A 55,331-nucleotide genomic window follows, 5' to 3' on the forward strand; every position below is an offset into this window, starting at 1 on the left:
TCCAACTGGTGAGGCGTGTGTTCTCTCAAACGGGTGGAGAGCGTACTGTCGGAGAGCTGTTCTTTATCAACGATTCGATGAAAAGTTCGCCGGTCAGACGCGGTTTTATGGAGCCGCTGCTGCAACTACGACAATGCTAGCGAACCTAACTATGCCCTTCAGTAGGGTGGCGGCTTCGAGTACGACTCGCCAGTTTATGGCAGACGTGAGTTCCGCCCTCGAGCAAAAGAACGTCGCTATGGCTAAACAACTGCAATCCGGCGCACTGGAAGGAAACAACCTCGATGCGCAATTTATAGCGATGGAGCAAAGCGCAGTTCAAGAAATGCTCAATTCCTTCAAGCAGCGTGATCCATCGGGCTACAATGACATGATTGCAGAAGTTAATGCTCTCCTAAATCCAACAGGTGCGATGAGGCGTACTGCCAATGCGCGGCCGACAGATGCAGCTTACCTAGAGGTTGTAGATAAGGTTCGATCCAAGCTTGGCAGGGATATTGATTTTGAAAATCAAGAGGATCGAGAGGCGATTGGCCATGCGCTGGTTGGAGAAATTCGCGGGGGCAACAACTGTATGGTCACCGGGAGCCATATACGTAGATGCTGAATTTGCCAAAAAGTGTAGCCTGGTTCATCGAAAGGATCGTCGAAACGTTTGCGGCGGCTTGTCTCCTGTTGTGGGTAGATGGGCCGAGCAGCAACCCGCGATTTGATGGGGTATTGGGAGAGATAATCCTGGCTGTAGTTCTCGTTTTGATTTTTTCTGTGATGTCGGGATATATCTTCTCTACAATAGCTTTGAGATTGTTCCGAAGAGCCAAGTCCGCTCTAGGCCAGGTGGCGGGAATGATAGCCGCATTCCTAATGCACACATTGGCCTACGCAGTACTGACCGGTGGACGGTTCGAGGATTTCGGTCTTCTGGCAATTGGGGGGGCAACTATTGTGGGGGCTGTAACTTTAGCTTCCTGTGTCGTGCTTTCGCGACCTACAGCTATGTGAGGTGGTCCCGGAGAACTGGACAGGTGGATAAGCTACTCCCGACGTGAAGGACGGACGGGATGAAGAGGACGAGGAAGCGCTACGGCGCGTCGAACGGGGTGGGTCAGCTCTTGTCGAGCGCGATGAACGACAACCTCCCCGCCCTGCCTTCGGGCGGCAGCCCGCTCGTGTGGACGCCCGGGGCGGCCGGGGTGCAGAACGGCGCGACGGCTTACGCGGCCAACACGCTGAACCAGTACACGAGCGTCCGCTCTGCGAGCCCCGCCTACGACGCCAACGGCAACCTGACGGCCGACGGCGAGTTGAGCGGCAAGTTCTTCGCCTACAACGCCGAGATCCGGCTCTTCCGCGTGCGCGAAGGCAGCTCGTCGGGTCCGGTCGTGGCGACCTACCTGCACTACGCGGACGGCAACCGGCGCTACAAGGACGTCGCGGGCGGGGCGAAGACCGCCTTCTTCCACACGGGCGACTAGGAGATCCTGGAGACGGACGGTGTTTGGCCCATGAACCAGGGTACGGTCCTTCGCCGCTACGTGCGCCTGCCGGGCTCGGCGGACGAGGCGCTCTTGACGATCGAGTATCAGGACTGTGCGAGCGCCTCAGGCTGCACGCGCTACGCGGCGCTCGACCGCTTGGGCTCGGCCGCTGCGGTCGCGGACGCCTCGGGCAGCCTCCTTGGGACCTACGCCTACTCGCCCTACGGCCAAGCTCTCGGCGACGACGGCGGCCACCCCTTCCGCTTCACCGGGCAAAGGCTCGATCCCGAGACCGGCCTCTACTACTACAAGGCCCGCTATTACGACCCCGAGCGCGGCCGCTTCCTGCAGACCGATCCCATCGGCTACGCCGACTAGATGAACCTCTACGCCTATGTGGGGAACGATCCGGTCAACGCGACGGATCCCGATGGCATGAGCCGCATACGAGAAATGCGGCGCAGGCGTCATGAACGGGCGGTAAAGAAGCTCGAACGGCAACTGCGGAAAGAAATGGGATCCGACGCTAGTAAGTACGACTTTGTAACGGAACTCTCGGTCAGCGTCAGTGTCAAAGGCGTGCCAGTCAGGCGGAATATAGATTTAGCTGTAATTCCAAAAGACCGGGAGCATTTGTCTGATGCACGCTTTTACGAAGTGAAAGGCCGAGCCACCAAGAGCTAGGCCGGCCGCTCATCGGCGATGGCGAAGAACGTCGCTCGAAAAGCTACAGGCCCTTTTGGTCATGCAAATGGATTCGTGAATCTGTATCGCAAATCTGCGATTGTCGGCCAGATCGGCAAAGATGCGGCTATCATGGCTGGTCAAGGAGAGTTTAGAAGTAATAAATCCGCCGTTTCGGACCTTAAAGGATTCAAAGTACCTACTAGAGTATCAACGACCTGGGCTCTTTTCCCGGCCAAAGGGCCGTTCACGGGGGCGCCGAAGATGATTGGATTGGGGCCGAACATATGCTCTGACGACGTAGTGTCCTGAATCGGAAGTCCCGTTCATTTTCAGGCAGAAGCGTTTGACGGCAGCGAGGATGTCGTCGGCGGACTTGGTCCAGCGGAAGGGTTTGGGGTCCTGGTTGTGGCTGTCGATGTAGGCGTGGATGGCCTGCTGGAGCTCGTCCGTAGAACGATGAACCCCTCGACGGATCGCCTTCTCGGTGAGGGCAGAGAAGAAGCGCTCCACCTGATTGATCCAGGAAGATGAGGTCGGCGTGAAGTGCGGGTGCCAGCGGGGATGGCGGGCGAACCAGGCCTTGATCGTCTTGGTCTTGTGCGAGGAGGCGTTGTCCATGACGACGTGGACGTCGAGTTCCTTGGGAACGTTAGCCTCGATCTCGTTCAGGAACCGCTCGAACTCGACCGCTCGGTGACGGGAGAAGCAACGCCCTGCGACCTCGCCGGTGGCCACATCGAGAGCGGCGAAGAGTGATGTCGTACCGTGCCGGACGTAGCGGTCCGCTCGGCGCTCGGGCACGCCTGGTGCCATGGGCAGGACCGGCTTGTCCCGCTCGAGCGCCTGAATCTGGGACTTCTCGTCCACGCACAGCACCACCGCCCGCGCCGGCGGGTTCAGGTAGAGGCCGACGATGTCTCTGACCTTCTCCACGAACAGAGGGTCGGTGGAGAGTTTGAAGGTCTCCGCCCGGTGCGGCTGCAGCCCGAAGGCCTGCCAGATGCGGTGCACCGTCGACGGCGCGTAGCCCGTCTCCTTCGCCATCGAACGCAGGCTCCAGTGCGTCGTGCCCTTCGGGGTCGTCTCCAGCGTCTTCGCGATGATTGCGGCGATCTCCTCGTCCCCGATCTGCCGCGGCGCGCCTGGCCGGGGCTCGTCGTAGAGCCCGTCCATCCGACCCTGTGCGAACCGCTTCCGCCAGCGGCCGACCGTGTGGTTGTCCGTGCCGACCTCGCGCGCGATCGCAGCGTTGCTCAGGCCATCCGCTGCCAGGAGCACAATCCGCGCCCGCTGCGCCAGGTACTGCTCAGTCTTCCGACGACGGACCAGTGCTTCGAGACCCGCCCGCTCCTCCGCCGACAGCGTGATCTCGACGACCTTGTAGCGTGCCATGTCCTCCTCACATCCAAACCCGAAGGATATGTAGGAAACTTCTCGATCAGGACAGTAGAGACACTCCTCGGGATCGATTAGCAAGGTAGTATGAGGTTTACCTATGGCATTAATAGATAATGTTACGTTTTACTTGCCTGACGGGTATGAAGATTCGGAAGAAACCTTCGACAACTATCTTGTACCCATGGGCATGTTTGTTGTATGGGCGGGAAAACGCGGCCTCCTTGCAGATTCATGCTTTGAAGGCGGAAACAATTTCGTCGATGAGGTAGCAGCCGGCGAACTCTCTTGCCGCGACGTAACCGATTTTGAATTCGATGGTAAGTTATATGATTATCACTTCTCTGAGCGTGGGTTACCATTTGCTGAGAGCTATTATAAGACAGGGAAGTACTATCAGGATTTGAAATTAGAGTTCGGCTCAGAAAACGAGATTCCCGATGACGACGCTTCTCTCAAGCGTGTTATGGAAATACTCGACATGAGGTTCGACGAAACGACGAGGTAGTTTAGAGATCGAAATCTTACTTTGGCTCCGGAGCTATAAACCGTCTAGCGGCGTGAACGCGTTCGTCATTCCCGGTCTTCAAATGGAGACCGACGATGGCGGACAACCTGTTTTGGCTGACGGAGGCGCAGTGCGAGCGACTGAGGTTTTTGCCGCCTGACAAGGTGCGGGGCGTGTCCAGGGCCGGTGATCGCAAACCCATCAGCGGCATTGAGAAGCCGTATAGAACGTCGATGCGGTGCTCCCACCCGGCCCCGAAGTCGTAGAGGTAGAAGGATTGACCGACGATGCTGGAAAGCTTGTCCAGCCGCGCGGTGGTCGCCTTATATGTCCGCCCGCCGTCCATGTTGGGCGCGGCACCGCAACAACGACCATTAACTTCGAACTCCCATAAGTGGTAGTCGAACTACAGGGACGCTGCCTGAATCGTGTCGTGCAGCCCTTTGAAAGTCGTCGACATCGGCCCGGCGATCCCGCGCTAGGGCGCCGGATCGAGATCACGAATGGTCACCTGCAGCCGAGCAGCATCCAGCTGCTCCTCGCTAGCCATAGCACTCTTCTTGAAGCCGCTACGATGCTCCGAAGCAAGCGATGAGTCTGCGATCGGTACGCATTTTAACACATCAATTTACTACCAGTGTACTACCAGCTCCAGCGCCACCCTTGAAGTCTGAGAAGGCCGTCGCGCAAGTATCTGTTCTGACCGCGCTTTTTGGAGCGGGTAGCGGGAATCGAACCCGCATCCTCAGCTTGGAAGGCTGCTGCACTACCATTGTGCTATACCCGCGCCGCGCCGGACGGGTGGTGGAGGGGGCTGGATTCGAACCAGCGTACGCTACGCGGGCAGATTTACAGTCTGCTGCCTTTAACCACTCGGCCACCCCTCCAGGGCACGTCCGACGTGAGGGCGCCGTATAATAGAGGGGCTTTGATGGGGCAAGCCCAAACGGGCCTGTTCTCAACGTATGGCGAGGGCGCTAGGCGCTTGTGATGACGAAACCTCCTCAACCCGCAGGCCGACAGGGCCATGGCCGCAAGACCGCGCCAGAGCGCGTCTGGATCTATGGCCGCCATCCGGTCCTGGCCGCGCTGCGCAATCCGGCCCGCCGCTGCCGCCGCCTCCTCGCCACGCGCAACGCCGCCGCCTGGCTCGATGAGCAGGGCTGGGACGGCAAGGCGCCGGAGGACGCCAAGCCCGACGCTATTGACGGCCTGCTGCCGCCCGGCGCGGTGCATCAGGGCCTCGCCGCCCAATTCACCGACCTGCCCCGCCTGCGGCTAAAAGAGGTCTGCGATCCCGCCAGGGGCGCGCCGGTCCTCGTCCTCGACCAAGTCACCGACCCGCAGAATCTCGGCGCCAGCCTGAGGATCGCCGCCGCCTTCGGCGCGCAGGCCGTGGTGGTGCAGGACCGCCGCACGCCGCCCGTCTCGGGCGCGCTCGCCAAGGCGGCGGCGGGAACGGCGGAGACCGTGCCGCTGGTGCGGGTGGTCAACATCGCCCGCGCGCTGGAAGCGCTGCACGATCTCGGCTTCGAGACGGCGGGCCTCGCCGGAGAGGGCGCGACGCCCCTGCCCCGGTTCACGCCGCAGGCGCCGGTCGCGCTCGTTCTCGGCGCCGAAGGACCGGGCCTGCGCCAGCTCGTGCGGGAAACCTGCCAGAGCCTTGTCTCGATCCCGATGCAAGAAGGCGTGGAAAGCTTGAATGTCGCCACGGCCGGCGCGGTCGCGCTCTACGCGCTGACCGCCCTAAGCGGGGCTCAAGGCTCGTAGCGCGCGATGCGCAGGGCGTAGGCAGGCAATTCGCGCCCCTTCAGCTCGCCATCGGCATCGAAATCGGCGCTCGCGAAATCGCGCAGCTTGAGCGCGATCCAGCTTTCCGGGGTGAGGCTGCCCTCTCCCTCGGCAGCCGCATAGAATGCATCGCGGGCGATCGCGTCGAGCGAGATGCGCTCCGCCGGGGTCAGAGGCGCCGCGCCGGCTTCGGGCAGATCGATCCTCAGATCGTCACGCTCCGCGATCCGCAGCGCGCCGGCCGACCGGACCATATCCGCGAGCACGACGGTCTGGGCCGCGAACTCGTCCACGTCGATGCGGCGATCCTCGTTGAGGTCGATGCGCTCGAAAAGCGCCTCCGCGCTGTTCCAGGCATCCTGCAGGCGCAGCGTGCCCGCCTGCGTGGAAGAGGCTTCCGAGGCGTTCGTCTGCGAGATCGTGCCGGCCACGCCCCCGGCGCAGAGCACCGTGATGACCGCCGCGCTCATGATGAGGGCGAAACGCTTCATTCTGACTGCCGCCCGGGAAGGGCGCTCCAACCGCTTGGATTGGTAACTTATTTCTTAACGCGAAGCGTCTTTGAAGTCACACATCTGTGAAGGTGGACTTCGCCGCAGTCGAAGATCAGTGCAGTTCCGGCTTTCGGCAACGCCTGCGGGAAATAGGGCAGAAAAAAGGCCTCCCTGCGGCAGCAGGGAGGCCCGAAGCGCGCTTCAATGCTCCGCGTCAGCCGACGATCTCGTCCTCGGTGAAGAAGAAGGCGATTTCTTCCTTGGCCGTCTCGGCGGCATCCGAGCCGTGGACGGAATTGGCTTCGATCGATTCGGCGAATTCCTTGCGGATCGTGCCGTCCGCGGCATCGGCCGGATTGGTCGCGCCCATGATCTCGCGATTGCGCGCCACGGCGTCCTCGCCTTCGAGGACCTGCACGACGACCGGGCCGGAGGTCATGAAGGAGACGAGGTCTCCATAGAAGGGACGCTCCTTGTGGACGGCGTAGAACTGTTTCGCCTGGTCCTCGGTCATCTGGATGCGCTTCTGGGCGACGACGCGCAGGCCGCCTTCCTCGAGCTTGCTGATGATCTTGCCGGTGATGTTCCGGCGGGTCGCGTCGGGCTTGATGATGGAGAAGGTGCGGGTGGCTGCCATGGTTCGAGGTCCTGCAAGGGAAAAGGGAATAGTGGGCCGGGCGCCTAGCAATGGGAGGGGCGGTGGACAAGACAGGCTTGCGGCGCTGTGGCACGCTTCCTATTTCTTATCGAGAAACGATGAAACGTTCATCGTGGGGAGCCGAGAAGGGAAAGAGCAGCGTGAGCGAACCGACATCATCGACCGAAAGCCGTGAGCTTTATGAGAGGCGCGAGGACGAGCGCGGCAAAGCGCTCGCCATCTGGGTGCTGTATCTGGTTGCCCTCTTCACCGGCCTCACCCTCATCATCGGCGTGATCCTCGCCTATATCTTCCGCGGCGACGCGCCCGGCTGGCTGCGCAGCCATTACGACAAGCAGATCGGCATCTTCTGGTGGGGCGTCGTCTGGGTCGTGATCGGCACCGTCACGATACCCCTTCTCGGCATCGGCTTCGTCATTTTGGGCCTGAGCTGGCTGTGGGTCCTGATCCGCTCGATCCAGGGCCTGGCGCGCGCCAATCGCGGCGATCCCTGGAAGCCGCTGCGTCACTGAGCGAACAAGGCTTCTAGCGGGGCGCGCGGGCTGGTAGTTGCGCGCCCATGCTGCACATCAACGACCTGACCTACAGGATCGAGGGCCGCACGCTCTTCGATTCGGCCACAGCCTTTCTCGCCGAGGGGTGGAAGGTCGGCTTCACCGGGCGGAACGGGACCGGCAAGTCCACCCTGTTCCGCCTGATCCGCGACGAGGCGAGCCCCGATGGCGGCTCGGTCTCGATCCGCGAGGGGCGCAGGCTCGGCTGGGTCGCGCAGGAAGCGCCGGGCACGCGCGACAGCCTGCTCGACACCGTCCTCGCCGCCGATACCGAGCGCACCGCCCTCCTCGCCCGCGCGGAGACCGAAACCGACGGGCACGAGATCGCGCGCATTCAGACCCGCCTCGCCGATATCGACGCCTATTCGGCCGAGGCCCGCGCCTCGACCGTGCTGTCGGGCCTCGGCTTCAGCCATGAGCAGCAGGCGCGCGCCTGCGCCGAGTTCTCGGGCGGCTGGCGCATGCGCGTGGCCCTCGCCGGTGTCCTCTTCGCGCAGCCCGACCTCCTGCTCCTCGACGAGCCGACCAACTATCTCGACCTCGAAGGCGCGGTCTGGCTGGAAAGCTACCTCAAGCGCTATCCCTACACGGCGCTCGTCATCAGCCACGACCGCGGCCTCCTCAACCGCTCGGTCAGCCACATCCTCGCGCTCGAGAACGGCAAGCTGACGGTCAGCCCCGGCACCTATGACGACTGGGCGAGACGCCGCGCCGAACAGCGCAGGCTCGCCACCGCGCAGGCCGCCAATCTCGAAGCGCAGCGCGCCCACATGCAGGCCTTCGTCGACCGCTTCCGCGCCAAGGCCAGCAAGGCCCGCCAGGCGCAAAGCCGCCTCAAGGCGCTCGAAAAGCTCGAAAGCGTGGACATCCCGATCGAGGAGCGCACCACCCCCTTCGTCTTCCCCGATCCCAAACCGGCCATGGCGCCCCCCATCGTGCGGCTGGAGGGTGCGACGCTCGGCTATGGAGAGGACGTGGTCCTGCGGACCATCACCCTGCGCATCGACGAGGATGACCGCGTGGCGATCCTCGGCGCGAACGGCCAGGGCAAGTCGACGCTGGTCAAGGCCATAGCGGGCCGGCTCGATCCGCTCGCAGGCAAGGTCTACAAGCACAAGAAGCTCAAGATCGCCTATTTCGCCCAGCATCAGGTCGACGAGCTGAAACCCAAGGAAAGCGCCTACGACCATGTGCGCGCCCTGATGGAGGACGCCACCGAAGCGCAGATCCGGGCGCGGACCGCCCAGATCGGCTTCGGTCCGGACAAGGCGGACACCAAGGTCGAGAGGCTGTCGGGCGGCGAGAAGGCGCGGCTCCTCTTCGGTCTCATCGCCTTTCACGGCCCCCACCTGATGATCCTCGACGAGCCGACAAACCACCTCGACATCGACAGCCGGGATGCGCTGATCGCGGCGCTCAACGACTACAAGGGCGCCGTGCTGCTCATCACGCATGACGCGCATATCGCCGAAGCCACGGCAGACCGTCTTTGGGAAGTGCGCGATGGCGGCGTGCACCGCTTCGAAGGCGACATGACCGACTACCGCGAGCGGGTGCTGGCCGCGAACAGGACGCCGTCCGACGGCAAGTCGGAGGCGCCAAAGGAAAAGGTCAGCCAGGCCGATCAGCGCAGAGCCGCCGCCGACCGCCGCCGCGCCCTCCAGCCGCTGCGCAATGCGGTGAAGGCGGCCGAGAAGAAGATGGAGGCGGGCCAGGCGGAAATCGTGCGGATCGACGCGGCCTTGGCGGAGCCGGGCCTCTTCGAGCGCGATCTCGACAAGGCCACCGGCCTGTCGCAGCGCCGGGCCCGTGCCGAAGAGGCCGTGGCCGAGGCCGAAACGGCATGGCTCGAAGCCTCGGAGGCCTATGAGCAGGCGGAAGCGGAGAGCCTCGCTGCCGAATAGCTGCCGCCTCTCCTCCTCGTGACAGCCAGCGACATTGCACTGCCACATAGCCGTATTTACCTTACCGGGCGTTCACGAACGAGAGGGATAGACCATGATGAAGAAGTACGGCCTTGCGGCCATGCTCGCGCTTTTCGGCATTGCCGGCCTTTCCGCCTGCGGTGAGAACGACGAGCCGATCGAAGAGAACGTCGAGGAAATGGGCGACGAAGCCGAGGAATTCGGCGAGGACACCGAAGACGCGATCGACGACATGGGCGACGAGATCGACGACGAACTCGACGACGAACACTGAGGCCTGAAGGCCGGGCCCAGCTTTGCTGACGCCCGGCCTCTCTTATTTCGCGGCCAGGTCCGCAGGATCGATCTCGACCGGAACGAGCTTGCGGTTCCTGATCGCCACCACCCGGTCCATCCGCGCGGCGAGGGCCCGGTCATGCGTCGCGATCAGGGCCGACAATCCGTGATTGCGGATGCTGTCCAGCAGCGTCTCGAACACGCGCGCTGACGTTTCGATGTCGAGATTTCCCGTCGGCTCGTCCGCGAGCAGGACCGAGGGGCCGTTGGCCAGCGCCCGGGCGATCGCCACCCGCTGCTTCTCGCCGCCCGACAGCTGGGCGGGCTGGTGGCGCAGCCGCTCGGCGAGGCCGAGTTCGCTCAGAAGGCGCGTCGCCTTCGCCTTGGCCTCCTCGCGCTTCGCTCCCGACATCAGCATCGGCATCTCGACATTCCGAAGGGCGTCGAATTCCGGCAGCAAATGGTGGAACTGGTAGACGAAGCCGACCCTGTCGCGGCGCAGCGCCGTCGCCTCTCCGTCGCGCAGCCCGCTCGTCGCCCTGCCCTCGATCAGGACCTCTCCCGCCGTCGGCCGCTCGAGGAGGCCCGCGACGTGGAGGAGCGAGGATTTGCCCGAGCCCGATGGGCCGAGCAGCGCCACCATCTCTCCGCGGGAGAGCGTGAGGTCGGCGCCGTCGAGCACGGTCAGATCGCCGAAGCGGCGAACGATTCCTTCGAGTTGAAGAGCCGGCAGAGGATTACTCATAGCGGAGGGCCTCCACCGGATCGAGGCGCGCCGCCTGCCAGGCGGGGAAGAGCGATGCGGCCGCCGAAAGGATCAGCGTCCAGACGATGACGAAGCCCGCCTCGCCCCATTGCAGCTCGGCCGGGATCTCGCTGAGATAGTAGATCTCGGGGTTGAAGAGCGCGATGCCGAATAGGGTCGAGAGGATCCGTTCGATTGCCGTGATATTCGCGACGAACAGCGTGCCCAGAACGACGCCCAGCGCCGTGCCGCCGACGCCGATCATCATGCCCGAGGTGAAGAAGATGCGCAGGACCGCGCTGCGCGTCGCGCCCATGGTGCGCAGGACCGCGATATCGCTCTTCTTGTCCTTCACCAGCATGACGAGGCCCGACACGATCAGGAGCGCCGCGACGAGCACGAGGAGCGACAGGATGATCCGCACCATGGAGCGCTCGACCTGAAGCGCGTTGAAGAAGGAGGAGAAGCGGTCCTGCCATGTCCGCAGCAGCGTGCCCGGCCCCGCCGCCTCCCCGATGAGCGGCGCGATGGCGCGCACGTCCTGCGGATCGGCGACCCGCACCTCGATCTCGCTGACCTCGCCCCTGTTGCGCGTCAGGAGCTGCGCCTGTTCGAGCGGCATATAGGCATAGACCTGGTCGTATTCGGAATTGCCGATCACGAAGACGGCGCCCACGCGATAGGTCTTCTCGCGGAAGGGCTGCGTGCCCATCGGCGTCTCCGCCCCGCCGCTGACGATCAGGGTGACGGGGTCGCCTGCGCTCACGCCGAGCTTCTGGGCGAGGCCGAAACCGATCGCGATCTCGTCGCCGCCGTTCCGTCCCGCGCCGAAATCCTCGAAGCTGCCGGCGACGAGGTGGTCGGGCCCCGACACCTCGTCGATCATGCGCAGCGCCTCCGGCGCGACGCCCTGCACCAGAGCAGCGGTCAGCGTATCGCCGGCCGACATGCCGGCCTCGACCCGCAGGACCGGGGTCACCCGCTCGACGCCCGGCACGCCCTCGATGCGCTCGGCGAGCTCGTCGTAATCATCGAAGCTGAGGCTCATCGACTGCACGAAGACATGGCCGTTCACGCCCAGCAGCTGGTCGAGAAGCGTCGTCCGGAAGCCCTGCATCACCGCCATGACGATCAGCAGCGTTGCGACCGAAAGGGCGATCCCGGCAAAGGCGACCAGGGTGATGAAACTCACCCCGCCCCCGCGCCGGGTGGCGCCGAGATAGCGCCTGGCCACCATCCATTCGAAGGCGCCGAAAGGTTTGGCGGTCCCCAAAGGGGCCGTGGCGGTCGTGCTCATGCGATTGTCACCCTGCGGCGCCCTGGCGCGGTGGTCCGTCTTGTCACCGCTTCGGGCGCGTCTGTCGAGTGTCGCCAGCGTAAGGCGCCTCAGCCCTGCTCGAAGAATTCTCTCTCCGCCGGCCGCGGCGCATCGACCCGGCACCGGGAAATCTCGAGTTCCAGGATATCCACCTTGGGCGGCACGCCGAACCGGATCGGCAGCCCGACCATGCCCGCCCCCGAGGTCACGAAGAGCTTGCCCGCCGGATTGTCCGCATAGCCGTAGCGCAGCGTGTCGCAGGCGAATGTCAGCCAGCAGGTCAGGCCGGGAATGTTCACCTGCCCGCCATGGGTATGGCCCGACACCATGAGGTCGAAGCGGCCGAGATCGCTGCGTTTGATGGTGTCGGGATTGTGCTCGAGATAGATCGTGGGCAGCGGAGAAGGCTCCGGCAGGCCAAGCGGCAGCCCGGTCTCGTCGGCATATTCGAGATCACGCAGGCCGGCGATCCGCAGATATTTCCCGTCCGCGTTGAACACCGCCTCGCCCGGGTTAAGAACGGTGACATCCGCCGCTTCGAGCGCCGCCGTCAGCGGCGCGCTGAGATCCGGCCCCGGCAGGCCGACATCGTGGTTCCCCATCACCGCATAGACGGGCACGTCCACCCGTCCGAGCGGCGCGACGAGCTCGGCGATCTCGTCCGGATCGGCGTAATAGGTGAAATCGCCCGGCATCAGCACGAAGTCGACGTCCTCGCGGACGAGCCGCCGCGCGATCCGGTCCATCGGCATGGCATTGCCGAAGATCCCGTGATGGGTGTCCGACACCACGCCCGCGCGCAGCGTGCCGGGCAGGCCGCGCCCGCACAGCTCGATCTCGTGCTCCGCGCTCAGCAGGATGCGCGGCTCGACGAAGCGGGCATAGACGCCGACCGCCACCGGCAGAAGCAGGATCGCGCTCAGCCAGGGGCGGGGGCTGCGGAACAGCCGCCACAGGAGCAGGATGGCCAGCGGCAGGAGGAGGAAGGTGGCGATGTCCGCCGCCTCCTTCACCCAGACCGGCGCATGCATGTGCGTGATGGCGGGATGCTCCGCCGTGCCTTCGATCGCATTGTTCATGCGCGGCTTTTGCCCGCCTTCGGGAGGAGGAGGCTAGCCCCCTTCTCCCCGCCTGCCCGCCCCATGCTCAACCGGCCAGAAGCTCCGGCGCGACCGGTGCGACCGTTTCGGCGCCCGCGGTGACCGCGGGGGCGAGACCCGCCGCGCGCGGCAGGAGGTTGTCGGCATAGAAGCTCGCCAGGGTGATGCGGCCCTGCGCATAGCTGTCGCCTGCATCTTCCGCGGCCGCCAGAGCGGCCTTGAGGAGGTAATGCCCGCCCGCGACATAGCCGAACTGGTCCTGATAGGGCGTCGCGCCCGCAAGGCCCGCTTCGGGATTGGCCTGCATCGCGGCGACCATCCATTGCGTCGTCTCGCGCAGCCGGCCCGCCTCTTCGGCCAGCCGCTCGCCTGCGCGCGCCAGCGCCTCGTGGCCGGAGCCCTGAAGAGCCTCGGCATTCTCCTCCACCTCGGCGAGGAAGTCGTAGGCGAGCTTTCCTTCGCCCATGCCGAGCTTGCGGCCGACGAGGTCGATCGCCTGGATGCCGTTCGTCCCCTCATAGATCGCGCAGATGCGGGCATCGCGGAAATGCTGGGCCGCGCCCGTCTCCTCGACGAAGCCCATGCCGCCATGGATCTGGATGCCGATATTCGTGGTCTCCATCGCCCGGTCCGACGAGAAGGACTTGGACAGCGGGGTCAGCAGCTCCTCGCGCTCCTTGGCGGCCGCCATGCCCTCTGGATCGGTGTCGTGGCGGGCGAGGTCGTAGGACACCATGTTGGCGTAGCAGATCGCCCGGGACGCCTCGGTCAGCGCCTTCATCGTGTAGAGGTTCCGGCGCACGTCCGGGTGCTCGATGATCGCGATCTGGTCGCCGGTCTTCACGCCGAAGGCGCGGCCCTGGACCCGCTCGGTCGCATAGTCGAGCGCCCGCTGGAACGCGGCCTCGGCCACGGCGACGGCCTGCATGCCGACATCGACCCGCGCCGCGTTCATCATGGTGAACATGTTGCGCAGGCCCTTGTTCTCCTCGCCGATCAGCGTGCCGTAGCAGTCGCCGTCATCGCCATAGGACATCACGCAGGTCGGGCTGCCGTGCTGGCCGAGCTTCTCCTCGATCGAGTTCACGCGGACATCGTTGAACTGCCCGATCGAGCCGTCCTCGTTCACGCGGTATTTGGGCACGAGGAACATGGACACGCCGCGCGTCCCTTCCGGCGCATCGGGCAGGCGCGCGAGGACGAGGTGGCAGATATTGTCCGTCAGATCGTGATCGCCATAGCTGATCCAGATCTTGGTGCCGGTGATCTTGTAGCGGCCATCGCCCACCGGCTCGGCCTTGCATTTGAGGTTTGAGAGGTCCGAGCCCGCCTGCGGCTCCGACAGGTTCATCGTGCCCGTCCACTCGCCGGTGACGAGCTTGGGCAAGAACAGCGCCTTCTGCTCGTCCGATCCGTGCGCCAGCAGCGCCTTGACCGCGCCCGTCGTCAGGCTCGTGCCCATGGTCAGCGAGATGCAGGCCCCGCAGAGCGCGTCGAAGACCGCAAGGCCCAGCGTCGCGGGAAGGTCCTGCCCGCCATAGTCCTCGGGGAAGGCGAGGCCGTTCCACCCGCCCTCGACATATTGCTCATAGGCGTCCTTGAAGCCCGGCGTCGTGAAGACCTTGCCGTTCTCGAGCCGCGCGCCCTCCTGGTCGGACGTCCAGTTCAGCGGCGCGAAGACCGCGTCGGCGAACTTGCCCGCCTCGCCCAGAATGGTCTCGACGAGCTCATCCGAAAGATCCTCGAAAGCGCCTGTTTCCTTGAGGCGGTCGAAGCCCGCGGCATGATCGAGCAGGAACTGCATGTCGCGGACGGGCGTGCGGTAGGGCATCGGAAGTCCTCCATCGTGTCTCGTTGCTTCTCTTATGCCGTCCCGACCATCGCAAGGGGAGTGACCGAGGCAGAAGACCGATATAACGCGTCGATATGTCTGAGATCTGGCCAGCGAATGAGGAGGGCATCGGCCGCGCCGCGTCGCGCCTCGAAAGCGGCGGCCTCGTGGGGGTGCCGACCGAGACGGTCTATGGCCTCGCCGCCGATGCGGCGAACGGGGAAGCCGTCGCGCGCATCTTCGAGACGAAAGGGCGACCCGCCTTCAACCCCCTGATCCTCCATGTGCGGGATCTGGAGCAGGCGCGGCGTTTCGGCCATTTCGGGGACGCGGCCCGCCAGCTCGCGGAGCGGTTCTGGCCCGGCCCCCTCACCCTCGTCGTCCCGCTGGACGAAGGCGCGCCGCTCGCGCTGCTGGCCACCGCCGGCCTCGGCACGGTCGGCCTGCGCAGCCCCGCCCATCAGGCGACGCAAGAGCTGCTGCGCGGTTTCGGCCGCCCCTTCGTCGCGCCGAGCGCGAACCGGTCGGGCCGGATCAGCCCCACCCGCGCCGAGCATGTGACGAGCGAATTCGCAGGGCAGGTGCCGGTGCTCGATGGCGGTCCCTGCCCGGGCGGCATCGAGAGCACCATTGTGGGTTTTGCCGAAGACGGCCCCGCCCTGCTCCGCCCCGGCGGTATCGCCGCCGAAGAGATCGAGGCCGTCCTCGGCGCGAGGCTCGCGGGAGCGGGACCGGGCATTCAGGCGCCCGGCATGACCGCCAGCCATTACGCGCCGCGGGGGCAGGTGCGCCTGAATGCGGGAGCCGCCCAGGCCGGCGAGGCGCTGCTCGGCTTCGGCGGGACGGCAGGGGCGGCGCTGGATCTTTCGCCGTCGGGCGATCTGCGCGAGGCCGCTGCGAACCTCTTCGACTATCTGCGTCGGCTCGATGCGGAGGACGCGGATATCGCCGTCGCGCCGATCCCGGAAAGCGGCCTGGGGCGGGCGATCAATGACCGCCTCCGCCGCGCCGCAGCGCCGCGCTAGTCGAGCGCCGCGAGGCGGATCGGCTTGCCGCTGCGGCGATAGAAGACATGATCGCCGACCACGGCCGTCCGCTCCAGCGCCGGTGCCCAATAGGGATCGACGTAATGGGCATGATAATTGGTCGCGCCGTGGGACAGGCTGAGGCGGAAGCCGCCGAGAATGGCCGTTGCCAGCGCCTCGGCCTCGGCCATGGCCCGCCGCTCGATCGGCAGCGTCATCGAGCCGTCGCAGGTGAAGGAGAACTGGCAGCCCGTATCGCGCTGCGCGCCCTGATAGACGACGCGGCAGACCGAAGCGGGCCAGCGCTTGCTCTCGACGCGGTTCAGGACGACGTCCGCCACGGCGGCCTTGCCTGCGACACTCTGATTGCGGGCCTCGTAATAGATCGCCTGGGCGAGGCAGTCGCGCTCTTCGGTGGCGATGCCCGGCAGGTCGATCAGCGTCAGGTCGAAGGCCGCGAGCTCGCCCAGATCGATGGCCGCCTCGATCACCGCTTCGCGCAGGCCTTCGCCGTCAATGCCGATCTGCGTCAGCTGCGCGAAGGGATCGGGCAGCGGCGCGGTTTCCCGCTCCGCCCGCCTCTGCTCGAGATAGGCCGCGAAGGCGGCGACCCGCGCCGCATGCGCAGCCTCGCCTTCGATGGCCGCAGCGGGCTTGGCGTCGGCCTCCGCCGCATCCGGCCACGCCGTCATCGCCGTGAGGCTCACTGCCAGGAGACCCAGCACTACACCGAACCCGCGTCGCATCATGCTCAACCCTGCTCGCATCTGGAGGCGTCGCCCTGCCCGTTCACGATTTCCGGAGGTCGCAGGGTCCTAGAGACCCGCTCGCCCGAAGCGGAAGACGCGATATGGCAGGGCTCGGCCGCTGTCACAGGGTGTTGAGGGTGCAAGAAGCGGGCAAAGCGCCGATCCCGCATGGAAAACAGGCAGTTAATAGTGTCTTAACGTTCCGAAAGGGTGTTAACCCTTTCGGAACGAATTTTCCACAATCACGGAAGCGTCAGTCCTCTTCGCCCGCCAGCGCGCATTGCGCCGCCGCCAGCCGCGCGATCGGCACGCGATAGGGCGAGCAGGAGACGTAATCGAGGCCGACCAGTTCGCAGAATGCGATCGAAGCCGGATCGCCGCCATGCTCGCCGCAAATGCCGAGCTTGAGGCCCTCGCGCGTCGCGCGGCCCTTCTGCGCCGCGATCTTCACGAGCTCGCCCACGCCGTCGCGGTCGAGGCTGACAAAGGGATCCTGCTCCAGAATGCCCTGGCGGACATAGAGCGGCAGGAAGCTGCCCGCGTCGTCTCGGCTGAGACCGAAGGTCGTCTGCGTCAGGTCATTGGTGCCGAAGGAGAAGAACTCGGCCTCCTCTGCGATCCTGTCGGCCGTCAGCGCGGCGCGCGGCAGCTCGATCATCGTGCCGACGAGGTAGTCGAGCGTGCGGCCCTTGGCCGCGAAGACGTCCTTGCCGACCGCTTCGATCCGGGCGCGCAGGGTGGCGAGCTCCGCCTTGGTGCTGACGAGCGGCACCATGATCTCGGGCACCACCGCGTCGCCGGTCTCCTCGGCGACCTCGCAGGCGGCTTCGAGAAGCGCGCGCACCTGCATCTCGTAGATTTCCGGATAGGAGATGCCGAGGCGGCAGCCCCTGTGGCCGAGCATCGGGTTCGCTTCGTGCAGCGCCTTCGCGCGGCGCTTGAAGACCTCCGTCTCGACGCCTGCGGCCTGCGCCACTTCCGCGATCTCCTCGTCGGTATGGGGCAGGAATTCGTGCAGGGGCGGGTCGAGCAGGCGCACCGTAACCGGCAGGCCGCGCATGACGGTGAAGAGCTCGCGGAAGTCGTCCCGCTGATAGGGCAGGAGCTTGGAGATCGCGGCGCGGCGGCCGGTCTCGTCCTCGGACAGGATCATCTCCCGCACGGCGAGGATGCGCTCGGCATCGAAGAACATGTGCTCGGTGCGGCAGAGGCCGATGCCTTCGGCGCCGAAGCCGCGCGCGGTCTTGGCGTCGAGCGGGGTCTCGGCATTGGCGCGCACTGTCATCCGGCGGTGCTTGTCGGCCCATTCCATCAGCTTGGCGAAATCGCCCGACAGCTCGGGCTCGATGGTCTTGACCGCGCCGGCGAAGACCTCGCCCGTGGCGCCGTCAATGGTGATCTGTTCGCCCTTGGCGATGGTGCGGCCCGCAACGGTGAAGGCCGAGCCGTCCTTCTCGATGCGCAGGTCGCCCGCCCCGCAGACGCAGGCCCGGCCCATGCCCCGCGCGACCACGGCGGCGTGGCTGGTCATGCCGCCGCGCGCGGTGACGATGCCCGCCGCCGCATGCATGCCGTGAATGTCCTCGGGGCTCGTCTCCACCCGGACCAGCATGACCTTGCGGCCCGCCTCGGCGAGGCGCTCGGCCTCATCGGCGGTGAACACGACCTCGCCCGAGGCCGCGCCGGGGCTCGCGGGCAGGCCCTTGGTCAGGAGATCCCGCTCGGCATTCGGGTCGAGCGTGGGGTGCAGGAGCTGGTCGAGCGCTGCCGGGTTCACGCGGGTGACGGCCGTCTTCTCGTCGATCTTGCCTTCCTCGCAGAGGTCGACGGCGATCTTGAGCGCGGCCTTGGCGGTCCTCTTGCCGGTCCGCGTCTGCAGCATCCAGAGCTTGCCCTCCTGGATGGTGAACTCGATGTCCTGCATGTCGCGGTAATGACCTTCGAGCTTCACGAAGACATCCGTGAGCTCCTTATAGGTCTCGGGCATGACCTCTTCGAGCGAGGGCTGGTCATTGCCCTGCCGCATGCGGCCCGCCCGCGTGAGGTTCTGCGGCGTGCGGATGCCCGCGACGACGTCCTCGCCCTGCGCATTGACCAGGAACTCGCCGTAATAGTGGTTGTCGCCGGTCGAAGGGTCTCGGGTGAAGGCGACGCCCGTGGCCGAGCTGTCGCCCATGTTTCCGAACACCATGGCCTGCACGTTGACGGCCGTGCCCCATTCCTCGGGAATGCCGTTGAGGCGGCGATAGGTCTTGGAGCGGTCGTTCATCCACGAGCCGAACACCGCGTCGATCGCGCCCCAGAGCTGCTCTTCGGGGTCGAGCGGGAAGGGCTTGCCGAGCTTTTGCTGCACGGCGGCCTTGTACTGCTCGATGATGGCCTTCCAGTCGGCGGCCTGCATGTCCGTATCGAGATAGTAGTCGCGCTCGTCCTTGTAGGTGTCGAGGATCTCCTCGAAGGCATGGTGTTCCATGCCCAGCACCACGTCCGAATACATCTGAACGAAGCGGCGATAGCTGTCATAGGCGAAGCGTTCGTCGCCTGACAGCGCGGCGAGGCCCCGCACCGTCTCGTCGTTGAGGCCGAGATTGAGGACCGTGTCCATCATGCCCGGCATGGAGGCGCGGGCGCCCGAGCGGACCGAGACGAGGAGCGGGTTCGACGTCGAGCCGAATTCCTTGCCGACCTCGGCCTCGATCTTCTTCATCGACTCCGCGACGCCCTCGCGCAGGCCGTCGGGATATTGCCGGTCATTCTCGTAGAAGGCGGTGCAGACCTCGGTCGTGATCGTGAAGCCCGGCGGCACCGGCAGGCCGAGGCTCGCCATCTCGGCGAGATTGGCGCCCTTGCCGCCGAGCAGGTTCTTCATGCCCGTCCGGCCTTCGGCGTCGCCGCCGCCGAAGTTGTAGATCATCTTGCCGATCTTGCTGCCGCCCATGTCGCTGCCGTCCCTTTCCTTCCGCCGACGGCCGCGCCGTCAGCCTTCCAGTTTTGCGAAGTCCGCGACGCGCTCGCAGACCTCTTTTATGTCATCCAGGAGCGCGAGCCGGTTGGCCCGCAGCGCCTCGTCCTCCGCATTCACTGTCACCGCATCGAAGAACGCGTCGAGCGGTTTTCGCAGTGCAGCGAGGGCGGACATGGCGCTCTCGAAGTCTTCTTCCTCAAGCGCTTGCACGGATCGCGCCCGCGCATCCGTCAACGCCTCGTGAAGCGCCCGCTCCTCGTCTTGTGAGAACAGCGCCGGGTCGGTTTTCGTTTCCGGAAGCTCGCCCTTCTTCGCCTCGGCGCGCAGGATGTTGGTCGCGCGCTTATAGGCGGCGGTGAGGTTTTCCCCGTCCCCGGTCTTCAGGAAGGCTTCGAGCGCGGCGAGCTTGCGCACGACGAGCACGAAGTCGTCACTTCCGGCCTCACGGGCCGCAGGCCCTCCGGCAGGGCGGCCTTCGCCCGGCGTCCGGTCGGACGCTTGGTCGCCACGCTCCCTTACCGGCGCCAGGACGGCCGCGACGTGGTCATAGCGGTGACCCTGATCGCGGAGATAGACGGTCAGGCGGTCGTGGAAGAAGGCGAGGAGGTCGGAAGCGACGGTCCTCCCCCCGTGGGGGAGGTGCCCCGAAGGGGCGGAGGGGGCATCACCCGCCGCGGACGACGCCATTGACGACCCCTCATCGCGAGCCGCGAGCCCCCTCCGACCCGCTTCGCGGGCCACCTCCCCCACGGGGGAGGAAAGACTGAGCCGCAGCCCATTCTCCAGCACGATCTGGATCACGCCCAGCGCCATGCGCCGCAGCGCGAACGGGTCGCTCGATCCCGTCGGCGTCTTCCCGATGCTCCAGAACATGGCCAGCGTCGCCAGCTTGTCCGCCAGCGCCACGGCCACGCTGACCGGCGCGGTCGGCACGGCGTCGCCCTGCCCCGCCGGCTTGTAGTGGTCGCGGATGGCGTCCGCGATCTCCGGCTCCACGCCCTCTTCGAGCGCGTAATAGCGGCCCATCACGCCCTGAAGTTCGGGGAACTCGCCGACCATCTCGGTCACGAGGTCCGCCTTGGCGAGCCTTGCCGCGCGCTCGGTCTTGTCCGGGTCGGCACCGACCTTCGGCGCGATCTCGCGGGCGAGCGCGGCGACGCGGTCGACCTTGTCCGCCACCGTCCCCAGCCCCTCGAAGAAGGTCACGCCCGAGAGCTTCTCCGCATGGTCCTCCAGCTTCGTCTTCTTGTCCTGCTCGAACAGGAAGAGCGCATCGGACAGCCGCGCGGTCAGGACGCGCTCATAACCCGTCATCATCGCCGCGCCGCCGTCTTCGGGCTCGACATTCGCCACCGTGACGAAGCGGGGCGCGAGGCGGCCCGTGCCGGGGTCGCGCACGGAGAAATATTTCTGGTGCCCCTTCATCGCCGCCGTCAGCACCTCATCCGGCACGGCGAGGAATTTCGGATCGAAGCGCCCGATGCGCGGCACCGGCCATTCGGCGAGGCCCGCGACCTCGGCCAGAAGGCCCTTGTCCTCGACCAGTTCCAGCCCCTGCGCCTGGCACAGCGCCCGCGCCTCACCGAGGATGCGCTCCTCGCGCTCATCCGGATCGAGGATCACCTTCGCCGCGCGCAGCTTGGCCGCATAACCGTCGAAGGAGCGCGCCTGGATCTCGGCGGGCGCCATGAAGCGATGGCCTTGGGTCACGTCGCCAGAGCGGATCGGCCGGTCGCCGTTCTCAATCGTGAACGCCACGACCTCGCCGCCGAAACAGCACAACACGCGATGCAGCGGGCGGACCCAGCGCAGGTCGCCATTCCCCCAGCGCATGGATTTCGGCCAGGGGAAGCTGCGCACGATCTCCGGGATCGCCTCGGCCAGGATCTCGGCCGTCGGCCGCCCCTTCCGCTCGATCACGGCGACATAGAAGCTGCCCTTCTTGCCGTCCTGGATCTGCGCCTCGTCGATGCTCGACAGCCCGGCGGAGCGCAGGAAGCCTTCGACGGCCTTGTCGGGCGCGCCGACCTTGGGGCCCTTGCGCTCCTCGCGCCGGTCTTCCTGCCGTTCGGGCAGGCCGGTGGCGACGAAGGTCAGGCGGCGTGGCGTGGCGAAGGCGGTGGTGTCGTTCGCGGGAAAGCCTGCATCGCGCAGGCGCTCCTTCATCAACCGCTCCAGATCAGCGGCGGCGCGCCGCTGCATCCGTGCGGGAATCTCTTCTGAGAACAGCTCAAGCAGCAAGTCGGCCATAGGCCCGCGGGTCTAGGCGGAGCCGTCTTGCAGCGCAACAAGTGGCCGCCGCGCGTGTTCGCGCATCACGCGCAGGAGGACGCCATGCAGAGCAAGGAAGAACACTTCGTCGAGAAGTGGATCGCGAACAACGTCAAGCCCGAAGGCTATGAGGAAGGCGACGACCGCGCCAGCCGCTATGCCGAGGCCTGCGCCAAGGATGCGGAGTCCGAGGGTCTGTCCCGCTCTCAGCTCGAAGCCGAGGTCGGCGACCTGACGGACCGCATGGAACGCGCGCTGGAGACCGAGACCGAGCAGACCATGATGGAAGAGGACGAACGCTCGGGCGCCCGCTCGGTCGAGATGCCAAAGGACTGACTCAACCGTCGAGCAGCTCGTTCAGGTCGTCGCCCTCGACCTTGCCGAAGAAGCTCGACGTGTCGAAGACCACCACGCGCTCGACTCCGTCCTGAACGAAGACCACGCGGTCCGCCGGGACGCCGGCGCAGTCGATCCCGGTGGTGCTGACGATGGCGGCGCCGGGAAAAAGCTGCTCCAGCCATGCCCGCTCGCGCGCGACGCCTTCGGGCGTATCGGCGGCGAGTATGGGGATCAGGTCGCGGCATTCGTCGCGCAGCGGCGCCGCCGCCGCCTTTTCCGGCGGGGTGGGGACGAATTGCAGGGGCGGCAGGCCTTCGGATGCAGGCGCCTGGCAGGACGCCGCGAGGACGGCTCCCACTATCACTCCCGATCCGCGCATCTCGCCCTCCTCCAGCCCGGCGCGATTGTGGCAGAGTTCTGGCGGCGCTGTCGACTCGCTCAGGATGCGAGGGGGCCGGCGAAGACGCGCCGTGGATCGAGCCCCAGGCGCCGGCAGGCCTGAACCGGCGGGCTCGCCTCGATCGGCAGGCGCTCCGCCGCCCGCGCCGCGGCCTTCGCCAGAAGGCGGTCGCGCCGCGACGGGCGCCAATCCTCGCCGAGCGCGATCCGGCGAGCGACCGCCTCCGGCACCAGCCCAGCGGCGACCCGGACGAGCGGCGCCTGAAGCGGGCGCGCCGGCAGCGGCAGAACGGGTTCGCCGCTCATGATCCGCAGGAATGCCTGCAAGGCGTCGGACGGCTCGAGACGCGGCAGCGTTCCGGCCTCCAGCGCCTCCCATGCCTCGCGGCTGGCAGGGGCGCCCGCCGCGCCATAGGCCTCGGCGATCGCCTGGCCTTCGGCGAAGAGCCGGTTCCACCCCCCAGCTCCGAGCGGACAGACGAGATCGTCATAGGCGCGTCCGAAGCCGAAGACCGCGGTCGCATGAACCCAGGACAGGAGAGCGGCGTCATCGGCGCGGTAGAGCCGCCCTTGGTCGGTCTCGCCCGAAATCTGTGCATGGCGCCGGTTCACGCCGTCGATCATTCCCCGCGCCACCGAGGCGGCGCCATAGATCGTCACCATCGCGGCGAGCCCCGTCCTCTGCAGCCTCAGCTTCGGGTCGGTGCGGAAGGTCGAATGGTCCCAGACGCCGTGCCGGACCTCAGGAAGCGCCAGCTCCAGGATCACGGCGAGGACACCGCCGGCGAACAGCGTCACCGGGTTGCGGAAGACCCGCCAGGAGACCGAATCGGCCGCCACGAGCGCTGGCTCTCCGGCAGGCGCGTCGAAGGCCACCCGCGGCACGCCGGGCGGATAGAGATAGCGCTCGTAGAAGCGGGACAGAGGACCACCTCTCCCCCCGGGGGAGAGGTCGGCAGATTCGCTGCCGGGCGAAGAGGTCGGGCGGCTGGGGATCAGCGGCACTGTCGCCCCCTCACCCCGCTCGCCGCGCCTTACGACGCGTCGGCGTAGACGTCCGTATAAAGCTCCGATGCATCGGGCTCGGGCGATTCGAGCGCGAAGTCGGCGGCCTCCTTCACGATGGCCTTCACCTCCTTGTCGATCTCCTTGAGATCGTCCTCGTTGGAGTGCCCGGCTTCGAGAAGGCGGCCCTTGCAGCGCTCGATGGGGTCGGAGGACTTGCGGTACTGATCCACCTCCTCGCGCGTGCGGTATTTGGCGGGGTCCGACATGGAATGGCCGCGATAGCGGTAGGTCTTCATCTCGAGGACGAAGGGCCCGCCGCCCTCGCGAGCGTGCTCGACCGCCTCGCGGGCTTCCTCGCGCACCGCGATGACGTCCATGCCGTCGACTTCCTTGCCAGGGATGCCGAAGCTCGCGCCGCGCTTGTAGAGATGCGTCTCGGCGCTCGCGCGCTTCACGCTCGTGCCCATGGCGTACTGGTTGTTCTCGATCACGAAGACGACCGGCAGGCTCCACAGCTCGGCCATGTTCATGGCTTCGAAGACCTGGCCCTGGTTCGCCGCGCCGTCACCGAAATAGGTGAAGGAGACGTTCCCGTTCTCCCGGTACTTGTTGGCGAAGGCGAGGCCGGCGCCGATCGGCACCTGGGCGCCGACGATGCCGTGCCCGCCATAAAAGTCCTTCTCCTTCGAGAACATGTGCATCGAGCCGCCCTTGCCCTTGGAAAAGCCGCCCGCGCGCCCCGTCAGCTCGGCCATGACGCCCTTGGGGTCCATGCCGCAGGCCAGCATGTGGCCATGGTCCCTATAGCCCGTGATGACCTGGTCGCCGTCCTGGCGCAGCGCCTCGAGCCCCGTCACCACGGCCTCCTGGCCGATCAGCAGGTGGCAGAAGCCGCCGATGTGACCCATGCCGTAGAGCTGGCCCGCCTTCTCCTCGAAGCGGCGGATGAGCAGCATCATGCGGTAATATTCGAGCAGCTCCTCGGCCGTGGCGGTCAGATTCGATTTCGCGGCATCCGCTGGCATGGGCATCTCCATTCTCTGCCGCCTAGCTAGCCCGGTCGGGCGCCAGAACAAAGGCCTGTCGATAACGCCCTGTCGCCCCTGCTTGATCGCGCCCGCTCCAGCCCACAGGTTCTGCGCGATAATCCGACAAGCCGATGGAAGCGCCCTTCATGCTCAAGACCCTTCTCCTCGCCGCCAGCGCCGCCGCCCTCCTCAGCGCCTGCGAGACCGGCATCACCACCGAAGCCGCCGCCGCGCCGGACGAAACGGTTCGGAATGCGGAGGCGCAGGCGGCCGAGGATGCCCGCCTCGTCGCATGGCTGGACGAAGCCTGGGAGGAGCAGGTCGCGCAGAGCCCCGAATACCAGTCCTATCTGGGCCGCAAGACGAACATGGACCGCTGGGACGACCGCAGCTTCGAGGCCGACGACCGCAGCCGCGCCCTCCTCGAGCGGCAGCTCGCCGAGCTGCGGTCTGAATTCGACCGCGAAGCGCTCTCGCTCGACGGCAAGCTGAATTACGACCTCTACGAATATACGCTGGAGAACGACCTCCGCCTCGACGATTTCCGCATCCAGCGCTTCCCGCTCAGCCAGTTCCGCGGGATTCACTCCAATATTCCCGTCTTCCTCGCCAATTTCCATGCGATCAGCTCGGTCGCGGAGGCCGAGAACTACATCGCCCGGATCGAGGCGACGCCGACCGTGCTCGAACAGGCGGCCGCGCAGATGCAGGCGCGGGTCGATGCGGGCTATCCGCTGCCCGAATTCTCCTATCCGCTGATCGAGGAGTCCTCGCGCAACATCCTGCCGGGCGACGCGGTGCGGGCGGATTTCCAGAAGAAGCTCGACGCGCTCGAGGCGCCCGCCGAGGTGAAGACGCGCCTGCGCGACGAACTCGAAGCCGCGCTCGAAGGCCCCTTCGCCCGAGCCTATGAAGCGTTCGCCGACGAGATCGCGCGAATGGCCGAGGCGGACGTCGTCGGGGGCAATTACGGCGTCGGCATCCGCGAAGGCGGCGCCGCCTATTACGACGCGCTCCTGTCGAACTACACGACCACCGAGATGACCGCCGACGAGGTGCACGAGCTCGGCCTGTCCGAGGTCTCGCGCATCCACGACGAGATGCGCGGCATCATGCAGGAGGTCGGCTTTGAGGGCACGCTCGAGGACTTCTTCGACTACATGAAGACCGAAGAGCGCTTCTACTACGACAACACGGCCGAGGATCGCGAAGCCTATCTTCAGGATGCTCGGGATTACGTCGAGGGCATGCGCGCGAGGCTCGAAGAGCTGTTCATCACCCTGCCCGAAGCGCCGGTCGAGGTACGCCGGGTCGAGCCCTTCCGCGAGCGGGCGGCGGGCAAGGCCTTCTACAATCAGCCCGCCGAGGACGGATCGCGTCCAGGCATCTTCTACGCGAACCTCGCGGAGATGGGCGACATGCCGACCTACCAGCTCGAAGCGCTCGTCTATCACGAGGCGATTCCCGGCCATCACATGCAGCGGGCGATCCAGATCGAGATGGAGGGCCTGCCCAAGTTCCGCCAGTTCGGCGGCTATACGGCGTTCACGGAAGGTTGGGGCCTGTACTCCGAACTCCTGCCCAAGGAGATCGGCTTCTACGAAGACCCCTATTCGGATTTCGGACGCCTCGCCATGGAGCTGTGGCGCGCGGCGCGCCTCGTTGTCGACACGGGGCTCCACGCCAAGGGCTGGGAGATGCAGGAGGCGATCGACTACCTCCAGGAGAACACACCCAATCCCGAAGGCGACACGGTCAAGGCGATCGAGCGTTACATCGTCTATCCGGGCCAGGCGACCGCCTATAAGATCGGCATGCTGAAGCTCGTCGAGCTGCGCGAGGATGCGCGCGAACGCCTCGGCGACCGCTTCGACATCGCCGCCTTCCACGACACCGTGCTGACGGGCGGCCCGCTGCCGCTCTCGGTCCTCGAAAAGCGGGTGGATGCGTGGATCGAGGACACGCTCTCCGCCTGACGGCCGCTGACTGCCCCATAAGAAGAAAACGGGAGGACGTATGAAGAGCATGCTGACCGTCGGCGCCGCAATCGGCGCCCTTATCCCGGCATGGCCCGGCATCGCCGCGGCCGCGCCGGCCCTCGACGACCGCTTCGGCGACCACATGGTCGTCCAGCGCGGCGAACCGGTCACGGTGTCGGGCACGGCGTCGCCGCGCGAGCGCCTCACGGTCCGCCTCGGCGATGCCGAGACGCGCGTGCGGGCGAACCGGCAGGGCCGCTGGTCCGCAGAGCTTCCCGCAATGGAGGCGGGCGGCGAGCCGCTGACGCTCGAGGTGACGAGCGAGGAAGGCTCGGCGCGCGCAGAGGACGTGCTGGTCGGCGATGTCTGGCTCTGCTCGGGCCAGTCCAACATGGAATATCCGGTCTATCGCGCCCTGAACCCCGACCGGGAGCTCGGCGCGGATCATGCCGAGGACATCCGCCTGCTGACGGTGCCGAAAGCTGCCGAAGCGGCGCCGGCGGGCGGCTTCGCCGAAGAGGCGCCCTGGCAGGTCGCGAGCGCGGAGAGCCTGCGCGACTTCTCGGCGGTCTGCTATTTCATGGCGCGCGACATCCACGAGGAAATCGGCGTGCCCCTCGGCCTGATCGATGCCTCCTGGGGCGGCTCGCAGATCGAGGCGTGGATCGGCGCGGACGGACTCCGCGAGGTCGGCGGCTTCGACGATGGCCTCGACCTCCTGGAGGAAGCCGCCGAGGACATGGATGCCGCCATGGCGACCTTCGGCGAGAAATGGGAGGCGTGGTGGAACGGCGTCGCGGACGAGCAGCCCTGGTCGGTGGACGCCCACATCTCGGACTGGTCCGCAGTTCCGGACGGGATGGGCGACTGGAAAGCCTTCGGCGATCCCGAACTCGCCGATCATCTGGGCATGGTATGGTTCCGCAACGAGTTCGAACTGAGCGCCGAGCAGGCCGATGCGCCCGCCACGCTCGCCTTGGGCGGCATCGACGAGATCGACTCGGTCTGGGTCAATGGCCGGTTCATCGGCAATACGTTCGGCTGGGGCACGCCGCGCGAATACAGCCTGCCCGAAGGCGTGCTGCGCGAGGGCGGGAACAGCGTCACCGTCAGTGTCTATAATGGCTGGGGCGCAGGCGGCATGACCGGCCCGGCGGACGCGGTGGGCGTCGCCTTCGAAGGCGCTGAGCGCATGCCGCTCTCGGGTGGCTGGCGCTATGAGAAGGTTCCCGCCGAATACGGCGCGCCGCTGAGCGCGCCCTGGCAGTCGGTTTCCGGCCTTGCGGGCATGGCGAACGGCATGATCGCGCCGCTCGAAGGCGCGAGGCTGAAGGGCGCGATCTGGTATCAGGGCGAATCGAATGCCGGGCGCGCCGACGAATATCAGGCGCTCCTCGCCGGGCTCGTCGACGACTGGCGGGACCGCTTCGGCGAGGACCTGCCCGTCGTGGTCGTCCAGCTTCCCAATTTCGGCGCGCTGGCGACAGAGCCCGCCGATTCGGGCTGGGCGGGCATCCGGGAGGCCGAGCGGCAGGTCGCGCTGGACGACGAGAATGTCGGCGTGGTGGTCACCATCGATGCTGGCGACCGCTTCGACATCCACCCGCCCAACAAGCAGGTCGTCGCGCAAAGAGCCGCTCAGGTGGCGCTCGCCCTCGCCTATCAAGGCGACGCCGTGACCGACGGCTACAGCCCCGAGGGCGCTGAGCTGTCCGCCGACACGGTGACGATCCGCTATGGCGAGGACAGTCCGCTGCACCTCGTGGGCAGCGACCGCGCCATCGGCTTCGCGCTCTGCGATGACGACGGCGCGTGCCGCTATGCCGATGCCCGGCTGAACGCTGCCGGCAACGCCCTCATGGTTCCGGTGCAGGAGGGGCCGGTGTCCGAAGTCCGCTATTGCTGGGCGGATGCGCCCATCTGCAACGTCTTCACCGAGGGCGACGTGCCCGTGACGCCGTTCTCCCTGCCGGTCGGGGACTGAACCGGTCTTTCCGCCCCGGCCGATCGGTCGGGGCGGACCTTGCCGGATCAGACGGGTTGGCAGCTGCCCTCGTCCACCACCGTCCGCAGCAGGTTCTCGCCGTTCTCCATGTGATCCGCGAGAACGCCGCTGAAATCGCCCTCTCCGGACATCTCGAAGAAGAGGGTGGCCAGGGACCGGTCTTCGGCCGGATGGCTCATCAGGGTCTCGGCCACACAGGCGCAGAGCTGCGAAGCCGATTTGCGGCCGAAGCCTTCATCCCCGCGCATTCCCTCCATCGAGAGGCCGCAGGCGGCCGCCATCTGGCGCGCCTCCTGCCGCTCCTCCTCGGCCGGGCCCCCGCTACAGGCGCAAAGAAGAGCGATGGCCGGAGCGGCGAGGAGGGAAAGTCTCATGGGAAGGGATCCTTTGTTCCGATCAGATTTCGAGGCGAAGCGCCTTCGGTGAGCTCGCCTCTTCCAGAGAAAACTTTCGATCCGACTTACGGAGCGTCCCTCACCCACAAACCGGCTTGCCGATACCCGCTTCGACGCGGGTGATTTTGCCTAAATTCCTTCCGAAAGACTTGAGCGGGACGAAAGACTCCCGCCGGTAATCCGGGGCGCATGACAGCAACCGGACATTCTTGTCATGCGTGACATCAAGGCCCCCTCCCTCCTCGCCCTCGTCGCAGCCCTCTCGGCATGCCAGCAGGACAGCGCGCCCGAACCGGAGCCTGCGCAGGTCACGCCGCCGACCGCCGTCAGTCAGAGCAATGTCGCCGTCGACGGGACCATCACCGGGTTCAGCAGCGTCTTCGTCAACGGCAAGAAATACGAGCTCGGCAATTCCACGATCGTCGCCGTCGAGGGCAAGGGAGAGTTCGCCGGCGGACAGGACCGCCTGCGGCTCGGCATGCGGGTCCGCATCAAGGCCGTCGAACAGAACGGCGAGCGCCGCGCCGGCCGGATCGAAGTCGATCAGGACCTCAAGGGTCCCGTCTTCTCCGTCACGCCGGATGCCGAGACCCCGTCCATCGGCACGCTGACGGTCGTCGGCCAGACCGTGGTCGTGGACGGCTTCACGATCTTCAGCGAGGACATCCCTGACGAGAACGGCGACGGCCTCATCGACATCCGCGACCTCGATCCGACCACGACCCTGCCGGCCGCTGTCGTGATCGAGGTGAGCGGCCTGCCCACCGAACAGGGCCTTGTCGCGAGCCGCATCGAACGGATCGACCGGTCCGGCTCAGGCGACGAGGACGAGATCGAGGTGAAGGGCTTCATCGATGCGGTCGTCGATGGCGGCACCGCGATCGTCATCAACGATGCCCGTTTCGAGATCCTCGGCACGACCGAATTCGATCAGGACTTCCCGCCTCTCGAAGACGCCGTGGGCCTCTTCGTCGAGGTGAAGGCCGAGATCGATGACGAAGGCCGCATGGTGGCGATCGAAGTCGAGCGGGAAGACGACCTCGACGATGACGACCGCGAAGGCGAGTTCGAATTCGAAGGCCTCGTCCAGACGGTCGATGTCTCGGTCACTCCGCACCGCGTGACCCTGGGCGGCATGACGCTCGAAACGCCCGACGCATCGGCGCTGACCGGGCTCGTCGGCCAGCGGGTCGAGGTCGAAGGCAGCTTCGACAGCGAGGGGCTCCTCGTCATCGAGGAGGTCAAGGTCGAAGTCGAGAACACGGTGCGCACCGAGGACGAGGTCGTCTCGGTCGACCGCGCGGCCGGGACGTTCACGACCCGCATGGGGATCGTCGTCACCCCGACCGGCGACAGCAGGGTCAGCGACCGCGTCGATCCTTCGCAGGGTCATCTTCTGACCCCGGACGAGTTCATGCGGCGGATCGCCATCGGGGACTACGTCAAGGCGAGAGGCTATCCCGACGATGCGGATGCGGTCGTCTGGACCCGGATCGAGCGGTCGCGCCGCGAGCGCGAGGCCTGCCGCCTGCGCGGTCCCGTCGATGCCGGCAGCATCGTGGGCTCCCGCTTCGCGATCCGCGGCGTCACGGTCGAAACCTCCGCGCTGCCGGACGACGCCTTCGAGGCGGGCGACGATGCGGAGGGCCGCGACGCCTTCTTCGAGCTGCTCTCCGAGGGCACCGTGGTCGACGCGAAGAGCGACAGGCGCGGCGGCGGCTGCCAGCTCAACGCTCTCCTGCTCAGCAGCGAAGGCGAGGTGAGCTTCGCCGGGGATGACGACGTCGAAGGCAGCCAGACCCGCGAAGAGGAGCGCGAGGGCGGCGAAGGGGAAGGAGCCGGCGCCGACCTTGTCGGCACGGTGCGCAGCGTCGATGGGGCGGCTGCGACCCTGACCATCGGCGAGCGGGTGATCCCCGTCCTCGACGACACCGAGATCGATGCCGATCTCGTCGAGGCCGCGCGCGGCGTGGAGGTCGACGAGGACAGCTTCCGCTTCGGCGAATTGCCGGAGACGCTCGACCAGCTCGTCGAGGCGGGCGACCGGCTCGAAGTCGAACTCGACGCGGACGGCAATGCCGAGAGCATCGAACTGGCGGACTGAGAAACCCTAAAGGAGGCGGACGCGCCCTCGGCGTTGCCCGCCTCCTCGGGAAAGCAGCGTTCAGACAGGCTTCTTGTGGTGGACGCCCCCCGTCAGCGGGCGGGGCGCCCGGGTCGTTCCGGGAAAGCTGAGCGGCAGGGATTTGAGGCTGCGCACGGCGAGATAGGCGAAGCATTCCGCCTCGACATCATCGCCGCGCCAGCCCGCCTCCTCGGCCGTCAGCACGTCGGCGGTCAGCCGGTCCTGGAGCTCGTTCATCAGGACGGGATTGTGCCGTCCGCCGCCGCACACGATCCATTCGCCCGGCGGGCTCGGCAGGAGCGGGACAGAGCGGGCGACGCAGGCCGCGGTGAATGCGGTAAGGGTCGCCGCCCCGTCTTCGAGGCTCAGCCCCTCGACCGGCTTCAGCTTGAAATCGTAGCGGTCGAGCGATTTGGGCGGCTTGCGGCGCAGGAAGGGCGCCAGCGCCATCATCCGCACCGTCTCTTCGTGCACCCTGCCAGCGGCGGCGAGCTGGCCGTCCATGTCCATCGCCTCGCCCGTGTGCCGCTGGACCCATTCGTCGACGAGCCCATTGCCCGGCCCGCAATCGAAGGCGAGAAGGCCCGAAGGCTTCGCATCGGCGGGCACGAATGTGATGTTCGCGACCCCGCCGAGATTGAGGACGCCCACCGCGTGATCGCGTCCGAGCTGGCGCACCAGCGCCGCGTGATAGACGGGCGCGAGCGGCGCGCCCTCCCCGCCCATGCGCATATCGGCCTGACGGAAGCCGTCCACCACGTCGATGCGAAGCTCGTCCGACAGGATGCGGCCCGAGCCGATCTGCCAGCTGCGCCCCGGCGCGCTGGCATCGACGGGCGGGCGGTGCAGGATGGTCTGGCCGTGAAAGCCGATCACGTCGATCTCGTCGCGGGACAGCCCCCCCTTTTCCATCAGGCGTTTGACCGCCTTGATGTGGGCGCTGGTCACGTCGTCCGCCGCGCGGCCGATCTCGGCGGCGCCGTCGCGCCCTTCGAGCGCGGCGCGGGTCGCCCGCACGATCTCGGCGCGGGTCGCGCTGGGATAGGGTACGGAGATCGAAGGCCCCGCCTCGACTACGCCCTCTCCATCGGTCCGCAACACCGCCGCATCGACGGCATCGAGCGAGGTGCCGGCCATCAGGCCGATGGCGGTGAGGACTTTGTCGGAAGGCATTGCGGGCTCAGTGGACGCTGGGAGTTGCCGTGACTAGAAGCGGGCGGAGATTACCGGGCACTTAACGATCATGGCCAGCTACAGATCCGATTTTCTGCGCGTGCTCTCCGAGCGCGGCTTCATCCACCAGGGCACCGACCTCGAAGGTCTCGACGCGCTGGCCGCGAAGGGGCCGGTGACGGGCTATATCGGCTTCGATGCCACGGCCGAGAGCCTGCATGTCGGCTCGCTCGTCCAGATCATGATGCTCTACTGGCTGCAGCGGACCGGCAACCGGCCCATCGCCCTGATGGGCGGGGGCACGACCAAGGTCGGCGACCCTTCGGGCAAGGACACGCAGCGAAAGCTTCTGGACGACGCCGCCATCGCGAAGAACCTCGCGGGCATCCGCCAGAATTTCGAGCCCTTCCTCGAATTCGGCACTGGGCCGACCGATGCCCTGATGGTCGACAATGACGACTGGCTGTCGCAGCTGACCTATGTCGAGTTCCTGCGCGATTTCGGCGTGCATTTCACGATCAACCGCATGCTGACCTTCGATTCGGTCAAGCTGCGGCTCGACCGCGAGCAGCCCCTCACCTTCCTCGAATTCAACTACATGCTGATGCAGGCCTATGACTTCCACGTCCTGCACCGCGATTTCGGCTGCCAGCTCCAACTCGGCGGATCGGACCAATGGGGCAATATCGTCAACGGCGTCGAGCTGATCCGCAGGGTCGGCGCGGCCGAGGGCGAGGAGCGCGAGGCCTTCGGCCTGACGACGCCGCTCCTGACGACGGCCTCGGGCAAGAAGATGGGCAAGACCGAGAGCGGCGCGGTCTGGCTCTCGGCCGAGAAGCTGCCGCCCTATGACTACTGGCAATATTGGCGGAACACAGAAGACGCCGATGTCGGCCGGATGCTGCGCCTCTTCACCACGCTGCCGATGGACGAGATCGCGCGCCTAGAAGGGCTTGAAGGGCGCGAGATCAACGACGCCAAGATCGCGCTCGCGACCGAGGCGACGGCGATGCTGCACGGGCGCGAGGCCGCCGAGCGGGCCGCCCAGACCGCCGCCCAGACCTTCACCGGCGGCGCGGGTGCCGACCTGCCCACGGTCGAGATGCTCGGCGGCGCGCTCGATGCGGGCGTGCCGCTCTTCGAGCCCTTCCGCGAACTCGGCCTCATCGCCTCCAATGGCGAGGGGCGGCGCCACATCAAGGGCGGTGCCCTGCGCGTCAACGGCCAACCCCTCGCAGAGGAACGCCCGCTGACCTCGGCCGACCTCGACGGCGACACGATCCGGCTGTCGGTCGGCAAGAAGAAGCACGGCCTGATCAAGGTGGCATCATGAGCACGACGAGACTGAGCTGGACCGGCGACCGCGCCACGCTCGAGCGCGCGGACATGGTGCTGACCGAGATGCTCTATCCGCCCGCCGATGCGGTCAGCCTCGTCAAGGCGGACGCGGCCGAGGCGGACGAGGCGACCGAGTGGGCGCTTCACGCCTATTTCGAGACCGCGCCCGATCCGCGGACGGTCGAGACGACGCTGGAAAGCGCGGGCCTCGACCTCGGCGCGGGCACGATCGAGCAGCTCGAGGACCGCGACTGGGTCGCCCATGCGCTGGAGGGCCTGGGGGTCGTCGTCGCGGGCCCCTTCGTCGTCTATGGCAGCCATGACGCGGACAAGGCCGCTCAGATGCCGGGACACCGCATCAAGGTCGAGGCCAACAGGGCTTTCGGCACGGGCCATCATCCGACCACATCGGGCTGCCTCGAAATGCTCGCCAGCATCGAGCACGTGAAGCCTGCCCGGATCCTCGATCTCGGAACGGGTTCGGGCCTCCTTGCCATCGCGGCGCGCAGGCTGTGGCCGCATGCCGCGATCCTCGGAACGGATATCGACGAGCCCTCGGTCGCGCTCGCCGAGCAGAATGCCGAGGAGAACGCGGCGCAGGGGATCGTCCTGCGGGTCGCGGACGGCATCGACGGCACGGTGGAGCGGGACGGGCCCTTCGACCTCGTCCTCGCCAACATCCTCGCCGAGCCCCTCATCGCGCTCGCGCCGCGGATCGAAGAGGTCCTCGCCCCCGGCGGGCGGGTCCTCCTGGCGGGGCTTCTCGAACGCCAGGCCGACGCCGTCATCGACGCCTATGCCGGCAGCGGCCTGTCAGTGACGCGAAGGGGCGGAGATAGCTGGCCGATCCTGTTGCTGCGGCGGCACGAATCGAACTAAATCGCCGGAAACTCGGAACGATCCCTGCCGGCGATCGGAACATGCTGCTAACGGGCGCCGATGCAGGTCATTACGGATACCACCGAACTTCGCTCCTTCTGTTCGCGCCTCGCCGAACATGACTTCGTCACCGTCGACACGGAGTTCATGCGCGAGAAAACCTATTACTCGAAGCTCTGCCTGATCCAGGCAGCTTCGAGCGAAGAAGCGGCGATCATCGATCCCCTGGCGGACGGGCTCGACCTCCAGCCATTCCTGGATCTGATGGCGGATGAAAGCGTCCTCAAGGTCTTTCATGCCGCCCGGCAGGACCTAGAGATCTTCCACCGCCTGATGGGCCGCGTGCCCGGTCCGCTCTTCGATACCCAGATCGCCGCCATGGCGTGCGGCTATGGCGACCAGATCGGATATGAGCCGCTGGTCCGCCAGCTGACGGGCGGACAGGTCGACAAGGGGTCGCGCTTCACGGACTGGTCGCGCAGGCCGCTGACCGAAAAGCAGCTCACCTATGCGCTCGGCGACGTGACCCATCTCGTGCCCGTCTACGAATCGCTTCGACACAAGCTCGACCATAGCGGGCGCGCAGCATGGGTCGCCGAGGAGATGGAGGCCTTGAATGATGAGGGCCTCTACCATGTCGAGCCGGAAAATGCCTGGCAGCGGCTCAAGCTCCGGGGTGTCCGCAGCAAGGAGCTGGGGCCCCTGATCAAGCTTGCCGCCTGGCGCGAAGCCGAGGCGCAGGAAAAGGACATTCCCCGCGGACGCATCCTGAAGGACGAGGCGCTGTTCGAGATCGCGCGGGCAACGCCGCGCGATGCGGCCGCGCTCGCCAAGCTGCGCTCCATCCCCCAGGGCTTCGAACGCTCGGCCGCGGCGGCCGGCATCCTCGAGGCCGTGGCCGCCGGCATGGCGATGAAGTCCGACGACCTGCCCAAGATCGACGGCAAGGGCTCCCGTCAGCAGGCGCCGGCCGATGTGGTCGACCTTCTCCGCGTCCTGCTCAAGCGCCAGTCCGAAAAGCACGACGTGGCGGCCAAGCTCCTCGCCTCCTCCGCCGATCTCGAAGCGATCGCCCTGTCGGATGACGCCGCCGTGCCGGCGATGAAGGGCTGGCGCCGTCAGGTGTTCGGAGAGCTCGCTCTGCGCCTCAAGGACGGCAGCGTCGCGATGACGCTCGACAAGGGCAAGCTGAGCCTGATCGAGAAGCGCTGACGCCCGCGCGGCGTCAGATCCGCTCGACCGCGGGTTCCAGCCCGTAAGCCGCGGCGAGCTTTTCGAAGCGCCGCTCTGGCGTCTCGCCCAGAAAGGCGGCCTGCGCCTCCGGCAGGAGGAGGGTCAGCCGGTCCGCATCCCGCCGCAGTCCCGCATGCGGCAGGATCGCGCTGCCGATGGGATCGAACTCGGCGACGAAGCGCAGGGCGAGGCCTGTGCGCTGGGCCCAGAGGATGTCGCCCTCGTCGATGAGTTCGGTGTGCAGATGCGGCGGAAAGGTCGCCGGGCTGCTCTGGTGGCGCTGATAGAGGACCGCCGCCAGCGCGACGCGCGAAGGATGGTCGAGGCTGAGAAACGGCATGTTCAGCACCGAGACGGCCGCCTCGTTTCCGCGGGTATCCGGATGGAACAGGCCGGCGATATTGGTCAGCTTGGTCGCGGCGCGGCGCAGGCGGGCCTGCCTCGGCGTCTCGTCCTCGTGCAGGGGAGACAGGAACTCGTAGACCTGGCGCCGCCGGACGGCATCTCCCGGCGCGAGACGCTCCGCATAATGCTGGCACAGAAGGAGGAGGGGATCCTCTTCCCTCTCCTGCTCGGAAAGCTCGGCGAACAATGCGCCCTCGCGCACGCCCGAGGACGAGACCGACACGAGGGGCGCGCCGGATTTCTGCAGAACCTTGCGAAGGACGAGCGCGGCGAAGGGCAGTGTCGGCGCCCGGCGCTTCTGCACGCTGTCCATGCCTTCGAGGCTTTCGACGCTCTGCTGCTCGACGAAGCGGCAAAGATCGATCATCTCCGCCCGCTGCATCGTGTAATGGTCGAGGATCGGGATGGGATGGTCCGCGCGCGCCATGGCGATCCGGCCGATGGCGCGCCATGCGCCGCCGACGATGTAGAAGGCGCTCGGCTGGCTCTTGCGCAGCCATTTCACTTCGCCGAGCGCCGCATTCACCGCCTGCTTCGCCTCGTCCATGCGCCCCTCATAGAGCGTGCTCAGGCGCAGCCCCCCGAGCGGCAGGCTGACGACCTCCGCAACCCCGCCCGCCAGGGCGCCGTCGAGACGGCTGAGTTCAAGGCTGCCCCCGCCCATGTCGCCGGCGATGGCGCCGCCTTCTTCGGACAGGACTTCGGGCGCGCCCGACAGGATGCCGAAGGCGGCGAGATGCGCCTCCTCCTCTCCGCTCAGGAGCTTGGGCTCGAACCCGATGCGGCGAATCTCTTCGAGGAATTCCGACCCGTTCGGCGCCTCGCGCGATGCGGCGGTCGCGAAGACGAAGAGGCTCGCGACATCGTCCTCCGCGAGGAGCGCGGCGAAGCGGCGCAGAATGCGAAGGGCATCCGCCATCGCCCCCTCGCGAAGAGCCCCGGTTTCGGGTTCGCGGTCACCGAGGCCGCAGAGGGACTTCTCGTTGAAGACCGCGATCGGCGCGCGCGGCGGCCCTTCGAAAATGACCAAGCGGACGGAGTTCGACCCGATATCGATGACGGCGCGGCGGGCGCATGCCATCAGTCCGCGACCGTCAGCATGCGGGGGAAGGTTTCGGCCAGGGCCGCGCCCCGCCCCGACAGCGAGGGATTGGTCATGAAGTACTCGTGCAGGTTGAAGGCGTCGTCATCCACCTCGAAGCGCTGCCAGTGGCCGTCCTCGCAAAGGCGCCAGCTCTGCGCCTCGTCCTTCAGGTTCGCCACCATGATCTGGTCGACGACCTGGTTATGCGTCGTGGGGTTCTCGATCGGACAGAGCACTTCGACGCGGCGGTTGAGGTTGCGCGGCATCCAGTCGGCGGAGCTGACATACACTTTCGCCTGATCGGAAGGCAGCGGATAGCCGTTGCCGAAGCAGGCGATGCGGGAATGCTCCAGATACCGCCCGACAATGCTCTTGACCCGGATGTTCTCGGACAGGCCCGGCAGGCCGGGGCGGAGGCAGCATATGCCCCGAACGACCAGCTCGATGTCCACGCCCGCCTGGCTCGCCTCGTAGAGCTTGTCGATCATGGGGCCGTCGACGAGCGAGTTCATCTTGGCCCAGATCGTCGCGGGCTTGCCCGCCTTGGCGAACTCCATCTCCCGCTCGATCGCCTCGTACAGCGTCTCCCGCAGGGAGAGCGGCGCGATGGCCAGCCGTTCGAAGCCGTTGGGCAGGGCGTAGCCGGTCACGTAGTTGAAGACCTTGGCGACGTCGCGTCCGATCTCCTCGTCGCAGGTGAACAGGGCGATGTCCGTATACACCTTGGCCGTGAACTGGTGGTAGTTCCCGGTGCCGAGATGGCAGTAGGTCTTGGTCAGCCCGCCTTCGTTCCGGACGACATAGGACAGCTTGGCGTGCGTCTTATAGTCGACGAAGCCATAGACGACGTTGACCCCCGCCCGCTCCAGCGCCCGAGCCCACTGGATATTGGCCTCCTCGTCGAACCGGGCCTTGAGCTCCACGAGGGCGGTGACGTTCTTGCCGCTCTCGGCCGCCTGGACGAGCGCCTCGACGATGGGGGACTGCTTGGAGGTCCGGTAGAGCGTCTGCTTGATCGCGAGGACGTCCGGGTCGGCCGCCGCCTGCTTGAGGAAGCGCACGACGACGTCGAAGTCCTCGTAAGGGTGATGGACCAGGATATCCTTGGCCGCGATGGCCGAAAAGCAGTCGCCGCCATGCTCGCGGATGCGCTCGGGAAAGCGCGCCTCGAACGGCTTGAAGAGGAGGTCCGGCCGGTCATCGGGGATCAGCTCGGATGTCTGCGCGAGGCCCAGAAGGCCGTCGATCAGGACGACGTCATTGGGGTGGACGGCGAGCTTCGTCGTGACCAGCTCGCGCAGCGCGTGGGGCGTGGCCGCATCGATCTTGAGGCGGATGACATCGCCGCGGCGGCGGCGGCGAAGCATGCGCTCATAGGAGCGGACGAGATCCTCCGCCTCCTCGTCCACCTCGACATCCGAATCGCGGATCAGGCGGAAGGCGCCGGTCGACACCACGCTGCGCTCGGGAAAGACGTGGCGCAGGTAATGGATGATCACGCGCTCGAGGGAGATGAAGCGGACACGCGGCCGGCTGCCCGCGTCATCCTCTCCGGCGGGAAGCCGCACGAAGCGGCGCACCTTGTTCGGCACGGGGATCAGCGCGTTCATCGATCCGCTTTCGCCCTCGAGCGAGAAGCAGAGGACGAAGCCGAGGTTCGGAATGAACGGAAAAGGATGGGCCGGGTCGAGCGCGAGGGGCGTCAGGACGGGAAAGATATTGGTGAGGAATTCCTCCTCGAGCCAGGCATCCTCATCCTCGGTCAAGTCCTCCGCCGTGAGAATCTCGACGCCGGCTCGCGCCAGGATGGGCAGGAGGCCGTTCCAGGTGTGCTGCTGGCGGCTCATCAGCGCGGCCGCGCGGTCGTCGACCGCGGCGAGCTGCTTTTTCGGCGTCAGCCCGTCCTGGCTCGGCTTGGTGATGCCTTCGCGCACCTGGCCGAGCAGGCCCGCCACCCGCACCATGAAGAACTCGTCGAGATTGCTCGCGGAGATCGACAGGAAGCGCAGGCGTTCGAGCAGCGGATGGCGCTCATTGTCCGCCTCTTCCAGGACGCGGGTGTTGAAATCGAGCCAGGAAAGCTCCCGGTTGATGAACCGTTCGGGGCTGTCCGCGCTCACCGCAGGCGCGGCTTCGCCTGTGTCCTCGGCCCCGGAAGGAAGGTCGGCCGCGCCATCCATCTTGCGCTCCTGCGAAGGCTGCTCGCCGGGCTCATAGCGTGAAGCGGCCGGCTTCGGCCAGCGCATCGCGCAACAAGGCCTTGTGAGAGCGGTAGCCCCTCGCAGCGACCGCCTCGACCCGTTCGGCGAAGCCCGAAGCCGCGGCGAATTCGCGGCGCAGATGGCTCGCCGCCTCGGCCGTCGCGGCGAAGGGCAGGCGCAGCCCGCGCCGGCGCAGTTCCGCATCGAGCACCTGGGCCAGCATCGCCTCGTCCGGCGGCGCGAGCGACACCGTCTCGATGCTCCGCAGGCGGCTCGCGAGATCCGGCAGTGGCCTGTCCTTTGGCCCCGCCCAGCTCACGCTGCGCCCCGCACCGGCAAGGAGCAGCGGCACGCGCCGTCCGGCCGCCGCCTCGATCAACGCGAAGAGGTCGAGCGGCTCGAAATCATGCGCGTCGTCCACGGCGACGGCGGCGGGATCGCCGCTCAGGAGCTCCTCGAAATCCGTGCCGCTATTGCGGACGGGCACGCCGAACTCTTCCGCTTCCCGCTCCAGCAGCATGGTCTTGCCAGAGCCTTCAGGCCCCGTGATGGCGAGGATGCAGGCCAGCGGGCGCCCGGGCGTGCCGAGCCTTCGGCGCCACAAGGACAGCTGCGAGCGCGCCGCCTCGTTCGCGGCGCCTTCGATGAAGGGAACCGCGCGTCTTGGGAGCGGCGGAAAGGGAAGAGCCTGCTGTGAGGTCTCGCCGCTCATTGCCGCAGAAGGATGTCGTCGATGGAGTCGGGCTCGTCCTCGTCCCGCTCGCGTTCCAGGATTGTGTCGCGGCCGGTGCCGTCCTCTTCTGCCACCTCGCCGAAGAGATCGTCGGGCAGCTCGGGCGCCTGCGCGGCCGCGCCGCCGATCGTGCCGCGCTCGCCGGGCACGCCGCTGCGCGCATCGAGCGGACCTTCGGTGATGCCGCCGAAGGAGCGGCCGCGGGAGGTCCGCCCGCGCAGCTCCTCCTGCAATTGCCGCTCCCGGCGGACCCGCTCCTCGAGTTCCGTCGTCACGGGCTCCTCGTTCTCGCGCAGGCTCTCGGCGAGCGCCGCCTCGGCGACGTTCCAGCCGCCCTCCGCGTTCGGCCAGACGGTCAGGTTGTCCTGCTGCATCGCCAGTTCGAACTGGGCCGGATCGCCGATCGCCGTGACGTCGAGCACGGCGTTCTCCTTGTTGAACACGCCCGGCTCCATCGCCTTGACGAGCGGCGTGCGTTCGAGCGCGGTCCGGATATCGGCCCATTGGTCGAGCCCCTCGAACCAGGCCGTCAGCGCGAAGGTCCGCACGGCCGATTCGTCGACCAGCGTGCGCGCCTTCCAGTCCGCCGCATAGGTGGCCACCGTGCTCTCCACCGCGCGCTGGGCGAGGGCCGGAAAATCCGTACCCGGTCCGCGGAAGAAGGTCTGCGCCAGCGTCGAACCCTGCCCCTCGGACATGACCGCGCCGCGGCCCTCGGCGCCGAAACCGCCCTCGGTATCGTAGAGGTCGGCGCTGGTCGCGGGCGTGACCTCCCTTCGGCCCGAGCTTCGCCCTTCGAGATAGCCGTCGATGAGCTGCACCGTCAGCCGGAAGTTCCCGTCCTCTTCCTCCAGCTGGCCGAGCGCGACGATAACCTGCGGCACGTCATATCTGTCGGCGAGCATCTTCAGGGCCTCGCCGTCGAATTCGAAGGCCTCTTCGACCGAGACGAGCCGCATGTCCCGCGCATCGCCGCGCGGCAGGACGAGCGGGGTCAGCTCGTTCTCCAGCGGACGGGCGAGCCAGGCGCGGGCCCAGGGGTTCTTCGCCTCCCACAGATAGAGGCCGTTCTCCGTCTCGAGCACCGGCAGGACCAGCGCCTCCCGGCTCTGCGCCTCGGAGAAGGGCAGGCGCGCTTCGCGCAGGAGGCGGCGCACGGCTTCGGGCTTGAAGCGATAGGTGATGTTGGCCCGATAGGTGTTGCGCGAGCTCTTCTCGTCGAACACGGCGAAGCTCTGCTCGATCTGCGGCAGCATGTCGGGGTCGAGCGCGACAGGCTGCTTGAGCGACGCGCCGAAGGGATCGCTCTCGACCATGCCGCCATAAGGGGAAGCATCCTCCGGCCCTTCCTCCGGCGGCGCGTTCCCGGCGGGCGCCTCGCCCTCGGCGGGCATCGCATCGTCATCGCCCATGGGCACGAGGACGCCGCCCATCTCTTCTGGCTCTTCCTCCTCGATCGCCGCGGCGAGGCGCGGCAGGAACTGCCAGTCCGCCTCCGCCGTCAGGCGGCGCAGGAGAAGGTCCATGGCGACGCGCCGTCCCTGGCTCTGCGCCTCGGCCTGCGCCGCGGCCGCCGTATCGGCCTCGGCATAGACCGGCACGCGCGGCACGGTGAAGATCGAGGACTCCTCCTGCGCGGCGGCGGTGCCGCCGAAAAGGAAGAGGGTGACGAGGAGGAAAACGCGCATCGAGACTGCCCTGAAGCGAAAGCAGGGCGACCCTAACAGCCCCCGTGCGGGGGGTGAACTCACCAAACGTTCGGGATGAGAGGAGCGGGGCTCTGGACAGGACCGCGCACCGCAGCGTAGCTGCTCGGCCCATGAGCGATGCTTACAAGAACGCCGGCGTGGACATCGAGGCCGGAGAGCGCCTGGTCAAGGCGATCTCGCCGCTGGTCAAGGCGACGGCGCGGCCGGGCTCCGACCCGGCGCTGGGCGGCTTTGGCGGCCTCTTCGACCTCAAGGCGGCGGGCTATGACGACCCGCTCCTCGTTTCGGGCACGGACGGGGTCGGCACCAAGCTGATGCTGGCCTTCGCCACCGGGCGGCACGACACGATCGGCATCGACCTCGTTGCCATGTGCGTGAACGACGTTCTGGCACAGGGTGCGGAGCCGCTCTTCTTCCTCGACTATTTCGCGACCGGCCGCCTCGAAGAGGGCGTTGCGACGGATGTCGTCGCCGGGATCGCCGAGGGCTGCCGCAGGGCGGGCGCAGCGCTGATCGGCGGAGAGACGGCCGAAATGCCGGGCATGTACCCGGACGGCCATTACGACCTTGCGGGCTTCTGCGTCGGCGCGGTGGACAGGGACAAGGTCCTGCCGCGCATGGACGCGATGAAGGCGGGCGACGTGCTGATCGGCCTGCCCTCCTCCGGCGCGCATTCGAACGGCTATTCTCTCATCCGCAAGATCGCCGAGAAGAGCGGCCTCGGCTGGGATGACAGAGCGCCTTTCGCCGAAAACACCCTCGGCGACGCCCTGCTCGAGCCGACGCGGATCTATACCAAGGACCTTCTGCCCTTTGCCAAGGCGGGGCGGATCAAGGGCCTCGCCCATATCACGGGCGGCGGGCTGACCGACAACGTGCCCCGCGCCCTGCCCGAGACCCTCCTACCGCGCTATGACGAGGCCGCGCTCACCCTGCCGCCGCTCTTCGCGTGGCTGAAGGACGAAGGATCGCTCTCCGAAGCGGAGGTCCGCCGCACCTTCAATGCGGGAATCGGCATGGTCGTCATCGCCGGGCCTGACGATGCGAATGCTCTTCTCGGCGATCTGCCGGATGCCCGCGCGATCGGCGAGCTGGCTGCCAAGTGAAACGCGTCGCCGTCCTGATCTCGGGCTCGGGCAGCAACCTTCAGGCGCTAATCGACGCTGCGCAGGCGGAGGACTATCCGGCGGAAATCGTTCTGGTGCTGTCGAACCGTCCGGGCGCGTACGGCCTCGAACGCGCCCGCGCCGCGGGCATCGAGACGGACGTTCTCGACCATAAGAGCTTCGCCACCCGCGAGGATTTCGACGCGGCCCTCGATGCGAGGCTGCGCGAGGCGGCGCCGGACGCGATCTGCCTTGCAGGCTTCATGCGTGTGCTGACAGCCGGCTTCGTCGAGGGCTGGCGGGGACGCATCCTCAACATCCACCCCTCCCTCCTGCCGGCCTTCAGGGGGCTGCACGTCCATCGCCAGGCGCTCGAAGCGGGCGTGAAGCTGTCGGGCTGCACCGTGCATGTCGTCACGCCAGAGCTCGATGACGGGCCGATCATCGGACAGGCCGCCGTGCCGGTGCTGCCGGGCGATGACGAGGACAGCCTCGCCGCGCGCACCCTCAAGGCCGAGCATCGCCTCTATCCAGCAGCCCTGCGCCGCTTCCTCGAAGGCGGAGGAAGCGAAGCCGATGGCGAAGCGCGCCTGATCTCGGTGTGAGACCCAGGTCCGGGAATGACAGCAGACCGGTTTTGTCTCTGCCTGGCCCGCTCTAGCCTCTCTTTCCTGCCTTGCGGAGCTTTCCCATGACCGCCCAACCCGTTCGCCTCTCCTTCAAGGGCGCCTCGGGCGCCGAGCTCGCCGCGCGCCTCGACCTGCCCGCAGGACCGGTCAGGGCCTATGCGCTCTTCGCGCACTGCTTCACCTGCTCGAAGGACCTGATCGCCAGCCGCGCCGTCTCTGCCGCCCTGACCCGCCGGGGCATCGCCACGCTGCGCTTCGACTTCACGGGGCTCGGCGGCTCCGGCGGCGATTTCGGGTCGACCAATTTCACGATGAATCTCGGCGATCTCAAAAGCGCCGCCGATTTCCTTGCCGAGCATTACGAAGCGCCCAGCCTCCTTGTCGGCCATTCCCTCGGCGGTGCCGCGGCGCTCGTGGCGGCGCGCGACCTGGGCTGCATCAAGGCGGTCGCCACGATCAACGCGCCCGCCGACACCCATCACGTCACTGACCAGTTCAAGGAGCAGCTCGACACGATCCGCTCGGATGGCGAAGCCGAAGTGCTGCTCGGCCAGCGGCCCTTCACGATCCGCCGGCAGTTCCTCGACGATCTCGGCGAGCACCGGGTGACCGAGGCGGCCGCGCAGCTCGAAAAGCCGCTCCTCGTCCTGCACGCGCCCCATGACGAGACGGTGGGCATCGAGAATGCGACAAAGCTCTTCGTCGCGGCCATGCATCCCAAGAGCTTCGTCTCCCTCGACGATGCCGACCACCTCCTCTCGCGAAGGGAGGATGCCGAATATGCCGCCGAGGTCATCGCCGCATGGGCCTCGCGCTATCTCGCGCCTGCGCAGGAGCCCGCCGAGGGCGAGGCGCCGGACGTCATGGTGCGGGAGACCGGCGCCGGCCGCTTCCAGGCGCTGGTGACGGCGGGCGCGCATCACCTGATCGCCGACGAGCCCGAAAGCGTGGGCGGGCTCGATACCGGCCCCTCGCCCTATGACCTCCTCGCGGCGGCGCTCGGCGCCTGCACGACCATGACGCTGCGCATGTATGCCGACCGCAGGGGCTTGCCGCTCGACCGTGCGCTCGTCACGGTCACGCATGAAAAGCTTCACGAGAAGGACATGGAGAAGATGATGGGGGATGAAGGCGCCAAGCCCGACCGCTTCACGCGGAAGGTGACGCTGGAGGGCGATCTCGACACCGCGCAGCGCAAGCGCCTGATGGAGATCGCGGATCGCTGCCCGGTGCACAAGACGCTGGAACGCGGCGCGAGCGTGACGACGGAGGCCGGATCGTGAAGCCCGAAGACTGCCCGAGCATGGACGAGGTCCGGGTCGAGATCGACCGGATCGACGATGCGCTGATCGACCTCTTGGTCGAGCGCTGGGGCTATGTGGACCGCGCCTGGCAACTCAAGGAGCGGCCGGCCGACGCCACCGTCCCCTGGCGCATCCAGCAGGTGATCGACCGGGTCAGCGAACGCGCCGAGGCGGCCGGCCTGCCCCCTGCCCTCGCCGAGGCGCTGTGGCGGCAGCTGATCGGCTGGGGCATCCAATACGAGCAGGAAAAGCTCGCGGGGCGAACATGACGGAGGAAAAGGGCGGCGAGATCGCGCCTGCCATCGCCGAGATGTTCTCCGCCATGGGTCGGCACATGCAGACCGAGCACCCGCTGTTCGGCAAGCTCGCGGTCAAGCCCGTCCGCTTCGGGCGGGGCGACGTGGCGGTGAAACTGACGGCCGAGGAGACCTTCGCCGATGGCGAAGCGATCCATAGCGGGCTCTACACGATCCTGCTCGACACGCTGCTCGGCATGGCCGCCTGGTCGACCATGGAACAGTTCGAACCCATCGCCACGATCAACCTCAAGACCGATGTCATGGGGCAGGCCGCCCCCGGCGCCCGCATTCTCTGCGAGGCGGAATGCTCGGGCATCGTCGATGACGTCGCGGTCTGCCATGGCCGGGCCTCGATGGAGGGCACGCTGATCGCCAAGGCCGCCGGCACCTTTCTCGTCGGCACGCGCAGCGCGCAGGTGTCGCGGATATGAGCGAGATGCTGAAAGACCCGGACGAGGGCAGCCTGGCGGATATCGCGGCCTATCGCGAGCGCAGCGCCATGGCCCGCTGGCTCGACCTGTCCGCCACGATCGAGGATAGCCGCCTCCTCTACCGCCTCGGCTTCGCCGAGCGCCATGTCGGAAACCCTGTCATCCGCGCGCTTCATGGCGGCGTGATCTCGACGCTGCTCGAGACGGCGGGCACGCTGGAGGTCGTCACCCGCAGGACGAAGCCGCTGCGCGTGCGGACGATCAGCGTCCATGTGAACTATCTGCGCGGCGCCCGCGATCAGGACATGCTGGCGCGGGTCCAGGTCGCGCGCATGGGGCGCAGGATCGCCTTTCTCGAAGCGACCGGCTGGCAGACCACCGAGGAAGAGCCCGTCGCCCGCGCGGCCATCGCCCTGCGGGTTTTCGAGGGCGAGGGCTAGGCCTTCCGGAAGGCGTTCACCTTGGTGAGGAATCCGAGATCCTTTTCCTCGGCTGCGAGGCCGTGCTCGGCGAAGAGGGCGGGAAGGTCCTCTTTGCAATAGCTGTCGTAATAGGGCTCGTGCAGCGCGCGCGGGAAGGTCTCCAGCAGGATGTCGAGTCCGGTATCCCCATACTGGATGCTGTCCACGTGCAGGTAGAGCCCGCCCGGCCGCAGCACCCGCGCGATCTCGGCCGCCACCTGCCGCCGCACCTTGGGCGGCAGCTCGTGGAAGAGATAGACCGTGGTCAGAACGTCGAGCGATCCGTCCGCGAAGGGCAGGCTCTCGGCAGGCGCCTGCACATAGGTCACGTTGCGGGCGAAGCTCGCATTGCGCCGCGCGGCATTCAGATAGCTGTCCGACAGGTCGACCGCGTGAAGCGGCAGTTTCGGGAAATTGTCCGCCACCTCGGCGAGGAGCCGTCCCGTGCCGCAGGCGACATCGGCCATGGCGAGATCGGCCTCGCTTCGCCCTTCGGCGGCGAGGCGGTCCACTTCGCGCCGCAGGATCGGCAGGGCCCGGCGGCGCATGGCGTCGGCCGCGCCCGTGAACAGCGTCTCGACCTGCGTGTCGTAGATCTGCGCCGAACGCTCGGATAGCCAGCCATCGGACTGGAAGTGGAAGTTCTGGAGGTAATAGCCCGGCAGGCCTTCGCGCTTCTGCGCCCGCACCTCGACGCCGCCGCCCTTCACATGGGCGCGGCGGGACACGGCCCGCGCCTCGGCCAGGTAGTCGCGCGCGCTGCGGACCGCCCGCAGCGGGTTCGGCGCCCGGCGCAGATCGCGGGGCATCTTGTAGACGCCGGTCTCGATATCCTTCCACTCCCGCTGGAAGAGTGAGCGGAAGGCGGTGCGCAATTCATTGAAATCGGGCGCAGGCGACCGCATCGGCTTGGGCGGATGGCCTGGCGGCGTCAGCGGCCCGACAATATGGCGTCCGGCCACGTAATGCAGCGTGTACCAGCCGATCCTCGCGCTCTGCGCGGTGCTGTAGGCCACGCGTCTCAGGCCGTTGGAAAGCACACCCGCCGACATCAAGTCATTCCCTTCGTTCGAAGATCGCCACCGCCTCGATGTGGGGCGACCACAGGAACTGGTCCACAAGAGACAGCCGGGTCAGATTGTAGCAGCCGGAGAGGGTGCGCGCATCGCGGGCGAGCGCATCGGGATTGCAGGAGACATAGACGATTCTCGGCACGGCCGAACGGGCCAGCGCCTCGCATTGTTCGGCCGCGCCCGCCCTTGGCGGATCGAGGACCACCGCATCGAAGGCATCGAGTTCCTTGCCCAGGAGCGGCCGCGTGAAGAGGTCCCGCGCCTCGGCCTCGACCTTGCGGCCGCCTCTGCGGGCCGCCGCCTTCAGCGCATCGACCGCCTGCCGATCGCCCTCGGCCGCATAGACCCGGGCCCGCTGCGACAGCGGTAAAGCGAAAGTGCCGACGCCGCAGAAGAGGTCGGCCACCCGCTCCGCCTCGCCCGCCCCGTCCAGGACCAGTCCCTGAAGCTGCGCCTCGCCCTCGCGCGTCGCCTGCAGGAAAGCGCCCGCTGGCAGGGCCACCTCCAGCCCGCCAAGCCCGATCGCAGGCGTCCTGCGCTCCACGAGAGCCACACCGCCCAGCGAGAGGCGCGCGAGGTCCAGAGCCTCCGCCATGCGCGACAGGGCCTCGCGCGCGGGCAGCGGCAGCGCCGGTTCGTCCGCGCTCGTCACGTCGACATCCGGCCCCGCCGCGGTCATCGTGACCATCGCCTCGACCACGCCCCGGCTCTCGGGCAGGACCCCGATCAGCGGGCGCAGCGCATGGGCGAGCTCGAAAAGCTCAGGCGTCAGGACGTGGCATTCCTCGATCGCCACCACCCGCTCGTCGCCGAGCCTCCGGAAGCCGACCTGCACACCGCTCCGCGTCCGGAAGAAAGCGAGCTTGGCCCGGCGGCGCGAGCGCGGCGGCGAAGCGTAAGCCGCGGGCGTGGGCACCTCGCCCAGAACCCGCCCCAGAGCGGAGGTCAGCCGGTCCCGCTTCCACTGCGCATAGTCGTCCGGCCGCAAATGCTGCATCCGGCACCCGCCGCAGCCATCGCCCGGCAGGCCGAAATGGCGGCAGGGCGGCGCCGCGCGCAGCGGCGAAGCCGCCTCGATGCGTTCCACCCGGCCCTTGCGCGCCGCCACCTTCGCGGTGACCGTTTCGCCCGGCAGGGTGAAGGGCACGGCGATATCGCCCGACAGGCCGTCGCCGCTCCTGCCCAGCCTGTCGATGTCGAGCGTGCGCAGCGTCGCCGGCGCCTTTGTCCGCCGCCCCCGCCTAGCCACGGCGCCCGCCGATCAGGAATTCGCCATTGCCGTCGCCGCCGAGGATGGGGCTCTGGATCACGGGCGCCACCATCCAGCCCTCCCCGCGCAGCCAGCCTGCCGCCGCCTCGGCATGGGCGCGCTGTTCCTCATGCGGCAGGGAGACGATCCCGCCGCGCCCGATATTCCGCGGGCCGACCTCGAATTGCGGCTTGAACAGGACGGCGAAGGCCGCGCTCTGCGCGCAGAGCGCCAGCGCGGGCGGCAGCGCCTTGCGCAATCCGATGAAGCTCACATCGCAGACGAGGAGTTCGATCGGGTCCGGCACCAGCGCGCGGTCCAGATCCTTGGCATGCGTCCGCTCCAGATTGACGACCCGCGGATCACCCGCCACCGCTTCGTCGAGCTGGCCGTGCCCGACATCCACCGCGAAGACACGCGCCGCATGCCTTTCCAGCAGAACCTGCGTAAAGCCGCCTGTCGAGGCGCCGAGGTCGAGGCAGGTTCTTCCGGCGGGGTCGATACCGAAGGCGTCGAGCCCTGCCACCAGCTTGAGCGCCGCCCGCGAGACGTAAGGATGCGCCTCCCCTTCGCAGGTCACGACATCCCTTTCGCCCACGGTCTGCGAGGCCTTGCGCGCCGCCTCACCATTGACGCGGACGAGCCCGGCCTGAATGGCCGCCTTGGCACGCTCGCGGCTCCTGACGAGGCCGCGTTCGGTCAGATGCTGGTCGAGGCGCAAGAGGGTCAGGCGCGCGCGTCCGCCGAGCTCGCCTCCGCGTCGAACAGGGCGCTCGCGCAGGCTGCGATATGCTCGGCCGTCAGCCCGGCCTCCTCGTACATCTCCCTGGGGCCGGCCTGATCCTGATAGCGGTCGGGAAGCGTCAGGGTCCGGATCTTCAGCCCGCTATCGAGCCGCCCCTCGCGGGAGAGGTAGTGGAGGACGAAAGCGCCGAAGCCGCCGACCGACCCCTCCTCGACCGTCAGCAGGACCTCGTGCTCGGCCGCGAGGCGGCGGACGAGATCCTCGTCGAGCGGCTTGGCGAAACGCGCATCGGCGACCGTGGTGCTCAGCCCCTTCGCGGCGAGCAGCTCGGAGGCGCGCAGGCACTCGTTCAGGCGCCCGCCAAAGGAGAGGAGCGCGACGGAGGTGCCTTCCTTGAGGACGCGCCCCTTGCCGATCTCGAGGAATTGCGGCGTCTCCGGCATGTCGACGCCGATCCCCTCGCCGCGCGGGAAGCGGAAGGCGATGGGATGCTCGTCATAGGCCGCCGCCGTATGCGTCATATGGACGAGTTCGGCCTCATCGCCCGCCGCCATCAGCACCATATTGGGCAGGCAGCCGAGAAACGCCGTGTCATAGGCGCCCGCATGGGTCGCGCCGTCCGCGCCGACGAGGCCCGCCCGGTCGAGCGCGAAGCGCACGGGCAGGTTCTGGAGCGCGACATCGTGGACGACCGAATCATAAGCCCTTTGCAGGAAGGTCGAATAGATCGCGGCGAAGGGAACCATGCCCTCGGCGGCGAGCCCGCCCGCGAAGGTCACCGCGTGCTGCTCGGCGATGCCGACATCGAAGCAGCGGTCGGGGAATTCCTTCATGAACTTGTCGAGGCCCGTGCCCGCCGGCATGGCGGCGGTGATGCCCACCACCTTGGAATCGCGCTTCGCCTCCGCGATCAGCTGATTGCCGAAGACGGAGGTGTAGGACGGCGCGTTGGGCTTGGCCTTGTGCTGCTTGCCCGAGACCACGTCGAACTTGGCGACGCCGTGATATTTGTCGCCGGAGGCCTCGGCGAATTCGTAGCCCTTGCCCTTCTGGGTGACGACATGGACCAGGACCGGGCCATCCGTCATCTCACGGACATTCTCCAGAACCGGAATCAGGTGCTCGAGATTATGCCCGTCGATCGGGCCGACATAATAGAAGCCCATCTCCTCGAAGAGCGTGCCGCCCGTGACCATGCCGCGGCCGAATTCCTCGGCCTTGGCCGCCGCGTTGTGCAGGCGCTTGGGCAGGCGCTTGGCGAGCTGCTTGGCGAGGTTCCGGAAGCCGTGATAGCTGTCCGAGCTGGCCGCGCGGGCGAGATAGGCCGACATCGCGCCGACCGGCGGGGCGATCGACATGTCGTTGTCGTTAAGGATGACCGTCAGCTGCTTGCCGCGGTCGCCGGCATTGTTCATCGCCTCATAGGCCATGCCGGCGGACATCGACCCGTCGCCGATCACCGCGACGATGCGGTTGTCCTCGCCCTTGAGGTCGCGCGCCACGGCCATGCCGAGCGCAGCGGAGATCGAGGTCGCCGCATGGGCCGCGCCGAAGGGGTCGTACTCGCTCTCGGAACGCTTGGTGAAGCCGGAAAGGCCGTCCTTCTGGCGCAGCGTGCGGATGCGGTCGCGCCGGCCGGTCAGGATCTTGTGGGGGTAGCACTGGTGGCCGACATCCCAGATCAGCTTGTCCTTCGGAGTGTCGAAGACATAGTGGATCGCCGTCGTCAGCTCCACGACGCCGAGGCCGGAGCCAAGGTGGCCGCCGGTGACGGAAACGGCATCGATCACCTCCGCACGCAGCTCGTCGGAGAGCTGGCGCAGCTGCTCTGGCTCGAGCTTGCGGAGGTCGGCGGGTGTCCGGACAGTGTCCAGGAGCGGCGTATCTACGGTCATGACGGCCCTGATAGCGTGAACGGGAACCTTAAGGCCAGACGAGCGATCAGGCCCGGCCGGTTCGGGCCTGCGCGTAAAGGTCGCGGGGGCCGAAGGGAAAGCCTTATGCCGCCTGCTCGCTGCGCTGCTTTTCCATCACGCCGTCCCAAAGCGTTGTCAGTTTCGTGATGTGCTTGCTGACATTCGATTTCTCCGCCTGCTCGAAGCCGGCTTCGCGAATCTCGTCCGGCACGGGCTGGCTGACGATCTTCTGCGCCTCCTCGATCGTGTCGAAGAGGAAGCCGGCATCGCCGATATACTCTTTCAGGTCGGGACGGATATTGGCCATGCACACCCCGACGCCCGAGGCCTGCGCCTCTGCGATCGCCATCGGCCAGCCGACCGTGGGGAAGCGGAAGTCGGCCGTATAGACCAGCCATTCGTGCTTCTTGTACTCGGGCGGCATCTGCTCGGGCTCGAGAAGCTCGTTGAAGGTGACGGGCGAGCCCTTCTCGCGGTTCAGCGCCGCCAGCTCCTCGCTGTGATAGCCGACCGGATAGATCGTGAAGTCCCGCTCGGGCATGCGCGCGGCGAGCTCGATGAACTGGTCCATCCGCTTCTTCGGCGTGACGACGCCCGTATTCATGATGCCCTTGCCGTTCGGTCCGCGATCGCGGAACCGGTCGACCGCGACCACCGGGAAGCAGTCGATGATCTTGTCGCCGGGAATGCCTTCGCGCTCCAGCCAGGGCCGCTGGAAGGGAAAGCCGAGGATTCCTAGGCAGTAGTTCCAGTCGAGAAAGGTCAGCTGCCGCTGGATCCGCCCCTTGGTATGGGCCATCGGATCGGGCCGCCGGACGAGGCGCCGCACCGTCTGCTCGATGCCGCCGCGCGGCATGAGGGGGATCATGTCGAAGGAATGCGAACGGACCGTATAGGGCACGTCCAGGCGCCGCGCGATCTCGGCCACCTTTTCGAGCCCGAAGAAATAATGCGTGTGGATGACGTCAGGCTTGAAATCCTGCCCGAACGCCACCGCCTGATCGACGGATTCCATCGACGTGTAGGGATGATGGTTCTCGTAGGGGCGATTGGCCGGCTTCATCGACAGGATGGCGAGTTCATACTCGTCGCCGAGCGCCTCGATCTCGGCCTTCACATAGGTCTGCGAGAGCTGGGGAAACTCCCGCACGATATAGAGGACGCGCGTCTTGCGCGCAGCGTTCTCGTCGCCTCTCGCCATGGATGTCCCTCGTCTCGTCAAGCAACGCAGTCGGTTGCCATGAGCAAGAACCGAACCAGCCCCGTGAGTCAAATGCGCAGCGAAGGCGGCGGCGTCCGCTTACTCGAAGCTCGCGGCCTGCGCGGAGGGCTCGCCGCCCGAATCGAGAACGATCTTTTCGATCTTCTCGCGCGCGGCCTTCAGGGTCGATTCGCAATGCGCCTTGAGGGCGGCGCCGCGCTCATAGAGCGAGATCGATTCCTCGAGCGCCACCTGCCCGCTCTCGAGCTTGCCGATGATCTGTTCGAGTTCGGCCAAGGCCGCTTCGAAGCTCAGCTTTTTCACGTCACTCATATTCACTCCGCGGCGGCTTGGGTGCGCGCCAGAGGCTCCATCGTGTCCTGCGAGATGTTCTCGGTTTCGGCCACGACCTGCTTGTAGGCGCGGTAGGACCAGTATTCGTTCTCGCCCTCATGGACGACCCGCTCCCATCCCCGGCGCCGGATATGGCGGTCGAACATCCAGTTCAAATAGCCGTGAGCGCAGAGCAGCACGTCCTGCCCCTCCGCCGCTTCGGCGATCAGCTTGTCCGCGATCCGCCGCACCCGCCCCCGCGCCTTGCGATGGCTTTCGGTGTCACCCGGCGAATAGCCGATGAACCAGAAGGCCCGGCTGATCCGGCCCCAGGCGGTCGGGCTGAGCTTGATGAAGGGCACGGGCGGCGGGGGCAGCGGCGCTTCGACGAAGAGCGCGTTGCGCGGCACGATCCGCGCGCCGTCCACGATCCTGTCGGCGGTCTCGATGGCGCGCGGGAGCGTCGAGCACAGAACGATCCCGCATTCGGAGGCCAGATCGACGAGCGAGGCCGGCGGCTCCTGCCCCGGGGCGAGGCCGCTTTCGTCATAGCGCGCCCACCACTGCCCGTATTGCCGGGCCGTGATCTTCACGTCCCGGTTCAGGTTGGGCTTCCCGTGCCGCGCCGTGATGATGCGTCCCGCCATCATGTCCGGGTCTAGCGAGGCCGAGCCTATCTCGCCAGCCTTTTGACGTGGCAGGCGACGCTTCGTTCCAGGGCGCCGAGATCGTAGCCGCCCTCGAGAAGAGAAACGATCCGGCCGCCGCACTGCGAATCGGCGAGAGCGCGTATCTCCGCCGTGATCCATTCGAAATCGTCCTCGACCAGTTGCAGATTGGCCAGTGGATCCGCCGCATGCGCATCGAAGCCTGCGGAGACGATCAGAAGCTCGGGGCCGAAGGCAGCGATCTGCGGCAGGAGGTCCTCGCCCCATGCCCTGCGGAAGGCAGCGCCGCCCTCCCCCGCCGCGAGCGTCGCATTGCGCACCGTGCCCGCCGCGCCGCGCTCTGAGGGCTCGCCGGTCCCAGGATAGAGCGGCCATTCATGCGAGGAGGCGTAGAACATGCCCGGCTCGTCCCAGAGCACGTCCTGCGTGCCGTTCCCGTGATGCACGTCGAAGTCGAGAACGGCGACGCGCCGGAGGCCGTGCGCCTCCCGCGCGTGAAGGGCTGCCAAAGCCGCATTGGAGAAGAGGCAGAAGCCCATGGCCGCCTCCCGCTCGGCGTGGTGGCCCGGCGGGCGCGAGGCGACGAAGGCGCGCTCCGCCTCCCCAGACAGAACCGCGTCGGTGGCAGCGAGCGCGCCGCCTGCACCGCGCAGCGCGGCCTCGAGGCTGTGCGCCCCCATGAAGGTGTCGGGGTCGAGCTGGACGATGCCGTCTTGCGGCGCGGCCGCCTCGATCCGGGAGACATAGGCCTCGCTGTGCCCGCGCAGCAGCGCGTCCCGCCCGGCCCGCGGCGCCTCGCGCCGTTCGAGCCCGGCGAGATCGCCGCTGCCGAGCGCCCTGTCCACCGCCGCCATGCGCTCGCTCCGCTCGGCATGGCCCTCGGGGACCTCGTGCTCGGCGAAGCGGGACGAAGTGAACAGGAGCGTCGTCATTTGCTCTCGTCGCCGGCCAGTTCGCGTGCCCGCTTATAGGCGTTGGCGACCGCTTCCTCGGTGAGCGGCTTCAGCCCGCGGCTGTCCTCGTTGAGGATGTCGAGCGCGGCCTGCGTCGTGCCGTTCGGGCTCGTCACCGCGCGGCGCAGCGCCGCCGCCTCGCGCTCGTCCTGCGCGAGGAGGGCGGCGGAGCCGGTGACCGAGGCCTCGGCGATCCGGCGCGCATCCGCGGGCGCGACGCCGCGCGCTTCGGCAGCCTGCTGAAGCGCCTCCGCGAGAAGGAAGACATAGGCCGGAGAGCAGCCCGTCACGCCCATGACTTGGTCGAGGTGATCCTCGCCCTCGCACCAATAGGTCTCGCCCGCGGCCGCCATCAGCGTGCTCGCCGCGTCCTTGTCGCCGTCCTCGAGGCCGCCCGCCTCGCAAAGCAGCGTGACGCCCTGGCGGATCGAGGCGGGCAGGTTCGGCATGGTGCGCACGACCCGCGCGCTCGGCGCCTTTTCCTTGAGGAGGTCGGCGATGGTCTTGATCGTCGTGCCGGCGGCGACGGAGACGAAGAGCGTCTCGTTCATGTCCTGCCATTCGAGCTTGGGCAGCACGGCCGGGAACATTTGCGGCTTCACCGCCAGGACGCAGACGCCGTAGCCTTTGTCTTCGGGCGGGTTCAGCGCGATGCCGTGCTTGTCGCACAGCGCCTCGATCTTTTCGGGCGGATTGGGATCGACCACGGCCGAGCGGGCCGTGTCGAGAATGCCGCTGGCGACCCAGGATTCGAACAGGGCGCCGCCCATGGAGCCGGCGCCGACGAGAAGTACGGAGAGCTGTTGTGTCATGCCGGCGGCTTAACCCCCGGCACCCCGCGCTGCCAACAGCGCGGAGCGGTCACGATCAGGCGTTGCCGACGGTCTCCAGGATCGAGGCCTCGAGCGCCTCCTCGGCCGTCTTCCCGCCCCAGACGACATAGTTGAAGGCCGGATAGAACTTCTCGAAGGCTTCCATCGCGCCGCGCAGGAGAATCTCCGCCTGGCTCGAATCCATGGTCTGCCCCTCGGGCAGCACGGCGCCATTGCGGTAGATCAGGCCCTGATCCTGGTCCCACAGGTCGAAATGCCCCAGCCACAGCCGCTCATTGATGAGCGCGAGGAGCTTGTGCACCTCGCCGCGCATGGCGGCGGGAACCC

Annotated in this window: 51 protein-coding genes, 2 tRNA genes and 2 pseudogenes (1 of these 55 running past the window's edge); 23 read left to right on the forward strand and 32 right to left on the reverse strand. The window is 67.2% G+C overall.

All coding sequences use genetic code 11. The annotated features are described in order from the left end of the window. Positions 1 to 238 precede the first annotated feature (238 nt). The 4 genes from IE88_RS18110 (at position 239) to IE88_RS18115 (ending at position 2,162) form a co-directional block, all read left to right on the forward strand. Positions 239 to 607 (forward strand): hypothetical protein, encoded by a 369-nt coding sequence (locus IE88_RS18110; RefSeq protein WP_156032453.1) that lies wholly within the window; start codon positions 239 to 241, stop codon positions 605 to 607. A 454-nt stretch (positions 608 to 1,061) separates the two neighbouring features. Continuing rightward, complete coding sequence (locus tag IE88_RS16405; protein WP_036766772.1) at positions 1,062 to 1,475, forward strand: hypothetical protein; 414 nt, start codon at positions 1,062 to 1,064, stop codon at positions 1,473 to 1,475. Positions 1,476 to 1,505: 30 nt separating this feature from the next. Then, entirely contained in the window at positions 1,506 to 1,856 is a 351-nt protein-coding gene (locus tag IE88_RS16410) for an RHS repeat-associated core domain-containing protein (protein ID WP_036766774.1), read from the forward strand. Further along, the gene (locus tag IE88_RS18115; RefSeq protein WP_156032455.1) at positions 1,857 to 2,162 is read left to right on the forward strand and encodes an RHS repeat-associated core domain-containing protein; all 306 of its coding nucleotides are present in this window, start codon (positions 1,857 to 1,859) and stop codon (positions 2,160 to 2,162) included. Positions 2,163 to 2,480: 318 nt separating this feature from the next. Here IE88_RS18115 and IE88_RS0106900 read toward each other — a convergent pair. Continuing rightward, positions 2,481 to 3,557 (reverse strand): annotated as a pseudogene (locus tag IE88_RS0106900) (IS630 family transposase); the annotation flags it as partial. Between the two features lie 103 nt (positions 3,558 to 3,660). Between IE88_RS0106900 and IE88_RS0106905 the strand changes: the two are divergent. Further along, a complete protein-coding gene (locus IE88_RS0106905) occupies positions 3,661 to 4,068 on the forward strand; it encodes a DUF7832 domain-containing protein (RefSeq protein WP_156032457.1) in 408 nt (135 codons plus the stop codon). A gap of 16 nt (positions 4,069 to 4,084) precedes the next feature. On the opposite strand, the pseudogene IE88_RS18920 reads toward IE88_RS0106905, so the two are convergent. The 3 genes and pseudogenes from IE88_RS18920 to IE88_RS0106920 form a co-directional block, all read right to left on the reverse strand. After that, positions 4,085 to 4,459: pseudogene (locus tag IE88_RS18920) on the reverse strand (hypothetical protein); the annotation flags it as partial. Between the two features lie 322 nt (positions 4,460 to 4,781). Then, positions 4,782 to 4,855 (reverse strand) — tRNA-Gly (locus tag IE88_RS0106915). A gap of 15 nt (positions 4,856 to 4,870) precedes the next feature. Further along, positions 4,871 to 4,955: transfer RNA gene (locus IE88_RS0106920), tRNA-Tyr, on the reverse strand. Positions 4,956 to 5,058: 103 nt separating this feature from the next. Here IE88_RS0106920 and IE88_RS0106925 point away from each other — a divergent pair. Then, positions 5,059 to 5,838 (forward strand): TrmH family RNA methyltransferase, encoded by a 780-nt coding sequence (locus IE88_RS0106925; RefSeq protein WP_081871492.1) that lies wholly within the window; start codon positions 5,059 to 5,061, stop codon positions 5,836 to 5,838. Here IE88_RS0106925 and IE88_RS0106930 read toward each other — a convergent pair. Both IE88_RS0106930 and ndk read right to left on the reverse strand, forming a co-directional pair. Further along, the gene (locus IE88_RS0106930) at positions 5,826 to 6,350 is read right to left on the reverse strand and encodes a hypothetical protein (protein ID WP_031552117.1); all 525 of its coding nucleotides are present in this window, start codon (positions 6,348 to 6,350) and stop codon (positions 5,826 to 5,828) included. The two genes, IE88_RS0106925 and IE88_RS0106930, sit on opposite strands and share 13 nt — an antisense overlap. Before the next feature lie 217 nt (positions 6,351 to 6,567). Next, positions 6,568 to 6,990, reverse strand: coding sequence for a nucleoside-diphosphate kinase (gene ndk / locus IE88_RS0106935; protein WP_031552120.1), 423 nt, complete (start codon positions 6,988 to 6,990; stop codon positions 6,568 to 6,570). A 161-nt stretch (positions 6,991 to 7,151) separates the two neighbouring features. Between ndk and IE88_RS0106940 the strand changes: the two genes are divergently transcribed. The 3 genes from IE88_RS0106940 to IE88_RS0106950 all read left to right on the forward strand — a co-directional run bounded on the left by IE88_RS0106940 (position 7,152) and on the right by IE88_RS0106950 (position 9,764). Further along, the gene (locus IE88_RS0106940; RefSeq protein WP_036766780.1) at positions 7,152 to 7,523 is read left to right on the forward strand and encodes a DUF4870 family protein; all 372 of its coding nucleotides are present in this window, start codon (positions 7,152 to 7,154) and stop codon (positions 7,521 to 7,523) included. 47 nt (positions 7,524 to 7,570) lie between these two features. After that, complete coding sequence (locus IE88_RS0106945; RefSeq protein WP_031552125.1) at positions 7,571 to 9,469, forward strand: ABC-F family ATP-binding cassette domain-containing protein; 1,899 nt, start codon at positions 7,571 to 7,573, stop codon at positions 9,467 to 9,469. Positions 9,470 to 9,563: 94 nt separating this feature from the next. Beyond that, entirely contained in the window at positions 9,564 to 9,764 is a 201-nt protein-coding gene (locus tag IE88_RS0106950) for a hypothetical protein (protein ID WP_051881621.1), read from the forward strand. A gap of 42 nt (positions 9,765 to 9,806) precedes the next feature. Here IE88_RS0106950 and IE88_RS0106955 read toward each other — a convergent pair whose 3' ends face one another. The 4 genes from IE88_RS0106955 to IE88_RS0106970 all read right to left on the reverse strand — a co-directional run bounded on the left by IE88_RS0106955 (position 9,807) and on the right by IE88_RS0106970 (position 14,760). After that, complete coding sequence (locus IE88_RS0106955; protein ID WP_031552129.1) at positions 9,807 to 10,511, reverse strand: ABC transporter ATP-binding protein; 705 nt, start codon at positions 10,509 to 10,511, stop codon at positions 9,807 to 9,809. Continuing rightward, positions 10,504 to 11,808: a lipoprotein-releasing ABC transporter permease subunit gene (locus IE88_RS0106960; protein WP_031552132.1), complete on the reverse strand. Its 1,305-nt coding sequence runs from the start codon at positions 11,806 to 11,808 to the stop codon at positions 10,504 to 10,506. The genes IE88_RS0106955 and IE88_RS0106960 overlap by 8 nt, the downstream gene beginning before the upstream one ends. Positions 11,809 to 11,897: 89 nt before the next feature. Then, the gene (locus tag IE88_RS0106965; protein WP_031552134.1) at positions 11,898 to 12,908 is read right to left on the reverse strand and encodes a metallophosphoesterase; all 1,011 of its coding nucleotides are present in this window, start codon (positions 12,906 to 12,908) and stop codon (positions 11,898 to 11,900) included. Between the two features lie 67 nt (positions 12,909 to 12,975). After that, complete coding sequence (locus IE88_RS0106970; RefSeq protein ID WP_031552136.1) at positions 12,976 to 14,760, reverse strand: acyl-CoA dehydrogenase; 1,785 nt, start codon at positions 14,758 to 14,760, stop codon at positions 12,976 to 12,978. A gap of 95 nt (positions 14,761 to 14,855) precedes the next feature. Here IE88_RS0106970 and IE88_RS0106975 point away from each other — a divergent pair, with 95 nt between their 5' ends. Then, complete coding sequence (locus IE88_RS0106975) at positions 14,856 to 15,785, forward strand: L-threonylcarbamoyladenylate synthase (RefSeq protein ID WP_031552137.1); 930 nt, start codon at positions 14,856 to 14,858, stop codon at positions 15,783 to 15,785. On the opposite strand, the gene IE88_RS17225 is transcribed toward IE88_RS0106975, so the two are convergent. From IE88_RS17225 to glyS, 3 genes are all read right to left on the reverse strand, one after another. Continuing rightward, positions 15,782 to 16,534 (reverse strand): cell wall hydrolase, encoded by a 753-nt coding sequence (locus IE88_RS17225; protein WP_162178308.1) that lies wholly within the window; start codon positions 16,532 to 16,534, stop codon positions 15,782 to 15,784. The genes IE88_RS0106975 and IE88_RS17225 overlap by 4 nt on opposite strands. 253 nt (positions 16,535 to 16,787) lie before the next feature. Further along, positions 16,788 to 19,472, reverse strand: a complete 2,685-nt coding sequence (gene ppdK, locus IE88_RS0106985) for a pyruvate, phosphate dikinase (RefSeq protein ID WP_031552140.1) — start codon at positions 19,470 to 19,472, stop codon at positions 16,788 to 16,790. Between the two features lie 39 nt (positions 19,473 to 19,511). Further along, the gene (gene glyS / locus IE88_RS0106990) at positions 19,512 to 21,749 is read right to left on the reverse strand and encodes a glycine--tRNA ligase subunit beta (protein ID WP_031552142.1); all 2,238 of its coding nucleotides are present in this window, start codon (positions 21,747 to 21,749) and stop codon (positions 19,512 to 19,514) included. Between the two features lie 84 nt (positions 21,750 to 21,833). Here glyS and IE88_RS16420 point away from each other — a divergent pair, with 84 nt between their 5' ends. Continuing rightward, complete coding sequence (locus IE88_RS16420; protein ID WP_156032465.1) at positions 21,834 to 22,106, forward strand: DUF768 domain-containing protein; 273 nt, start codon at positions 21,834 to 21,836, stop codon at positions 22,104 to 22,106. A gap of 1 nt (position 22,107) precedes the next feature. Here the strand turns inward: IE88_RS16420 and IE88_RS0107000 are convergent, their stop codons facing one another. The 3 genes from IE88_RS0107000 to pdhA all read right to left on the reverse strand — a co-directional run bounded on the left by IE88_RS0107000 (position 22,108) and on the right by pdhA (position 24,541). After that, a complete protein-coding gene (locus IE88_RS0107000) occupies positions 22,108 to 22,467 on the reverse strand; it encodes a hypothetical protein (RefSeq protein WP_031552145.1) in 360 nt (119 codons plus the stop codon). An 80-nt stretch (positions 22,468 to 22,547) separates the two neighbouring features. Next, the gene (locus IE88_RS0107005) at positions 22,548 to 23,513 is read right to left on the reverse strand and encodes an oxygenase MpaB family protein (RefSeq protein WP_202900451.1); all 966 of its coding nucleotides are present in this window, start codon (positions 23,511 to 23,513) and stop codon (positions 22,548 to 22,550) included. A gap of 29 nt (positions 23,514 to 23,542) precedes the next feature. Next, on the reverse strand, positions 23,543 to 24,541 hold the full coding sequence (gene pdhA, locus IE88_RS0107010) for a pyruvate dehydrogenase (acetyl-transferring) E1 component subunit alpha (RefSeq protein ID WP_156032469.1): 999 nt from the start codon (positions 24,539 to 24,541) through the stop codon (positions 23,543 to 23,545). A 149-nt stretch (positions 24,542 to 24,690) separates the two neighbouring features. Here pdhA and IE88_RS0107015 point away from each other — a divergent pair, with 149 nt between their 5' ends. Together IE88_RS0107015 and IE88_RS0107020 are read left to right on the forward strand one after the other, a co-directional pair. After that, complete coding sequence (locus tag IE88_RS0107015) at positions 24,691 to 26,520, forward strand: DUF885 domain-containing protein (RefSeq protein ID WP_031552154.1); 1,830 nt, start codon at positions 24,691 to 24,693, stop codon at positions 26,518 to 26,520. Positions 26,521 to 26,560: 40 nt separating this feature from the next. Further along, entirely contained in the window at positions 26,561 to 28,507 is a 1,947-nt protein-coding gene (locus IE88_RS0107020; protein ID WP_031552157.1) for a sialate O-acetylesterase, read from the forward strand. A 47-nt stretch (positions 28,508 to 28,554) separates the two neighbouring features. Here IE88_RS0107020 and IE88_RS0107025 read toward each other — a convergent pair whose 3' ends face one another. Next, positions 28,555 to 28,902, reverse strand: coding sequence for a hypothetical protein (locus IE88_RS0107025; RefSeq protein WP_031552160.1), 348 nt, complete (start codon positions 28,900 to 28,902; stop codon positions 28,555 to 28,557). A 235-nt stretch (positions 28,903 to 29,137) separates the two neighbouring features. Here IE88_RS0107025 and IE88_RS0107030 point away from each other — a divergent pair, with 235 nt between their 5' ends. After that, a complete protein-coding gene (locus tag IE88_RS0107030; protein ID WP_031552162.1) occupies positions 29,138 to 31,027 on the forward strand; it encodes a DUF5666 domain-containing protein in 1,890 nt (629 codons plus the stop codon). Between the two features lie 60 nt (positions 31,028 to 31,087). On the opposite strand, the gene IE88_RS0107040 is transcribed toward IE88_RS0107030, so the two are convergent. Continuing rightward, the gene (locus IE88_RS0107040; protein WP_031552164.1) at positions 31,088 to 32,221 is read right to left on the reverse strand and encodes an anhydro-N-acetylmuramic acid kinase; all 1,134 of its coding nucleotides are present in this window, start codon (positions 32,219 to 32,221) and stop codon (positions 31,088 to 31,090) included. Between the two features lie 70 nt (positions 32,222 to 32,291). On the opposite strand from IE88_RS0107040, the gene tyrS reads away from it, so the two are divergent. The 3 genes from tyrS to rnd are packed head-to-tail and all read left to right on the forward strand — an operon-like array spanning position 32,292 to position 35,650. Beyond that, positions 32,292 to 33,554, forward strand: coding sequence for a tyrosine--tRNA ligase (gene tyrS / locus IE88_RS0107045; RefSeq protein ID WP_031552166.1), 1,263 nt, complete (start codon positions 32,292 to 32,294; stop codon positions 33,552 to 33,554). Beyond that, entirely contained in the window at positions 33,551 to 34,438 is an 888-nt protein-coding gene (locus tag IE88_RS0107050; protein ID WP_031552167.1) for a 50S ribosomal protein L11 methyltransferase, read from the forward strand. Before tyrS ends, IE88_RS0107050 begins: the two co-directional genes overlap by 4 nt. Positions 34,439 to 34,498: 60 nt before the next feature. Beyond that, a complete protein-coding gene (gene rnd, locus IE88_RS0107055) occupies positions 34,499 to 35,650 on the forward strand; it encodes a ribonuclease D (RefSeq protein WP_031552171.1) in 1,152 nt (383 codons plus the stop codon). 13 nt (positions 35,651 to 35,663) lie between these two features. Here rnd and IE88_RS0107060 read toward each other — a convergent pair whose 3' ends face one another. Genes IE88_RS0107060 through IE88_RS0107075 form a run of 4 tightly spaced genes read right to left on the reverse strand, consistent with a single transcriptional unit; the run spans position 35,664 to position 41,782 of the window. Further along, on the reverse strand, positions 35,664 to 37,157 hold the full coding sequence (locus IE88_RS0107060) for a Ppx/GppA phosphatase family protein (RefSeq protein WP_051881623.1): 1,494 nt from the start codon (positions 37,155 to 37,157) through the stop codon (positions 35,664 to 35,666). Then, a complete protein-coding gene (locus IE88_RS0107065) occupies positions 37,157 to 39,340 on the reverse strand; it encodes an RNA degradosome polyphosphate kinase (RefSeq protein WP_036766843.1) in 2,184 nt (727 codons plus the stop codon). The genes IE88_RS0107060 and IE88_RS0107065 overlap by 1 nt, the downstream gene beginning before the upstream one ends. Positions 39,341 to 39,371: 31 nt before the next feature. Beyond that, on the reverse strand, positions 39,372 to 40,073 hold the full coding sequence (locus IE88_RS0107070; protein ID WP_031552181.1) for a hypothetical protein: 702 nt from the start codon (positions 40,071 to 40,073) through the stop codon (positions 39,372 to 39,374). After that, a complete protein-coding gene (locus tag IE88_RS0107075; RefSeq protein WP_031552183.1) occupies positions 40,070 to 41,782 on the reverse strand; it encodes a DUF2066 domain-containing protein in 1,713 nt (570 codons plus the stop codon). Before IE88_RS0107075 ends, IE88_RS0107070 begins: the two co-directional genes overlap by 4 nt. A 131-nt stretch (positions 41,783 to 41,913) precedes the next feature. Here IE88_RS0107075 and purM point away from each other — a divergent pair, with 131 nt between their 5' ends. From purM to IE88_RS0107105, 6 genes are all read left to right on the forward strand, one after another. Then, on the forward strand, positions 41,914 to 42,909 hold the full coding sequence (gene purM, locus IE88_RS0107080; protein WP_031552186.1) for a phosphoribosylformylglycinamidine cyclo-ligase: 996 nt from the start codon (positions 41,914 to 41,916) through the stop codon (positions 42,907 to 42,909). After that, the gene (purN, locus tag IE88_RS0107085; RefSeq protein ID WP_051881624.1) at positions 42,906 to 43,514 is read left to right on the forward strand and encodes a phosphoribosylglycinamide formyltransferase; all 609 of its coding nucleotides are present in this window, start codon (positions 42,906 to 42,908) and stop codon (positions 43,512 to 43,514) included. The genes purM and purN overlap by 4 nt, the downstream gene beginning before the upstream one ends. 86 nt (positions 43,515 to 43,600) lie before the next feature. Then, the gene (locus IE88_RS0107090; RefSeq protein ID WP_031552191.1) at positions 43,601 to 44,821 is read left to right on the forward strand and encodes a bifunctional alpha/beta hydrolase/OsmC family protein; all 1,221 of its coding nucleotides are present in this window, start codon (positions 43,601 to 43,603) and stop codon (positions 44,819 to 44,821) included. Further along, positions 44,818 to 45,111 (forward strand): chorismate mutase, encoded by a 294-nt coding sequence (locus IE88_RS0107095; protein WP_238319275.1) that lies wholly within the window; start codon positions 44,818 to 44,820, stop codon positions 45,109 to 45,111. The genes IE88_RS0107090 and IE88_RS0107095 overlap by 4 nt, the downstream gene beginning before the upstream one ends. Further along, entirely contained in the window at positions 45,108 to 45,572 is a 465-nt protein-coding gene (locus tag IE88_RS0107100; RefSeq protein WP_031552196.1) for a PaaI family thioesterase, read from the forward strand. Before IE88_RS0107095 ends, IE88_RS0107100 begins: the two co-directional genes overlap by 4 nt. Beyond that, positions 45,569 to 46,012 (forward strand): PaaI family thioesterase, encoded by a 444-nt coding sequence (locus IE88_RS0107105; RefSeq protein WP_051881625.1) that lies wholly within the window; start codon positions 45,569 to 45,571, stop codon positions 46,010 to 46,012. Before IE88_RS0107100 ends, IE88_RS0107105 begins: the two co-directional genes overlap by 4 nt. Here IE88_RS0107105 and IE88_RS0107110 read toward each other — a convergent pair. From IE88_RS0107110 to IE88_RS0107155, 10 genes are all read right to left on the reverse strand, one after another. Beyond that, the gene (locus tag IE88_RS0107110) at positions 46,009 to 47,049 is read right to left on the reverse strand and encodes a class I SAM-dependent methyltransferase (protein ID WP_162178309.1); all 1,041 of its coding nucleotides are present in this window, start codon (positions 47,047 to 47,049) and stop codon (positions 46,009 to 46,011) included. The two genes, IE88_RS0107105 and IE88_RS0107110, sit on opposite strands and share 4 nt — an antisense overlap. Positions 47,050 to 47,089: 40 nt before the next feature. Then, positions 47,090 to 48,355 carry a class I SAM-dependent RNA methyltransferase gene (locus IE88_RS0107115; RefSeq protein WP_051881626.1) on the reverse strand — a complete coding sequence of 422 codons (1,266 nt, stop codon included), beginning with the start codon at positions 48,353 to 48,355 and terminating at the stop codon, positions 47,090 to 47,092. After that, a complete protein-coding gene (locus IE88_RS0107120) occupies positions 48,348 to 49,076 on the reverse strand; it encodes a TlyA family RNA methyltransferase (RefSeq protein ID WP_031552208.1) in 729 nt (242 codons plus the stop codon). Before IE88_RS0107120 ends, IE88_RS0107115 begins: the two co-directional genes overlap by 8 nt. A gap of 5 nt (positions 49,077 to 49,081) precedes the next feature. Beyond that, on the reverse strand, positions 49,082 to 50,995 hold the full coding sequence (gene dxs / locus IE88_RS0107125; RefSeq protein WP_031552210.1) for a 1-deoxy-D-xylulose-5-phosphate synthase: 1,914 nt from the start codon (positions 50,993 to 50,995) through the stop codon (positions 49,082 to 49,084). Between the two features lie 103 nt (positions 50,996 to 51,098). Further along, positions 51,099 to 52,217, reverse strand: a complete 1,119-nt coding sequence (locus IE88_RS0107130; protein WP_036766785.1) for a glycosyltransferase — start codon at positions 52,215 to 52,217, stop codon at positions 51,099 to 51,101. 99 nt (positions 52,218 to 52,316) lie between these two features. Beyond that, entirely contained in the window at positions 52,317 to 52,550 is a 234-nt protein-coding gene (locus IE88_RS0107135; RefSeq protein WP_031552216.1) for an exodeoxyribonuclease VII small subunit, read from the reverse strand. 2 nt (positions 52,551 to 52,552) lie between these two features. Beyond that, positions 52,553 to 53,200: a histidine phosphatase family protein gene (locus IE88_RS0107140; protein WP_051881627.1), complete on the reverse strand. Its 648-nt coding sequence runs from the start codon at positions 53,198 to 53,200 to the stop codon at positions 52,553 to 52,555. Positions 53,201 to 53,223: 23 nt separating this feature from the next. Further along, positions 53,224 to 54,150 carry a histone deacetylase family protein gene (locus IE88_RS0107145; protein ID WP_031552220.1) on the reverse strand — a complete coding sequence of 309 codons (927 nt, stop codon included), beginning with the start codon at positions 54,148 to 54,150 and terminating at the stop codon, positions 53,224 to 53,226. Next, positions 54,147 to 54,983: a pyrroline-5-carboxylate reductase gene (gene proC / locus IE88_RS0107150; protein ID WP_031552221.1), complete on the reverse strand. Its 837-nt coding sequence runs from the start codon at positions 54,981 to 54,983 to the stop codon at positions 54,147 to 54,149. Before proC ends, IE88_RS0107145 begins: the two co-directional genes overlap by 4 nt. 55 nt (positions 54,984 to 55,038) lie before the next feature. After that, a protein-coding gene (locus IE88_RS0107155) for a type III secretion system chaperone family protein (protein ID WP_051881629.1) crosses the window boundary here: on the reverse strand, positions 55,039 to 55,331 show its 3' portion. It continues 211 nt past the right edge of the window; 293 of the gene's 504 nt are visible here — the last part of the coding sequence; its start codon lies off the right edge, out of view — the gene reads right to left on this strand; it ends in the stop codon at positions 55,039 to 55,041.

The sequence above is a fragment of the Parvularcula oceani genome (genome assembly GCF_000733125.1).
Taxonomy (GTDB): Bacteria; Pseudomonadota; Alphaproteobacteria; order Caulobacterales; family Parvularculaceae; genus Parvularcula; species Parvularcula oceani.

Bases quoted from the DNA above. Each gene is read 5' to 3' on its own strand.
- IE88_RS0106930 (WP_031552117.1), bottom strand. From the start codon at position 6,350: ATGAAGCGTTTCGCCCTCATCATGAGCGCGGCGGTCATCACGGTGCTC.
- dxs (WP_031552210.1), bottom strand. From the start codon at position 50,995: ATGACCGTAGATACGCCGCTCCTGGACACTGTCCGGACACCCGCCGAC.
- glyS (WP_031552142.1), bottom strand. From the start codon at position 21,749: ATGGCCGACTTGCTGCTTGAGCTGTTCTCAGAAGAGATTCCCGCACGG.
- IE88_RS16410 (WP_036766774.1), top strand. From the start codon at position 1,506: ATGAACCAGGGTACGGTCCTTCGCCGCTACGTGCGCCTGCCGGGCTCG.
- IE88_RS0107015 (WP_031552154.1), top strand. From the start codon at position 24,691: ATGCTCAAGACCCTTCTCCTCGCCGCCAGCGCCGCCGCCCTCCTCAGC.
- IE88_RS16420 (WP_156032465.1), top strand. From the start codon at position 21,834: ATGCAGAGCAAGGAAGAACACTTCGTCGAGAAGTGGATCGCGAACAAC.
- pdhA (WP_156032469.1), bottom strand. From the start codon at position 24,541: ATGCCAGCGGATGCCGCGAAATCGAATCTGACCGCCACGGCCGAGGAG.
- IE88_RS0107140 (WP_051881627.1), bottom strand. From the start codon at position 53,200: ATGATGGCGGGACGCATCATCACGGCGCGGCACGGGAAGCCCAACCTG.
- purM (WP_031552186.1), top strand. From the start codon at position 41,914: ATGAGCGATGCTTACAAGAACGCCGGCGTGGACATCGAGGCCGGAGAG.
- rnd (WP_031552171.1), top strand. From the start codon at position 34,499: ATGCAGGTCATTACGGATACCACCGAACTTCGCTCCTTCTGTTCGCGC.
- IE88_RS16405 (WP_036766772.1), top strand. From the start codon at position 1,062: ATGAAGAGGACGAGGAAGCGCTACGGCGCGTCGAACGGGGTGGGTCAG.
- IE88_RS0107065 (WP_036766843.1), bottom strand. From the start codon at position 39,340: ATGGATGGCGCGGCCGACCTTCCTTCCGGGGCCGAGGACACAGGCGAA.
- IE88_RS0107070 (WP_031552181.1), bottom strand. From the start codon at position 40,073: ATGAGCGGCGAGACCTCACAGCAGGCTCTTCCCTTTCCGCCGCTCCCA.
- IE88_RS0106950 (WP_051881621.1), top strand. From the start codon at position 9,564: ATGATGAAGAAGTACGGCCTTGCGGCCATGCTCGCGCTTTTCGGCATT.
- IE88_RS0107025 (WP_031552160.1), bottom strand. From the start codon at position 28,902: ATGAGACTTTCCCTCCTCGCCGCTCCGGCCATCGCTCTTCTTTGCGCC.
- IE88_RS0107090 (WP_031552191.1), top strand. From the start codon at position 43,601: ATGACCGCCCAACCCGTTCGCCTCTCCTTCAAGGGCGCCTCGGGCGCC.
- IE88_RS0107020 (WP_031552157.1), top strand. From the start codon at position 26,561: ATGAAGAGCATGCTGACCGTCGGCGCCGCAATCGGCGCCCTTATCCCG.
- IE88_RS0107050 (WP_031552167.1), top strand. From the start codon at position 33,551: ATGAGCACGACGAGACTGAGCTGGACCGGCGACCGCGCCACGCTCGAG.
- IE88_RS0106975 (WP_031552137.1), top strand. From the start codon at position 14,856: ATGTCTGAGATCTGGCCAGCGAATGAGGAGGGCATCGGCCGCGCCGCG.
- IE88_RS0107135 (WP_031552216.1), bottom strand. From the start codon at position 52,550: ATGAGTGACGTGAAAAAGCTGAGCTTCGAAGCGGCCTTGGCCGAACTC.
- IE88_RS0107105 (WP_051881625.1), top strand. From the start codon at position 45,569: ATGAGCGAGATGCTGAAAGACCCGGACGAGGGCAGCCTGGCGGATATC.
- IE88_RS18115 (WP_156032455.1), top strand. From the start codon at position 1,857: ATGAACCTCTACGCCTATGTGGGGAACGATCCGGTCAACGCGACGGAT.
- IE88_RS0107075 (WP_031552183.1), bottom strand. From the start codon at position 41,782: ATGCGCGTTTTCCTCCTCGTCACCCTCTTCCTTTTCGGCGGCACCGCC.
- IE88_RS0107030 (WP_031552162.1), top strand. From the start codon at position 29,138: ATGCGTGACATCAAGGCCCCCTCCCTCCTCGCCCTCGTCGCAGCCCTC.
- IE88_RS0106955 (WP_031552129.1), bottom strand. From the start codon at position 10,511: ATGAGTAATCCTCTGCCGGCTCTTCAACTCGAAGGAATCGTTCGCCGC.
- IE88_RS0107060 (WP_051881623.1), bottom strand. From the start codon at position 37,157: ATGGCATGCGCCCGCCGCGCCGTCATCGATATCGGGTCGAACTCCGTC.
- IE88_RS0106905 (WP_156032457.1), top strand. From the start codon at position 3,661: ATGGCATTAATAGATAATGTTACGTTTTACTTGCCTGACGGGTATGAA.
- IE88_RS0106960 (WP_031552132.1), bottom strand. From the start codon at position 11,808: ATGAGCACGACCGCCACGGCCCCTTTGGGGACCGCCAAACCTTTCGGC.
- IE88_RS0106945 (WP_031552125.1), top strand. From the start codon at position 7,571: ATGCTGCACATCAACGACCTGACCTACAGGATCGAGGGCCGCACGCTC.
- IE88_RS0106970 (WP_031552136.1), bottom strand. From the start codon at position 14,760: ATGCCCTACCGCACGCCCGTCCGCGACATGCAGTTCCTGCTCGATCAT.
- IE88_RS0107130 (WP_036766785.1), bottom strand. From the start codon at position 52,217: ATGGCGAGAGGCGACGAGAACGCTGCGCGCAAGACGCGCGTCCTCTAT.
- IE88_RS0107040 (WP_031552164.1), bottom strand. From the start codon at position 32,221: ATGCCTTCCGACAAAGTCCTCACCGCCATCGGCCTGATGGCCGGCACC.
- tyrS (WP_031552166.1), top strand. From the start codon at position 32,292: ATGGCCAGCTACAGATCCGATTTTCTGCGCGTGCTCTCCGAGCGCGGC.
- IE88_RS18110 (WP_156032453.1), top strand. From the start codon at position 239: ATGGCTAAACAACTGCAATCCGGCGCACTGGAAGGAAACAACCTCGAT.
- ppdK (WP_031552140.1), bottom strand. From the start codon at position 19,472: ATGGGCGGCAGCAAGATCGGCAAGATGATCTACAACTTCGGCGGCGGC.
- ndk (WP_031552120.1), bottom strand. From the start codon at position 6,990: ATGGCAGCCACCCGCACCTTCTCCATCATCAAGCCCGACGCGACCCGC.
- proC (WP_031552221.1), bottom strand. From the start codon at position 54,983: ATGACACAACAGCTCTCCGTACTTCTCGTCGGCGCCGGCTCCATGGGC.
- IE88_RS0107145 (WP_031552220.1), bottom strand. From the start codon at position 54,150: ATGACGACGCTCCTGTTCACTTCGTCCCGCTTCGCCGAGCACGAGGTC.
- IE88_RS0106925 (WP_081871492.1), top strand. From the start codon at position 5,059: ATGACGAAACCTCCTCAACCCGCAGGCCGACAGGGCCATGGCCGCAAG.
- IE88_RS0106965 (WP_031552134.1), bottom strand. From the start codon at position 12,908: ATGAACAATGCGATCGAAGGCACGGCGGAGCATCCCGCCATCACGCAC.
- IE88_RS0107100 (WP_031552196.1), top strand. From the start codon at position 45,108: ATGACGGAGGAAAAGGGCGGCGAGATCGCGCCTGCCATCGCCGAGATG.
- IE88_RS17225 (WP_162178308.1), bottom strand. From the start codon at position 16,534: ATGATGCGACGCGGGTTCGGTGTAGTGCTGGGTCTCCTGGCAGTGAGC.